The 55,234-nt window shown below is 32.8% G+C and carries 72 protein-coding genes and 2 pseudogenes (1 of these 74 cut by a window edge); 45 read left to right on the top strand and 29 right to left on the bottom strand.

Annotated elements, in window-relative coordinates; genetic code table 11:
* The 4 genes in view from M1D73_RS29545 to M1D73_RS29530 are tightly spaced (at most 39 nt apart) and all read left to right on the top strand, a layout consistent with a single transcriptional unit that may run on beyond the window.
* On the top strand, positions 1–1,714 hold the final stretch of the coding sequence (locus M1D73_RS29545) for a phage tail spike protein (protein WP_481158048.1). It extends 2,162 nt beyond the left edge of the window; only the last 1,714 of its 3,876 coding nucleotides appear in the window; its start codon lies beyond the left edge, outside the window; it ends in the stop codon at positions 1,712–1,714.
* 11 nt (positions 1,715–1,725) lie between these two features.
* Entirely contained in the window at positions 1,726–2,094 is a 369-nt protein-coding gene (locus tag M1D73_RS29540; RefSeq protein ID WP_086404351.1) for a hypothetical protein, read from the top strand.
* A gap of 39 nt (positions 2,095–2,133) precedes the next feature.
* Complete coding sequence (locus M1D73_RS29535; RefSeq protein ID WP_121868687.1) at positions 2,134–2,559, top strand: phage holin family protein; 426 nt, start codon at positions 2,134–2,136, stop codon at positions 2,557–2,559.
* Positions 2,559–3,275 carry a peptidoglycan recognition protein family protein gene (locus tag M1D73_RS29530; protein WP_121868686.1) on the top strand — a complete coding sequence of 239 codons (717 nt, stop codon included), beginning with the start codon at positions 2,559–2,561 and terminating at the stop codon, positions 3,273–3,275. Before M1D73_RS29535 ends, M1D73_RS29530 begins: the two co-directional genes overlap by 1 nt.
* A gap of 63 nt (positions 3,276–3,338) precedes the next feature.
* On the opposite strand, the gene M1D73_RS29525 is transcribed toward M1D73_RS29530, so the two are convergent.
* From M1D73_RS29525 to M1D73_RS29510, 4 genes are all read right to left on the bottom strand, one after another.
* The gene (locus M1D73_RS29525; RefSeq protein ID WP_086385220.1) at positions 3,339–3,821 is read right to left on the bottom strand and encodes a protein phosphatase 2C; all 483 of its coding nucleotides are present in this window, start codon (positions 3,819–3,821) and stop codon (positions 3,339–3,341) included.
* 158 nt (positions 3,822–3,979) lie between these two features.
* Positions 3,980–4,321, bottom strand: coding sequence for a YolD-like family protein (locus M1D73_RS29520; protein WP_086385219.1), 342 nt, complete (start codon positions 4,319–4,321; stop codon positions 3,980–3,982).
* Complete coding sequence (locus tag M1D73_RS29515; RefSeq protein WP_121868685.1) at positions 4,318–5,583, bottom strand: Y-family DNA polymerase; 1,266 nt, start codon at positions 5,581–5,583, stop codon at positions 4,318–4,320. The genes M1D73_RS29520 and M1D73_RS29515 overlap by 4 nt, the downstream gene beginning before the upstream one ends.
* Before the next feature lie 370 nt (positions 5,584–5,953).
* The gene (locus M1D73_RS29510) at positions 5,954–6,175 is read right to left on the bottom strand and encodes a helix-turn-helix domain-containing protein (RefSeq protein WP_086404218.1); all 222 of its coding nucleotides are present in this window, start codon (positions 6,173–6,175) and stop codon (positions 5,954–5,956) included.
* A gap of 299 nt (positions 6,176–6,474) precedes the next feature.
* Between M1D73_RS29510 and M1D73_RS29505 the strand changes: the two genes are divergently transcribed.
* The 5 genes from M1D73_RS29505 (at position 6,475) to M1D73_RS29485 (ending at position 10,101) form a co-directional block, all read left to right on the top strand.
* Positions 6,475–7,770: an FtsK/SpoIIIE domain-containing protein gene (locus tag M1D73_RS29505; RefSeq protein WP_349917511.1), complete on the top strand. Its 1,296-nt coding sequence runs from the start codon at positions 6,475–6,477 to the stop codon at positions 7,768–7,770.
* A complete protein-coding gene (locus M1D73_RS29500; RefSeq protein WP_277712416.1) occupies positions 7,742–8,287 on the top strand; it encodes a replication-relaxation family protein in 546 nt (181 codons plus the stop codon). Before M1D73_RS29505 ends, M1D73_RS29500 begins: the two co-directional genes overlap by 29 nt.
* A gap of 19 nt (positions 8,288–8,306) precedes the next feature.
* Positions 8,307–8,795 carry a hypothetical protein gene (locus tag M1D73_RS29495; RefSeq protein WP_163061996.1) on the top strand — a complete coding sequence of 163 codons (489 nt, stop codon included), beginning with the start codon at positions 8,307–8,309 and terminating at the stop codon, positions 8,793–8,795.
* Between the two features lie 185 nt (positions 8,796–8,980).
* Positions 8,981–9,412 (top strand): hypothetical protein, encoded by a 432-nt coding sequence (locus M1D73_RS29490; protein WP_336458755.1) that lies wholly within the window; start codon positions 8,981–8,983, stop codon positions 9,410–9,412.
* Between the two features lie 98 nt (positions 9,413–9,510).
* Complete coding sequence (locus M1D73_RS29485) at positions 9,511–10,101, top strand: DUF3967 domain-containing protein (protein WP_336458756.1); 591 nt, start codon at positions 9,511–9,513, stop codon at positions 10,099–10,101.
* Positions 10,102–10,204: 103 nt separating this feature from the next.
* Here the strand turns inward: M1D73_RS29485 and M1D73_RS29480 are convergent, their stop codons facing one another.
* Complete coding sequence (locus tag M1D73_RS29480) at positions 10,205–10,540, bottom strand: hypothetical protein (RefSeq protein ID WP_079004476.1); 336 nt, start codon at positions 10,538–10,540, stop codon at positions 10,205–10,207.
* Between the two features lie 297 nt (positions 10,541–10,837).
* On the opposite strand from M1D73_RS29480, the gene M1D73_RS29475 reads away from it, so the two are divergent.
* Entirely contained in the window at positions 10,838–11,338 is a 501-nt protein-coding gene (locus M1D73_RS29475; protein ID WP_098770376.1) for a GNAT family N-acetyltransferase, read from the top strand.
* 110 nt (positions 11,339–11,448) lie between these two features.
* On the opposite strand, the gene M1D73_RS29470 is transcribed toward M1D73_RS29475, so the two are convergent.
* From M1D73_RS29470 to M1D73_RS29460, 3 genes are all read right to left on the bottom strand, one after another.
* A complete protein-coding gene (locus M1D73_RS29470) occupies positions 11,449–11,799 on the bottom strand; it encodes a hypothetical protein (protein WP_246963843.1) in 351 nt (116 codons plus the stop codon).
* Between the two features lie 198 nt (positions 11,800–11,997).
* The gene (locus tag M1D73_RS29465) at positions 11,998–12,372 is read right to left on the bottom strand and encodes a hypothetical protein (RefSeq protein WP_142408581.1); all 375 of its coding nucleotides are present in this window, start codon (positions 12,370–12,372) and stop codon (positions 11,998–12,000) included.
* Position 12,373: 1 nt separating this feature from the next.
* On the bottom strand, positions 12,374–13,195 hold the full coding sequence (locus tag M1D73_RS29460; protein ID WP_001018642.1) for a ParA family protein: 822 nt from the start codon (positions 13,193–13,195) through the stop codon (positions 12,374–12,376).
* A 1,642-nt stretch (positions 13,196–14,837) separates the two neighbouring features.
* Between M1D73_RS29460 and M1D73_RS29455 the strand changes: the two genes are divergently transcribed.
* Positions 14,838–15,509 carry a hypothetical protein gene (locus M1D73_RS29455; RefSeq protein WP_336458757.1) on the top strand — a complete coding sequence of 224 codons (672 nt, stop codon included), beginning with the start codon at positions 14,838–14,840 and terminating at the stop codon, positions 15,507–15,509.
* A 554-nt stretch (positions 15,510–16,063) separates the two neighbouring features.
* Here M1D73_RS29455 and M1D73_RS29450 read toward each other — a convergent pair.
* Complete coding sequence (locus tag M1D73_RS29450; protein ID WP_481158053.1) at positions 16,064–16,183, bottom strand: YjcZ family sporulation protein; 120 nt, start codon at positions 16,181–16,183, stop codon at positions 16,064–16,066.
* 402 nt (positions 16,184–16,585) lie between these two features.
* Here M1D73_RS29450 and M1D73_RS29445 point away from each other — a divergent pair, with 402 nt between their 5' ends.
* Entirely contained in the window at positions 16,586–16,882 is a 297-nt protein-coding gene (locus M1D73_RS29445) for a hypothetical protein (RefSeq protein WP_336458758.1), read from the top strand.
* Between the two features lie 159 nt (positions 16,883–17,041).
* On the opposite strand, the gene M1D73_RS29440 is transcribed toward M1D73_RS29445, so the two are convergent.
* Both M1D73_RS29440 and M1D73_RS29435 read right to left on the bottom strand, forming a co-directional pair.
* Positions 17,042–19,993, bottom strand: a complete 2,952-nt coding sequence (locus tag M1D73_RS29440) for a Tn3 family transposase (RefSeq protein WP_481158052.1) — start codon at positions 19,991–19,993, stop codon at positions 17,042–17,044.
* Positions 19,994–20,024: 31 nt separating this feature from the next.
* Complete coding sequence (locus tag M1D73_RS29435) at positions 20,025–20,570, bottom strand: recombinase family protein (RefSeq protein WP_090694678.1); 546 nt, start codon at positions 20,568–20,570, stop codon at positions 20,025–20,027.
* A gap of 264 nt (positions 20,571–20,834) precedes the next feature.
* Here M1D73_RS29435 and M1D73_RS29430 point away from each other — a divergent pair, with 264 nt between their 5' ends.
* From M1D73_RS29430 to M1D73_RS29415, 4 genes are all read left to right on the top strand, one after another.
* Positions 20,835–21,176 (top strand): PadR family transcriptional regulator, encoded by a 342-nt coding sequence (locus M1D73_RS29430; RefSeq protein ID WP_153579706.1) that lies wholly within the window; start codon positions 20,835–20,837, stop codon positions 21,174–21,176.
* Positions 21,173–21,685: a hypothetical protein gene (locus tag M1D73_RS29425; protein ID WP_153579705.1), complete on the top strand. Its 513-nt coding sequence runs from the start codon at positions 21,173–21,175 to the stop codon at positions 21,683–21,685. Before M1D73_RS29430 ends, M1D73_RS29425 begins: the two co-directional genes overlap by 4 nt.
* Before the next feature lie 6 nt (positions 21,686–21,691).
* Positions 21,692–23,170, top strand: a complete 1,479-nt coding sequence (locus M1D73_RS29420) for a serine hydrolase domain-containing protein (protein ID WP_271044383.1) — start codon at positions 21,692–21,694, stop codon at positions 23,168–23,170.
* Positions 23,171–23,980: 810 nt separating this feature from the next.
* On the top strand, positions 23,981–24,136 hold the full coding sequence (locus tag M1D73_RS29415) for a hypothetical protein (protein WP_000394762.1): 156 nt from the start codon (positions 23,981–23,983) through the stop codon (positions 24,134–24,136).
* 202 nt (positions 24,137–24,338) lie between these two features.
* Here M1D73_RS29415 and M1D73_RS29410 read toward each other — a convergent pair whose 3' ends face one another.
* From M1D73_RS29410 to M1D73_RS29400, 3 genes are all read right to left on the bottom strand, one after another.
* Positions 24,339–24,782, bottom strand: a complete 444-nt coding sequence (locus tag M1D73_RS29410) for a DUF5065 family protein (RefSeq protein ID WP_000765890.1) — start codon at positions 24,780–24,782, stop codon at positions 24,339–24,341.
* A gap of 186 nt (positions 24,783–24,968) precedes the next feature.
* Positions 24,969–25,436: a DUF5065 family protein gene (locus tag M1D73_RS29405; RefSeq protein WP_481158051.1), complete on the bottom strand. Its 468-nt coding sequence runs from the start codon at positions 25,434–25,436 to the stop codon at positions 24,969–24,971.
* 224 nt (positions 25,437–25,660) lie between these two features.
* Positions 25,661–26,137, bottom strand: a complete 477-nt coding sequence (locus M1D73_RS29400; protein ID WP_061660559.1) for a DUF5065 family protein — start codon at positions 26,135–26,137, stop codon at positions 25,661–25,663.
* Between the two features lie 306 nt (positions 26,138–26,443).
* On the opposite strand from M1D73_RS29400, the gene M1D73_RS29395 reads away from it, so the two are divergent.
* Both M1D73_RS29395 and M1D73_RS29390 read left to right on the top strand, forming a co-directional pair.
* Positions 26,444–26,722, top strand: coding sequence for an ArsR/SmtB family transcription factor (locus tag M1D73_RS29395; protein ID WP_336458789.1), 279 nt, complete (start codon positions 26,444–26,446; stop codon positions 26,720–26,722).
* Between the two features lie 215 nt (positions 26,723–26,937).
* Positions 26,938–27,102 (top strand): hypothetical protein, encoded by a 165-nt coding sequence (locus M1D73_RS29390; protein WP_166572563.1) that lies wholly within the window; start codon positions 26,938–26,940, stop codon positions 27,100–27,102.
* Positions 27,103–27,299: 197 nt separating this feature from the next.
* Here M1D73_RS29390 and M1D73_RS29385 read toward each other — a convergent pair whose 3' ends face one another.
* On the bottom strand, positions 27,300–27,410 hold the full coding sequence (locus tag M1D73_RS29385) for a YjcZ family sporulation protein (protein ID WP_088325598.1): 111 nt from the start codon (positions 27,408–27,410) through the stop codon (positions 27,300–27,302).
* A 403-nt stretch (positions 27,411–27,813) separates the two neighbouring features.
* On the opposite strand from M1D73_RS29385, the gene M1D73_RS29380 reads away from it, so the two are divergent.
* Positions 27,814–28,230: a hypothetical protein gene (locus M1D73_RS29380; protein ID WP_086404382.1), complete on the top strand. Its 417-nt coding sequence runs from the start codon at positions 27,814–27,816 to the stop codon at positions 28,228–28,230.
* A gap of 167 nt (positions 28,231–28,397) precedes the next feature.
* Here M1D73_RS29380 and M1D73_RS29375 read toward each other — a convergent pair whose 3' ends face one another.
* Positions 28,398–28,607, bottom strand: coding sequence for a hypothetical protein (locus M1D73_RS29375; RefSeq protein WP_065212548.1), 210 nt, complete (start codon positions 28,605–28,607; stop codon positions 28,398–28,400).
* An 82-nt stretch (positions 28,608–28,689) separates the two neighbouring features.
* Positions 28,690–29,250, bottom strand: coding sequence for a hypothetical protein (locus tag M1D73_RS29370; RefSeq protein ID WP_336458760.1), 561 nt, complete (start codon positions 29,248–29,250; stop codon positions 28,690–28,692).
* Positions 29,251–29,592: 342 nt separating this feature from the next.
* Here M1D73_RS29370 and M1D73_RS29365 point away from each other — a divergent pair, with 342 nt between their 5' ends.
* The 3 genes from M1D73_RS29365 (at position 29,593) to M1D73_RS29355 (ending at position 32,319) form a co-directional block, all read left to right on the top strand.
* Positions 29,593–31,011, top strand: coding sequence for a hypothetical protein (locus tag M1D73_RS29365; protein ID WP_336458761.1), 1,419 nt, complete (start codon positions 29,593–29,595; stop codon positions 31,009–31,011).
* A gap of 445 nt (positions 31,012–31,456) precedes the next feature.
* A complete protein-coding gene (locus M1D73_RS29360) occupies positions 31,457–31,777 on the top strand; it encodes a hypothetical protein (RefSeq protein WP_061665820.1) in 321 nt (106 codons plus the stop codon).
* A gap of 230 nt (positions 31,778–32,007) precedes the next feature.
* Positions 32,008–32,319, top strand: coding sequence for a hypothetical protein (locus tag M1D73_RS29355; protein WP_234574516.1), 312 nt, complete (start codon positions 32,008–32,010; stop codon positions 32,317–32,319).
* Between the two features lie 147 nt (positions 32,320–32,466).
* Here M1D73_RS29355 and M1D73_RS29350 read toward each other — a convergent pair whose 3' ends face one another.
* Positions 32,467–32,859, bottom strand: coding sequence for a hypothetical protein (locus M1D73_RS29350; RefSeq protein WP_336458762.1), 393 nt, complete (start codon positions 32,857–32,859; stop codon positions 32,467–32,469).
* 12 nt (positions 32,860–32,871) lie between these two features.
* Positions 32,872–34,053 (bottom strand): alpha/beta hydrolase family protein, encoded by a 1,182-nt coding sequence (locus M1D73_RS29345; RefSeq protein WP_336458763.1) that lies wholly within the window; start codon positions 34,051–34,053, stop codon positions 32,872–32,874.
* Between the two features lie 58 nt (positions 34,054–34,111).
* On the opposite strand from M1D73_RS29345, the gene M1D73_RS29340 reads away from it, so the two are divergent.
* Positions 34,112–34,498: a DUF1433 domain-containing protein gene (locus M1D73_RS29340; RefSeq protein ID WP_070179603.1), complete on the top strand. Its 387-nt coding sequence runs from the start codon at positions 34,112–34,114 to the stop codon at positions 34,496–34,498.
* Positions 34,499–34,602: 104 nt separating this feature from the next.
* Positions 34,603–34,866 (top strand): hypothetical protein, encoded by a 264-nt coding sequence (locus M1D73_RS29335; protein ID WP_336458790.1) that lies wholly within the window; start codon positions 34,603–34,605, stop codon positions 34,864–34,866.
* A 295-nt stretch (positions 34,867–35,161) separates the two neighbouring features.
* Here M1D73_RS29335 and M1D73_RS29330 read toward each other — a convergent pair whose 3' ends face one another.
* Both M1D73_RS29330 and M1D73_RS29325 read right to left on the bottom strand, forming a co-directional pair.
* A complete protein-coding gene (locus tag M1D73_RS29330) occupies positions 35,162–35,455 on the bottom strand; it encodes an LCI fold-containing protein (protein WP_000475232.1) in 294 nt (97 codons plus the stop codon).
* 617 nt (positions 35,456–36,072) lie between these two features.
* Positions 36,073–36,315 (bottom strand): hypothetical protein, encoded by a 243-nt coding sequence (locus M1D73_RS29325; RefSeq protein ID WP_025118320.1) that lies wholly within the window; start codon positions 36,313–36,315, stop codon positions 36,073–36,075.
* Positions 36,316–36,519: 204 nt separating this feature from the next.
* On the opposite strand from M1D73_RS29325, the gene M1D73_RS29320 reads away from it, so the two are divergent.
* Positions 36,520–36,747: a hypothetical protein gene (locus M1D73_RS29320; RefSeq protein WP_025118321.1), complete on the top strand. Its 228-nt coding sequence runs from the start codon at positions 36,520–36,522 to the stop codon at positions 36,745–36,747.
* 208 nt (positions 36,748–36,955) lie between these two features.
* On the opposite strand, the gene M1D73_RS29315 is transcribed toward M1D73_RS29320, so the two are convergent.
* From M1D73_RS29315 to M1D73_RS29300, 4 genes are all read right to left on the bottom strand, one after another.
* Positions 36,956–37,324 (bottom strand): hypothetical protein, encoded by a 369-nt coding sequence (locus M1D73_RS29315; protein WP_336458764.1) that lies wholly within the window; start codon positions 37,322–37,324, stop codon positions 36,956–36,958.
* Between the two features lie 94 nt (positions 37,325–37,418).
* On the bottom strand, positions 37,419–38,489 hold the full coding sequence (locus M1D73_RS29310; RefSeq protein WP_336458765.1) for a toll/interleukin-1 receptor domain-containing protein: 1,071 nt from the start codon (positions 38,487–38,489) through the stop codon (positions 37,419–37,421).
* 592 nt (positions 38,490–39,081) lie between these two features.
* Positions 39,082–39,582: an excalibur calcium-binding domain-containing protein gene (locus M1D73_RS29305; protein WP_336458791.1), complete on the bottom strand. Its 501-nt coding sequence runs from the start codon at positions 39,580–39,582 to the stop codon at positions 39,082–39,084.
* A gap of 267 nt (positions 39,583–39,849) precedes the next feature.
* A complete protein-coding gene (locus tag M1D73_RS29300; RefSeq protein ID WP_336458766.1) occupies positions 39,850–40,320 on the bottom strand; it encodes an SHOCT domain-containing protein in 471 nt (156 codons plus the stop codon).
* Positions 40,321–40,747: 427 nt separating this feature from the next.
* Between M1D73_RS29300 and M1D73_RS29295 the strand changes: the two genes are divergently transcribed.
* The gene (locus M1D73_RS29295) at positions 40,748–40,987 is read left to right on the top strand and encodes a hypothetical protein (protein WP_440046521.1); all 240 of its coding nucleotides are present in this window, start codon (positions 40,748–40,750) and stop codon (positions 40,985–40,987) included.
* Between the two features lie 112 nt (positions 40,988–41,099).
* Here the strand turns inward: M1D73_RS29295 and M1D73_RS29290 are convergent, their stop codons facing one another.
* The 3 genes from M1D73_RS29290 to M1D73_RS29280 form a co-directional block, all read right to left on the bottom strand.
* A complete protein-coding gene (locus tag M1D73_RS29290; RefSeq protein ID WP_336458768.1) occupies positions 41,100–41,678 on the bottom strand; it encodes a hypothetical protein in 579 nt (192 codons plus the stop codon).
* 150 nt (positions 41,679–41,828) lie between these two features.
* Entirely contained in the window at positions 41,829–42,308 is a 480-nt protein-coding gene (locus tag M1D73_RS29285; protein ID WP_481158050.1) for a hypothetical protein, read from the bottom strand.
* A gap of 218 nt (positions 42,309–42,526) precedes the next feature.
* Entirely contained in the window at positions 42,527–43,225 is a 699-nt protein-coding gene (locus M1D73_RS29280) for a succinate dehydrogenase/fumarate reductase transmembrane subunit (RefSeq protein WP_349917520.1), read from the bottom strand.
* 428 nt (positions 43,226–43,653) lie between these two features.
* On the opposite strand from M1D73_RS29280, the gene M1D73_RS29275 reads away from it, so the two are divergent.
* The 6 genes and pseudogenes from M1D73_RS29275 (at position 43,654) to M1D73_RS29250 (ending at position 48,912) form a co-directional block, all read left to right on the top strand.
* Positions 43,654–44,925, top strand: a complete 1,272-nt coding sequence (locus M1D73_RS29275) for a hypothetical protein (protein ID WP_336458771.1) — start codon at positions 43,654–43,656, stop codon at positions 44,923–44,925.
* A 208-nt stretch (positions 44,926–45,133) separates the two neighbouring features.
* Positions 45,134–45,214, top strand: a pseudogene (locus tag M1D73_RS29270) (abortive phage infection protein); the annotation flags it as partial.
* Positions 45,215–45,836: 622 nt separating this feature from the next.
* The gene (gene nrdI, locus M1D73_RS29265) at positions 45,837–46,196 is read left to right on the top strand and encodes a class Ib ribonucleoside-diphosphate reductase assembly flavoprotein NrdI (RefSeq protein ID WP_336458772.1); all 360 of its coding nucleotides are present in this window, start codon (positions 45,837–45,839) and stop codon (positions 46,194–46,196) included.
* Positions 46,183–46,380 (top strand): annotated as a pseudogene (locus M1D73_RS29260) (hypothetical protein); the annotation flags it as partial. The gene nrdI and the pseudogene M1D73_RS29260, both read left to right, overlap by 14 nt.
* A gap of 1,188 nt (positions 46,381–47,568) precedes the next feature.
* Positions 47,569–48,717 carry an AimR family lysis-lysogeny pheromone receptor gene (locus M1D73_RS29255; protein ID WP_336458773.1) on the top strand — a complete coding sequence of 383 codons (1,149 nt, stop codon included), beginning with the start codon at positions 47,569–47,571 and terminating at the stop codon, positions 48,715–48,717.
* Between the two features lie 39 nt (positions 48,718–48,756).
* Positions 48,757–48,912, top strand: a complete 156-nt coding sequence (locus M1D73_RS29250) for a hypothetical protein (RefSeq protein WP_336458774.1) — start codon at positions 48,757–48,759, stop codon at positions 48,910–48,912.
* Positions 48,913–49,193: 281 nt separating this feature from the next.
* On the opposite strand, the gene M1D73_RS29245 is transcribed toward M1D73_RS29250, so the two are convergent.
* Positions 49,194–49,538 carry a helix-turn-helix domain-containing protein gene (locus M1D73_RS29245; RefSeq protein ID WP_001052323.1) on the bottom strand — a complete coding sequence of 115 codons (345 nt, stop codon included), beginning with the start codon at positions 49,536–49,538 and terminating at the stop codon, positions 49,194–49,196.
* A 204-nt stretch (positions 49,539–49,742) separates the two neighbouring features.
* Between M1D73_RS29245 and M1D73_RS29240 the strand changes: the two genes are divergently transcribed.
* From M1D73_RS29240 to M1D73_RS29180, 13 genes are all read left to right on the top strand, one after another.
* Positions 49,743–50,012: a helix-turn-helix domain-containing protein gene (locus M1D73_RS29240; protein WP_440046524.1), complete on the top strand. Its 270-nt coding sequence runs from the start codon at positions 49,743–49,745 to the stop codon at positions 50,010–50,012.
* A 125-nt stretch (positions 50,013–50,137) separates the two neighbouring features.
* Positions 50,138–50,674 (top strand): NUMOD4 domain-containing protein, encoded by a 537-nt coding sequence (locus M1D73_RS29235; RefSeq protein ID WP_336458776.1) that lies wholly within the window; start codon positions 50,138–50,140, stop codon positions 50,672–50,674.
* Positions 50,675–50,729: 55 nt separating this feature from the next.
* Complete coding sequence (locus M1D73_RS29230; RefSeq protein ID WP_302851246.1) at positions 50,730–50,852, top strand: hypothetical protein; 123 nt, start codon at positions 50,730–50,732, stop codon at positions 50,850–50,852.
* A gap of 503 nt (positions 50,853–51,355) precedes the next feature.
* Positions 51,356–51,556: a hypothetical protein gene (locus M1D73_RS29225; protein ID WP_000572098.1), complete on the top strand. Its 201-nt coding sequence runs from the start codon at positions 51,356–51,358 to the stop codon at positions 51,554–51,556.
* Between the two features lies 1 nt (position 51,557).
* Entirely contained in the window at positions 51,558–51,734 is a 177-nt protein-coding gene (locus M1D73_RS29220; protein WP_336458777.1) for a hypothetical protein, read from the top strand.
* Between the two features lie 17 nt (positions 51,735–51,751).
* On the top strand, positions 51,752–52,384 hold the full coding sequence (locus tag M1D73_RS29215) for a Sak single strand annealing protein (protein ID WP_336458778.1): 633 nt from the start codon (positions 51,752–51,754) through the stop codon (positions 52,382–52,384).
* 15 nt (positions 52,385–52,399) lie between these two features.
* On the top strand, positions 52,400–52,576 hold the full coding sequence (locus tag M1D73_RS29210; RefSeq protein ID WP_176265134.1) for a hypothetical protein: 177 nt from the start codon (positions 52,400–52,402) through the stop codon (positions 52,574–52,576).
* A complete protein-coding gene (locus M1D73_RS29205; RefSeq protein WP_086385249.1) occupies positions 52,576–52,797 on the top strand; it encodes a hypothetical protein in 222 nt (73 codons plus the stop codon). The genes M1D73_RS29210 and M1D73_RS29205 overlap by 1 nt, the downstream gene beginning before the upstream one ends.
* Complete coding sequence (locus M1D73_RS29200; protein ID WP_336458779.1) at positions 52,798–53,667, top strand: phage replisome organizer N-terminal domain-containing protein; 870 nt, start codon at positions 52,798–52,800, stop codon at positions 53,665–53,667.
* A complete protein-coding gene (locus M1D73_RS29195) occupies positions 53,651–54,409 on the top strand; it encodes an ATP-binding protein (protein ID WP_336458792.1) in 759 nt (252 codons plus the stop codon). The genes M1D73_RS29200 and M1D73_RS29195 overlap by 17 nt, the downstream gene beginning before the upstream one ends.
* A 15-nt stretch (positions 54,410–54,424) precedes the next feature.
* On the top strand, positions 54,425–54,688 hold the full coding sequence (locus M1D73_RS29190) for a hypothetical protein (RefSeq protein WP_336458780.1): 264 nt from the start codon (positions 54,425–54,427) through the stop codon (positions 54,686–54,688).
* Positions 54,645–54,890, top strand: a complete 246-nt coding sequence (locus M1D73_RS29185) for a hypothetical protein (protein ID WP_002094320.1) — start codon at positions 54,645–54,647, stop codon at positions 54,888–54,890. The genes M1D73_RS29190 and M1D73_RS29185 overlap by 44 nt, the downstream gene beginning before the upstream one ends.
* Positions 54,887–55,150: a hypothetical protein gene (locus M1D73_RS29180; protein WP_139847239.1), complete on the top strand. Its 264-nt coding sequence runs from the start codon at positions 54,887–54,889 to the stop codon at positions 55,148–55,150. Before M1D73_RS29185 ends, M1D73_RS29180 begins: the two co-directional genes overlap by 4 nt.
* Positions 55,151–55,234 lie beyond the last annotated feature (84 nt).

Raw genomic sequence — 55,234 nt, 5'->3', positions numbered from 1 at the left:
AGAATGGGTTGCTTTATATAAAGGTAATAAGCCACAGGATTGGACACCAGCTCCAGAAAACCAAGTAACGAATGATGAATTCACTAAAAAAACAACTGAGATCGAAAAAAGTGTGAATGGCGTAAAAACCACTGTAACCAATGTGCAAAATCGCCAATCCGGATTCGAAAAGCGTATGACTACAGTAGAGCAAACAGCAAGCGGGCTATCCACCACAGTTAGTAATTTGAACAATGTAGTATCCGATCAAGGAAAAAAGATTACCGATGCTAATTCTAAAATTCAACAACAGGCCACAGCAATTGAAGCAAAAGTTGGAATTAAACAAGTAGAAGATTATATCGGTGGTTTTCAAATACCTGAGTTAAAGAACACTGTTACAAAAAACAAGCAAGATTTATTAGATAAGATATCTAAAAAAGTAGCCACTGAAAGTTACAATACAAAGGTAACAGAGTTAGAACGTCTTATTTCCGCAAATGCAAAGGGTATTAGTCTTGCTGCAGTTAAAACAGAAGTATATACAAGAATAGAATCTGATGGACGTTATGCTGATAAAGCTTATGTTGAAAGACAAGCAGCACGTATTGATTTAACAGAAAAAGCAATTACTAGTACCGTACAAAAAGGCGACATCATTTCTGCTATTAACCAGACAGCCGAAAAGATTACTATTAGTGTTTCAAAACTTGCTATCAGTGCTGATACAATGGTGCAATGGTTAACTGCAAAGGGTATTGATACGAATATCATCAAAGTTAATGGCGATAAAATTACCATCGATAAAAACGGCGTTACTATTAAAATGTTAGACTTCCTTTTTGAAGATGAATGGGGAACGAAAACAACCGTTATGCCAAAACGAAATTTAATAGCCGATCATGATTTTTCTAGTGTTCCAAAATTGAACATAGGTAACTCCAATTATCAGGGGTTTGGTGCTGGATACGGTCTACCTTGGAAAGTACAAGGAAACGGTGTAGTGATAGAAAATAATACTTTTATATTTAACTATGAACAAATGGTAAATGCAGTCCGGGTTGACACGTATAATTATCCAGAAACAAAAGTTCAAAACGGGATTCATCCAGGAAACTCTTATACATTATCAGCCCATTATAGAACCGCACAGATTAATGGTGTACGCGTAACAGCAAAACCACGATTGCAGGTATGCTTTGTTACGCCATTGGATGAAGTGAGTTATAAAATTTGGCACGAAATATATAAAGATTTTCCAGAGCCATCTACATTTTATGGTGAAATTAGAAGGTATAATTTCACATTTACCGTTCCTAACAATTACAATCCACAAGAACATATGATTGTAGTTAAAGTTACAGCTGCAAATGCACAAGTTTCTGCGGGTAGAGCTGTTTGTGTTTCAGGGATAACATTGGTTAGTGGTAACTATGCTTGCATGTATAACTGGGATCGTGCGGCAGCAGAAAGGGCTGATGGTCTTCAACCGTTTAATAGAATTGCTATAGGCAGCGTAAATAACAACATAGGTCCAGCTGCTCATGGGCAGACCTTTGATATAAGTACAGAAAAGGATGTATTTATAAATCAACCTATTCTAACGCAGGGAATAAATTTAGGGCGTAATAAAATGGGCCAAGCTGGGTCCATTCGTTTCTTTGATGGCGGTCAAGGCTATGGGTTTTATTTTATGGGAATGGGAGGACAATGGTACAAGCTACCTAACGTTTAGGAGGAAAATATATGGATGAGTACAAGGATTTACAAGGTTATCCCTTACAAGCGGGGCAAGGTGCTCCGTTTGCTGGTAGGTTAGTAGATTCAGAAAGAAACGAAAACGGAGTATTTGTGCGAATTCCTTTTGATATGCTAAACAATGCCGGTTTATATGGTGCGAATAAAGTAGAGGTGTGGGGGGAAACGGATGGAACGATATATTTCCGTATTGCAACAAGATGCGAAATATGTAAACGTGGCGCGCGTTTGTATGAATTAGAAACGGGTTTTGGGAAAAAGAAACTTTGTTCTGATGATTATTTCTCATTTACTGGTCAACGTCCTCCGCAAGAGACACAAACAACTGAAAATACAACGCGAATAGAGCAGTCATAAGCTGGTCTTTTTTTATTATCTAAAAAAGGAGAGAAAAAGATGGATCGTATTGATGTATTATTTAAAACCTTTATTGCCACTTTTGGTGGCTTCTGTGGGTATTTCTTAGGAGGATGGGATGCAACATTGAAAATCTTAGTCACAATGGCAGTTATTGATTATTTAACTGGCATGATTGCAGCAGGATATAACGGAGAATTAAAAAGCAAAGTTGGTTTCAAAGGCATCGCCAAAAAGGTGGTGCTTTTTCTTTTAGTTGGAGCGGCAGCTCAATTAGATGCAGCGTTAGGAAGTAATAGCGCTATTCGTGAAGCAACAATTTTCTTCTTCATGGGTAATGAATTGCTTTCACTTTTAGAAAATGCTGGTCGCATGGGTATTCCGTTGCCACAAGCTTTGACAAATGCAGTTGAAATTTTAGGTGGTAAACAAAAACAAGAAGAGGAAAAGGGAGATGTTCAATAATGGAAATCAGAAAAAAATTAGTTGATCCAAGTAAATATGGTACAAAGTGTCCGTATACAATGAATCCAGAATTTATCACAGTCCATAATACTTACAACGATGCTACAGCAGAAAATGAAGTATCTTATATGATTCGCAATGATAACCAAGTATCATTTCATATTGCAGTAGATGATAAAGAAGCAGTACAAGGAATCCCTTTAGAGCGTAACGCCTGGCATGCTGGCGACGGTAACGGGAATGGTAATCGTAAGTCTATCGGAGTTGAAATTTGCTACTCTTTAAGCGGTGGAGATAGATACTATAAAGCGGAAGACAATGCCGCTATCGTTGTAGCTCAACTCATGAAACAGTACAATATTCCAATTAGTAAAGTTCGCACACACCAATCATGGAGTGGAAAGTATTGTCCTCATCGTATGTTAGCAGAAGGACGTTGGAATAGCTTTATTGAAAGAGTACAAAATGCATATAACGGTGGAGGTAATAATATGAAATGGACAATGAGATCAGGCGGATTAGGAGTTAGTTTAGCTCAAGAAATTATGGATAAACTCGCTGAATTCAAAGTGAAGGGTAACTTAGTTTATGAAGCAGATGGTATTTTCTATCTACAATGTGAACCTGTTGACGATCGTAATAAATTAGGTGCTATCACATGGTATTTCAAAGATTATAAAGGTTGGTATTGTGACGTATATCAAGTGCAAGCTTAATATAGCAAAAGAATAGTTTGATTAACAAAAATAAGAGCCGTCCTGTTGGGCGGCTTTTATTATTTAAGATGCGTTATAAATCATAGATACAACTTCAGCTCTTGTTGCAAAGTTACTTCCACGTGTACCATCAAAGATACCTAACTGTCTTGCGCGTTGGTCGGAGTAATAGAATCCCGCTTCAGGGCTCCATAACTGTATGCCTTTTTTGGCTAATATCATTGCAGCAGCCTCACTACGTGTGACCCAGTCACTTCCGCGGGTTCCATCTGTTATATGCAGCCCCATTAAAGTATATCGTGCGTAATCATAGCCGAAATCCCCGGACCATCCAAGTATGTCACGGGTCATCATTAACCACATGTCTTGTCGAGTTGCTAGGTTGTCCGGGTTATAAGATGTGATAATCCCTTTTCTCATAGCCCAATTCATTTGGTTATCAGCCCAATGAGCCGACGCTTCTTTAGGAGCGACAGTTGCGAAACCAGCAGATAACATAACAGCTGCTGCGGCAACAATCATAAACTTTTTGAGTTTCTTTAACATACGTTCCATCCCTTCCCCTATGTAAAATTATTACATTTACATTTTACAGATGATTCTACAAAATGTAAATATTTAGTTTTATGAAAATTTCATAGTAGAATGGGAATCGTATGTATACTTGAAATGAAAAAAAAGCCGTCTTGTTGGGCGGTCCTTTTTCATTTTGCATCAATAATATCGATAAATTTCAACGTTATATTATTATAAAATGCATCCGTACAAATTATAGATTTAGTTAATGGATCGATATCAATGACGGTCATATAGCTAGTAAGTAAAAATCCATCTTCATAATATGTAATTAATATTTCTTCTTCAGAAAGCAGCGAACATAATAGCATATTCTCAATAAGTTCTTGTTCATCCTGGGTTAATGTAGGGCGTTCTACTTTTGTCTTGTCTTTAATAATCTCACGGATACCTGCGAATTGTTCTGGCATCGCTGCGAATGGAGTCCATTTGACCATTCCTCGTCCTTTTGGCATATTAGCGTTGTTCATGCTTTATGTCCCCCTAACAATGTGTTTCTGTATCTTGCTGTTGCAATATTTGTATACGAAATTCCTCTTAATATGCTGTTCTTACCAAATTTAGTGCGTATTTCATCCATTACTTTAGTTAGTTTCATTTCTTTTTCTCGTTGTATTACATTATCGAATAGTGAGATTTGTTCTTCGCCTTCATTGATTAAGTTAGTTAAAGAAACATTGATGGTTCTAATGGGTTCTCCAGTATAAAACTCATGTAAAAAATATGTACAAATCTTATAGATATCCATTGTTAAATTGGTAGGTCGGTTCATAGTGTGAGTTTTTCTGAAACCACCAGCGTAATTTTTGCTATAACCAATGGAAAAATGAATAGTTTGAGCTAGTTTGTTTTGCCTTCGCATTCGATAACAAACTTCTTCAATATGCTCCAGTAGAATAATCGGAAATTCTTCTATAGTGTAATCACGCATAAGTATTTGGCTCTTGCCAATAGAAGTTGTTGCTGGAGCGTATTTTTCTGATATGCGGCTAAAATCTATGCCGTTACTATGTAAGTGCAATTCTTCGCCAATGACCCCGAAGCTTTGCTTTAAGTATTTGAGTGGGTATTGCGCTAAGTCTCCGATTGAATGAATTCCTTTTCGGTTTAACTTCGCTTCTGTTTTCCCCGAAATCCCCCAAAACTTACTAAGTGGTCGTATTGGCCATAATTTTATGGGTACATCTTCGTATTTCCAGTATGCTATGCAATCTTTCGTTTTCTTTGCTTCCACATCTAAAGCGACTTTGCTCATTAAAGGGTTGGGACCAATCCCTATCGTGCATTCGATTCGAGTCTTCGCATATATTTCACGCTTGAATTTCAAGGCAAACTCATACGGATCTTTAGCAAACAAATGAATACTATCCGTTATGTCCATAAAGAACTCATCGATGGAATATTGGTGGAAATCCTCAATAGGCACGTATTGTAGAGCCAACTTAGTGATGAAATTAGAGCATTTTATATAAGTGCTCATAATTGGATTCACCACAAGGATATCTTTACGACGTGGTATTTCGTATAATCTTGCCATTTTCTTAACACCCAACGCTTTTAATGGCGGAGTTGCAGCCAAAACAATCGAACCGCTCCTATTCACATCACCGACTACAGCTAATTTAGTATGAAGTGGGTCTAATCCCATCTTGATGCAACTGACTGAAGCATAGAAGCTACGAAGATCTACACATAAAACAATTCGGTTTGGCAATATTGAATAGTCATACACCGTTATTCCTCCTAAATAACAGAACGTTAGTTCTTATTATATACGAATGTATGTTCTTTTATGAAGAGGTTTTTTCAAAAAAATAAAAAGCTGACCATATTTAGTCAGCTTTTTATTAAAAGAAGATACGCGATATAGTACTTAAAACCTCTGATATTCTTAGTAATATTAACAGGCTTGTTGCTTTGATTTTAAAACTAGGCTGGTTAACCGTTATTTTAAATTTGATTTTCTTTCCATTATTATTGAAATTAATTTGCATTTTAAATCCCCCTCATACTTATTAAAGAGGGACAAGTAATTAAAAAATCAAAGTGGTAGGAAAAATTCAAGGAAAAAATAATCAGCCCCTGGTTTTGAGTGCTGATTATCACATCCAAAAGTCATTTTCATTTATGTTTTTTCCTAATTTTTTTAATCCCCTTGTTATTTGGGATATAGTCGAAAATTTAGGTGTGTATTCTTTATCATTACATACTTTCGAAATCGTACCTCTACTTAACTTGGCGGCCTTCTCTAAATCTCCTTGTGTAATCCCTTGCTTGTCTAACCAGCGACCGAACTTACTACGTTTTTTACCTAATCCGAACACCTTTACCACCTCATGAATAGCTTGCCCTTTTCGTCATTTTTTTAAACACGAGAAAAAAACTGACATAAAGACCAAACAGTACACAATACTTTTTACCATACCAAACAAATTGCGATTCTCAGTTCCAAATTGCTAGCCTTTTAAAACTTCGTTTCACCTATTCTGAATAGAATTCGCTCACGGAATACTATTTCAGACATTGAAAGATTAGTATTTTCAATGATTCATAATTGTTTTTATCTCTTCTAATCTCCAGGGACTATTCTTGCAGAATACATAAAGAAGGGTGGTGCGAGTTTGTGATATTTGAGTTAGTAAGTTCAGCTGCAGTCGGTGGTGTAGTCTTCCTATCAAAAATGCATCAAAAAGGAGCAACAAATGATGCCTCTAAGATTCAAAGGATCTGCGTTAATTGTGGTTTGAAAGTAAAAGAAGGGAAAGAGACTAGGACCATACAGCTACTCCGTAAGACGAGGAATGAATGGGGAGTTGAGTATGCATATAGGATTCCGCTCGGCCTTAGCTTCTCCGATTTTGAACAAAAGATACAACATTTAGAAGATGGATTAAATCACAAGAGCAAAGTTTATGATTTTAAACTACAAGACTTCAAATCTCTTCGAATGCGAAAAGATATCTTAAATCAAATACAAAACATCATAAGCAGGAAAAAACTCGTTAGAAAGGAAATTGAGCTGTTTTACGATGGGCTACTTAAAATACGAGTTTACGAGAAAGGGATTCCTGATTTCGTGAAATTTGAAGAAGAGATGATAAAGCAATGTAGGGGATGGGAAGTACCTATTGGTTATACAAGGGATGGATTGATAAAACACGACTTTGACCAGTTATCACATATGATCTCTGCCGGTATGACGGATATGGGTAAATCTAATGTACTAAAGCTCATCATTACATCCTTGGTACGCAACCAATCAGAAAATATAAAGCTATTCCTTATAGATTTGAAGGGTGGTCTCTCTTTCAACCGTTACAGATTCCTAAATCAAGTCGAATCGATTGCGAAGAACCCAGAGGAGGCGCTTGAGACTCTAAGGAAATTACAAGATAAACTGAATGCAAGAAACGAATACTTACTAGAAAAAGGATACGAAGATATAAAAGAAGCCGGAGATCCAGTACGGTATTTTGCAATCGTAGATGAAGCAGCCGATATAGCGCCATACCAGGAGTGCCAGGACATTATTGTTGATATTGGTCGTCGTGGCAGGGCGGCTGGATTCCGTTTAATATATGCAACCCAATATCCGACGAATAGCGCTATGCCGTCACAACTGCGTCAGAACATTGGCGCTCGTGTTTGCTTCAGACTGCAGACAGAAGCCGGGAGTCGTGCTGTGCTAGATGAAGGCGGCGCAGAGAGTCTTCCCAACATAAAGGGAAGGGCTATATATCAAACGAACGAGAAGAAGGTCGTACAGACGATTTATATCGACAATAAGCAGATTGATAACATCATAAAGCCGCACATCAATATCAGAGCGAGAAAGGAGCATGAAAATGCAAAAGTTAGCAATGAAGGAAGCCCGAACGGAAAGTATACTCTTGAGCTTGAAGAAACTCGGCTTTCTTAGTAGGAAGCAAATTCAGGTACTTCATGATCTTGGCGGTGACAGGAATGCTTCTCGTGTTATGAAGGGGATTGAAGAATATGTATCTAGCTTTAGAGATGGAGAAAAGATTTATTATCTCAACAAGGAAGGGCGTGAACGTATCGGAAGTAAGAAGATACTCAAGCGTTCGAATCAATTTCGTCATTACATTATGAGGAATGATATTTACATTGCTTATGAATGCCCGAAAACGTGGAAGCAAGAAGTAAAAATGAATGTGAAAGGTATTGTCTCTATAATCGCGGATGCACTATTTACGGATAATGGCCGTTATCACATTGTAGAAGTTGATCATGAGCAAAAGATGAGCGCTAATCGTATCAAGATGCAGAAGTATCGTAAGTTAATTGAATGCAATGTATTTGAAAAGACACCTAAGTTTATTTGGTACACTACGACGGAATATCGCAGAAAACAACTCCAGAAGCTTTGCGAAGGATTGGATTGCAATATCTTTACGGTTACTGATTTTCATTAAAAACAGGGAGATGGTCCATATGGCAACGGAGACAATGAGCATAAAGGATTTTATGGATAGTAACTATGGAGCAAAGAAAAAATGGAGCTTGTTCAAAAAGAGAGCAAAAAAATACGCACCCGTGGCGGCGCGAATAGGAATTATGATTGGCAGTGTAATTATATTCAATAATTTTATAGATATTCCTCATGTATTTGCTGATGGAAATAATCCAGATGTGAATGAGGTATTTAAAGATGTGCAGTCCAATGACGGGGCAATAAAAAACTATATAGATGGTCAACTGTATAATCGTATTGTAAATGCGTTTGAACCGGTTATCTTCTTGATTAAAGCAGTATCCTATCCTATTGCATCCGTTGTAGCGTTATGCGGTGGGCTGTTCATTATGGTTGGTAGCCAGGAACGGGGATTCTCGCTAATAAGTCGTGCAGGGATTGGTTATATAGTTGTTCAAATGATTCCGTTGTTTATGCGATTACTTGTTGAGATTGCTAAGGCTATTTAGTCCTACTTAATGTAGGACTTTTTCATATGATAATAACTATCTATCGTTATTATCAGACAACATATCTTAACTCAACATTCGCAATAAATAGTTTTATGTTTCTAAAATTGTAATATATTTACATATACGAGAATCGAAAGTATGATGAATGTGCAAGCTATAAAACTATTAAAGGGGGATTTTTTATGTTAAAGAAACTAGCAATTGGAGCATTAGCGACTGGGGTCATGTTATCTGGAGCTGGCGGTGTGATGGCGGCAGAAAACACACCAGCTTTAAGTAAGGAAAAGGTTGCAGACTTAAATACTTTAAGTACGGCGTATACTACTGTTAATGTCTATGGGAGCACTGTTGAGTTTGCTGTAAAAGGCTTAGAAAATCCATTCACTTCAACGTATTATCAAAAAATAGCTTGGACAAATAGTTATTCTGATCCAAATAATTACAATACATTAGCAGTAGCATATCCACAAAGCGGGAATGATTATAAGGCATATGGATATGAATCATTAAATAATGTTAAACAAAAAATCAGCTCTGGTCAGACTGTCTATGGTTTCGCTCTAGCAAAAAACGGAACATGGTATCCGGCTGGACAAGCTACAATTAACTATTAAGATTTAAAACAAAAAGGAGTCCTAGTAGGCTCCTTTTTTTACTTGCAGGAATTTCTTAACCATCATGGAATACTCTCACTAGGAGGTGTTGTGACGTTATGACGGACGAAATTGTTTATTCTGCTAGTGAAGTATATAAACGACTAGGAATAAGTGATAGCACCCTTAGAAAGTACATGGAAGTATTGTCACGAGAAGGATTCGCTGTAAAGAAAGATAATCGTGGCAGACGCCAATACACAGACAGTGACATTATGGTCATTGAGAAATTAATTGAACTAAGTAAGCATGACGGTATGACGTTAGAAAAGGCAGCGAAGATGATTGCGCAGCAAATAGAGAAAGTTAATCCGGATCTGATTCAAGACGAGGCTGAGGAAACGGACTTAGTGCCATTCCACATTAAAAAGCAACTACAGGAACAGTACAGCGTTATGGCGCAAGAAATGAATCAGAGTATGTTAGCGATGGAGAAGCGATTAAGTGAGCAGGCCAAGCAAAGTAATGAAGAAATCAAAGCGAGTATAGAATCGCATAATGAACGAGTGGAAAAACGATTGGAAGCAAGAGACGAGACGCTTATGAAGACACTACGTGAGATGCAGGAAACGAAGAGAATGATGCAGGAGTTTCGGGATGAGGTTGCTGCTGCGAAAGAGAAGAAAAAGCCTTGGTGGCGGTTCTGGTAATGAAAAATCTCTAAGTAAGTAGAAAAGTAAGAAAGGCATGCTTTTCTACTTACTAATGATTCCTAAGGTCCTCCTGCTACGTTACCAGTAGCTTATCAGAGTTTTAGCGAATATATATATGTAATTCAACTAAAGAAAATAGAATAAAAAAGCCACCAGCAAATGTTAAAAATATTAAGGAAAAAATTAAATTTGGAATTAATAATATCTTTATGCATTTCTCTTTACGTAAGGACCTAATTGAAAAAGTAACGCCGATAGTTAGTGGAGTGATAAACGCAAAAAATATATAAGTAAGATCACGAATAGTATCTTCTGTGGAAAATCTTCCAGGGACGGGGTAAATAAGTTCATACATATAAGCATTATAAATATATAAAGCTATGCAAAATATAATATTTGCTCCAATTGCGATACATGAATTTTTTAACACTTTCATCTGTCTACTCCTTTAAGTAAGTCATTCCTGATATTACAACAAATAAGAAAATTTTACATCTTAATATTATGTCGAATACTAATAAAAAAAGAGTTCCTTCGAGATACATGTAATTTGGAATTATGGGTTTTATTGTAGTTCTATTATCAAATTTTGGTATAAAAAAAGCCGTGGTGGAAGTTCTGGTGAGAACAAGGAGGTTCCCTTGTGAAAGTAGGGTTCCTCTTTGTCTTTGCTACCGAGAATGATGCGCTTTGTTAAACCCACTTTAAATAAAGCATTAGGAGGAATGTACTTATGTCTAATGAAGTTTTGCCTTTCACAGTAAGACTAGCTGCTTCAGAAGATTTTTCGGATATATCAAATATAAACAAGCAAGTTCAACAGTTGCATATAGAGGGAAGGCCAGATATTTACTCTGATACTTCAGATTCTTTGGATCACAATGCATACGAAGAGTGGCTTAATGATAAAACCATAGAGATATTTGTAGTAGAGGACAATAATAAAGAGATTCTTGCTTACATAATTTTAGATATTAAAGAACCATCCGAAAATCCAAAGTTAGTTGAGCGAAAAGTACTCTTTATCCGCAATATTGGTGTAAGTGAAATATGTCAAGGAACAGGAATAGGAAAAATATTAGTACAAAAAGTATTTGAGTATGCTAAAGAAATACAAGCAACAAGTGTAGAATTAAATGTTTTAGAATTTAACAAGAAGGCTATACGATTCTACGAAAAACTTGGATTTAAAACACAGAGTCGGCAAATGGAATTTGTGTTACCTGATGCTTAAAACTATTTCCTATATCGATAATCTTAAAAATGAGCTAGCGGTGGCGGTTTTAATAAGAGGGGATATAAAAAAGAAGTATCCTTAATGAAAAACAGGGATACTTCTTTTCTTTATTTATTCTCTAACGTCTCATAGAGGCGTTTATACATATCTTTATATGCTTTAGAATGTCGGTTTACTAGTTGAGTATCTACATAGCTTTCAACAAGTATATCAATAATGTTGTTAATTGATGTTTTTCCCATATCTTCTTGTTCTTTAATAAATGGTTTAAGGGTATTCAGTTTTAGCAAAACAGCAGGTGAAATCTTAGTTGTTTTAGATGCGATTAAACGGTTATCTGGTTTCTCTGGTATCTGTATTTCCTTTTCCGTGTTAGTTTGATCGTTTTGAATAGTTAAATCTGAACTTTCCGTAATAGGTGTCACAGTTACTACAAAAGATTTACTTTTATTGTCCAAAGGTACCACTCCTATTTAGTTTTTTATCTTAAACTATTAAAACTATTTTGAGTTTGTATTGCTAACAACTATGTTATTATCTGATGTTTTACCCGTGTATTCAAGTAAGTTGAATAGGGTGATTAAGTAAAGATATCATAAAGAAAAAGTGGAAATATAGAAATATCCCTATTTCTAAATAGGGATATTTCTATATTTTTAAATCTCTGTTAACAGCTTGAATTTCCTTTTCTGTTCAGGCGTTAGCTCATTTTCTACATAGCGATCTATAAGTAAATCGATGATTTCATAAGCGAATTTTGTGTTTGTAAGTTTCATTAATACTTCTAGTTCTTCTTTTGATTGATTAGAAATTTTAATGCTGCCTTGCTGATTTTTAAATTTCTTTTTTGATTCAGTTTTTTCGTTTCTTTTTTCTTTTCGAGTTACTTGTTTTTCTTCAGTCTTAGGTTGAGAAGGAGTAACTGGAACCTCGTTATTTTCCACCGTAGTTTGTCCTTGCTCTGGTACATAAGGCTCAGTAGGTTCAAAGTTACTTTTCTTTCTACCTAATAAACCAGGAGTTCTCGCCATTTTACACACCAACCTTCATTTTTTCAAACATATCAATACGAGATAATAATTCATCACTAATTGTTTCGTATAGTTCAATTACATTCATATCATGTCTATCTTTTTCAGTAATACCATTCACATCAAATCGTTTAATACGCTCCATTTGAGGAACGATGTTTTTGAATAGGTTTTCTTCACCGAAAATTTCACGAGCGTTTTCCATGATATATTCGTCAACCTTACCATTGTTTTTTAATAGGACAGGAAGAATACCAACTACTTCAATATCAAGGTCATATTGCTCTTTTAACTTGATAAGCTCATTAACATAATTCTCAGCACCAGTAAGAGAACGTTCTTGTGTTTGTAGAGCAATTAGAACATAATCAGAAGCTACAACGGCGTTCTTTGTAACTTCTAATGACATTGGAGGAACATCGATAAATATGTAGTCGTATTTATGCTTTATCTTTTCAAGCAATCCTCTAAAGTAATGATCTTCTTCAGCTTCCGAAGAACAATTTTTATAAAGGAATTTTGCGAAGTCCTGGAAATCAACGTAAGAAGGAATTAAATATAAGTTATCCGTAATTTCTACTTCTAAGCCATCCAAGTTCCCCTCTTGTATACCTTTCATTAATGTTTTTTCAACAGTAACGATTTCATCAGGATTAAGGATTGATTTTGTTAACATTAAAGATTTTGTTGCGTTACTTTGTGGATCAAGATCAACTAGTAATGTACGCTTACCTTTTTTAGCAAATTCATAAGAGTTCAATACAGCATTTGTGGTTTTACCGACTCCACCTTTGTAATTACCTACAGTAATTGTAATGGCCATTTTTAACACTCCAGTTATAGTTTTTGAAATTTCCCTATATCCCTTTATAGAAATAGGGAAAAATAGAAATAGGGAAATAGGGATATTTCTAACTATAGAAATAGGGATATTTCTATATCTTTAAAGAAATTATAACAATGATATTTGGGTTATGCAATAGAATCATAGAGTTAGTAATTAATAACAAGAACGTTGATATTAAAAGATTTTTTTGATGTATGAAGTAGAGAGGGCTAATAAATAAATATGTAATTTCGTAGAGAAAATAGTAGAGGCAAAAACAAAGAAAATAGGGAAATATAGATATAGGGAAAAGGGGAAATATCCCTATATCTATAAGTGGAAATAGGGAAATAGGGAAATAGGGATATTATTGAGAAAGTGCGCAAATTCGCTGTTTACAAAGGATAATGCTTGTTGTAACGTAGTAAACAACAAGCACCATTCTACAAAACAAAACATAATTTGATAGTTTACATAAATGAAGAGCAAGAAGATCGATAGAACAAACTTAAAAACAATTGAATATGAACACAAAACAAAAAGCCACTCCCATATGCTAACGGCTACCAACCGTTGTGGGAATGACTCAGCTCTAGTAATTGCTACCAACAATTACTAGACATAACCTGTAACCATGCAGGAATTCGGTTTAAGTAGTGTACCACCACTATCCTTAAACAATTATGCCTTTCGACTAGGCTTATTTGATATACCCATTTTATCTATTGTTTGACTAAAATTCAACTAGTAAATGCTAGAATTGTATTTTTTGCAGTCAAAAGATATATATAGGGCATCTCTAAGCCTAGAAGTCTTGTGAATGTACAGGCCATTTAGGAGTTGGAGATGCCTTTTTGTTTTTTGTTCGCGTGGAATTGCCTGATACCACGTAAATAAAAACTGATAAGCCGTAATTCCGTGCTGCTATACATATAGGGGGAACGTGTTACGTGCGTGGCTAGCTGTTGGTCGTGCAGGGGGTACAGAGTATGCGCCTACAAAAACAGCACCCCTCATTGGAATCCTGTTCTTCTGATGAGGGAGGGCGAGAACGTGCCCAGGGACGAATCCCTAAAAGGTTCGGGTGGTTATCGTTAACATCAAGGTGTTAGGGAGTACATTCAGTTTGTCGTGTAGGGACGATATTACAAGGACAAGCCATAGTAAAAGGATGTATGCGGTGAAAATCGCTGAGTGAACAGGGTCTATACATACGGATACCTTATAAGTGACCGCATGGCGAAAACAAGACGCTTATCCATCTATTTTGATTGATTACTTTTTTGTGATCTTTCAAAGTAGGGGATAAATCTGCCTTCCAGCCGTATTCCATAATCGTTCCCACATGATAAAAACCCTCAAGACCTTCAGTCAAGCTTAATTACGAAAAAAAGATAAAAAACTTGAGATTGTTTAAGATCTGGGGGAATGACTTACTAAAGATGGAGGAATAAATAAGGGATTTAGTACTTACTTGGTTAGAGGATAAGGGGACGGATGGTAGAATAGGTCTTATTGCGGAATTAGGTTTTACACATCTGATATAGTACGTGAAATTTAAAAGGTTAATTTCTCGTTTATAGAAATAAAGTATTATTTTACAATTGATTAGAAGGATAAAATTTAAGGGGAATATTTTATGACTAATAATCTTATAGAGAAGAATTGGATAGATGATTTTATTAAAACAGATGCATTTTCAGAGGCTTTAGGTATGGTATGGCGTAATGGTTATGAATCAGGAGGTTATTTTCAATTCACTCATAAGTCACAAGTGATAGTAAAAAAGTTTGCTGATTTCTTTGGAAAAGAAACAAGATCAAGATATTGTGAAGATAAAGGGTATGTGGAATGGTATATGTCTATGAATAGTGACCATCCATTTATTACAAAGGTAAAAGAATTTGGTTGGACACCGATACGAGGAAAATCCAGGTTATTTCCTAAAGGTAAGTTTAATAAAAAAATATTCATTAAAAAATATGTTTTATTGAGGCATGAACTTGGCACGATAAAAGTTAAACGATCTGAAAATAAAATTTATGTTAGACCACGCTTTCGTATTCATGGGTCTGAAGATATCTTGGAGCATTTAAATAATTTTATGTTTGAAGAATTAGGAATTAAGAAGAAAAAATTACAAACTGACGGAAAAATACCAAAAGCAAAAATTTTATATTTTCAATCATACAAAGATATAGAGAGTATTTTGAAATATATTGGAGCTTCAGAGACATTAGAAATGTTGTATTCGTTAGATTTAGGATTTCATGATGCTGAAGAATTTAAGAAGACCGACTTAGGGAAATAAGCAGGTTTTTAGGAGGGGTATTACTATCTCATTGGATAAAAATTTAACATTTTATGATTATAAGAATAGTTTTCAACTTTTAATCTAATGTAAAGTTAGTGAGAGGTTTATTTTATATCAAAATGTTAATTAAAAAAGAGTTAGAAGTGATTATTTGAATAAATTAATATTATTGTCTTTATTGGCTACATTTTGTTTAAATATCGCAGGATGTTCTAATGATATGGCTATACCAAGGGATAATACTAAATTCTCAACACCTAAGAAGGTTAAATGCATTAACAAAGCATGGTACAAAAAAACATATGTTATGTAATAGTTTAAAGAAACTTTAAATGGTGGATGATAAAGATTATAAGAGAACAATAACAATTTATTTATCATAATATTTTTATAATATGATAAATATCTCTAAATTCACCTAAAAAACTATCAGTAATGGTGGAATTTTTGGAGAAATAAAATGTGTTTATAATAAAACTGATGAATCGGATAATAAATAATTATACATAAAGAAAAGGCACCCATATAAGGGTGCCTTTTCTAATAGTTTTTTAGCAGAAGCAAGAAGCTCCGACAATAATTAATAAGATAAATAATACAACTAATAAAGCAAATCCTCCTGCAAAGCCACAGCCGCCACAGCCGCCACCGCAGCTACCACTAAAGCCCATAATAATTCCTCCTTTAAAGAGTAGGAGAAAAATAAGGAGTCACTCATGTATTTTAATGGATTCAAATTACTTTATGTTTTTATGGATTAAATGAGCATGGCTTTTTGAAAATAAAAAAAAGACGCCATAAAGCGCCTCCCATTTGGGTAAATAAGAAGTAAGGTTTCCATTTTAATTGAAAAAAATAGAACAGGTGCTTAGATTTTATCACGATTTTTTGCTGAATGAACATGCATTATTACATATCACCATAAATACCTCTATTTTCCATTTGATAAAATAAATTACAAACATTTACAAAAATTAAATAAATATTTCTACAAATTCAAAATATTTACAAAAATCACAAAAGTGATACATTTAAGGTGCAAGTTATAAAAAACTATTAAAGGGGGATTTATTATGTTCAAAAAATTAGTAGTTGGAGCATTAGCAGCTGGCATTGCATTAACAGGGGGGATAGGGGCAGCTTCGGCAAGTACAGAAAATGGATCTAATACACCAAGTTCTGTAAAACAATTAGCAGGATGCTATCCAAAAGAAAACGGTAAGTATGTAAGAGAAGTGAGAAATCCCCAAAGAATTTTTGCTACTACTTTTACTGAACAAGCTTGTGGCGGGACAGTGTATTGGTATTTAAAAGAAATCAATGAAGATGGTGGGGGATATGTCGCTAAGTATGAGGGTTGGATTCAATAGTATGTTTATTTTAAAAGAAAGACACTCTTTTAGGTGTCTTTTTTTAATACTTTCCATAAAGGGGTAGCACCAACAAAACGCGAATTTCGTACGCTAAGCAAAATTTTATAAAGAAAAAGCCGATTTCCTGTACGCTAAGAGATAATCGGCTTCTTACTACTAAGTTATCTGTAATGGTCGTAGAGAGTCTAATGGTGCAATTTCTTTTTTACTAAATCGGTATTCTCCTAGGAAGTTAATGTGTTCCCATCCTAATGGAGAAATGTGTTTTAATAGTTCTTCATCAAATTTTTCTTTTTTCTTCAAAACGTTTATTGCTTCACTTAAATAAACAGTATTCCACACACTAATTGCATTAATTAAGAGGTTTAGTGCACTACTTCTTTGAAGTTGATCTTGTAGCGCTCTTTCTCGTAATTCACCATGTTTTCCAAAGAAAATAGCTCGAGCAAGTGCATTCATAGCTTCTCCTTTATTCAATCCTCGTTGAATACGTCTACGCATTGTTTTATCTGAAAGATAATCTAAGATGAAAATTGTTTTCTCAATTCTTCCTATTTCTCTTAGTGCCTTCGCCACTTTATTTTGACGGGTATAAGACCCTAATTTCCCCATAATCAATGCACCCGATACTTTACTTTCTCGGATAGAATGAGCTAGCCGTAAAACATCATCATAATTATCGCAAATTAACTTCATATTAATTTGTCCCCGTATTAAGGATTCTATATTTGAGAATTCTTTAGGTGATCCAATCGTATATAATTTAGAAGTGGCTAAATCACGTAACCGAGGCGCAAAGCGAAAACCTAATAAATGAGCCAATCCAAAGACTTGATCTGTATAGCCAGCTGTATCTGTATAATGCTCTTCAATAACCAAATCAGATTCATGATGTAATAATCCATCGATAACATGTACAGCATCTCTAGCATTTGTATTAATTACCTTTGTGTAAAAAGAAGAAAATTGATCACTTACGAATCGATAAATGGTCGCTCCTTTTCCGGTTCCATAGTGTGGATTGAAGCTAGCGCTGAGAGAAGATACCCCAATTTGAACTCTCATACCATCCGATGATGAAGTAGTCCCATCTCCCCAATAAGAGGATAAAGGGATTTTATGCTGAAAGTTTACAAGTATAGATTGAGCACGTTGTAAGGCATCGTCATACATTCGCCATTGGCTAGCATGAGCTAACTGATGATAGGTGATATCTGGAGTTGCATCTGCCATTTTAGTTAGACCGATATTAGTTCCCATCGCCATCATTGCAGCAAGAGATATAATAATTTCATCGCCTTTAGGCGGTTTATTTGTTGATGCGTGAATCAGTTGCTGTTCAAAATTTGTCCAATTCGACACTTCTAGTAATAAATCCGTTAGTTTTATACGTGGTAACATATTGTATAGCTTAGCGCTTAGTTTCTTGGTGTCTTCTGGGACATCTCGTTCTAAGCGATGAATACGCAAACTTCCTTTTTCTAAATCTACGCCTTCTAGAGAATTTATATTTTTAGAAAAGGATTGAATTCGATGCAAAAGGGTTTCAGTGCGCTCTTTTATGTATTCTTCTACTTGAATCGGAACCGCTAACCTGGTGCCGATATTTTTACCCTTTGTCCATTCTTGTTGTGGAATAAGATATTCATCAAAATCTTTATGTTGTCTACTACCTACAATAGAAATATCCCCTGAGCGTACATAATTTCGGAGTTCAGTAAATGCGGCTAATTCGTAAAAATGTCGATTAATACTTCCGTCTTCATCATATACATATCTTTCCCAACGCTTGGAAACAAAGCTTAATGGAGCACCTTCTGGAACTTTTCGTTTTCCAGCTTCATTTAACTCGTGGATAGTATCTAAAGCTAATAAAACGGGATTTGCATACTTGGTAGATCGAAATTCTAATGTTCTGAGTAGTGTTGGCGTATACTTACGTAAATAATTATAACGACTTTCTAATAAATCAAGATAATCATAATTCATAGGACGAGATAACTTTTTTGCTTCCTCTACAGAGGCTACAAATGTATCCCAAGGCATCACCGTTTCTAATAATAAAAATGGATCTAAATTTTCTTGTCTAGCTTTAATTAAAGCTGTTCCTAAAGTCGCGTAATGATTGATTTTTTCATTAACTGATTTTCCATTCTGTTTTTGAATTTCTTCTTGCTGTTTCCTTCCTTTTAGTTGAAGATTCATAATTTGTTTATCATGAATTTCAAATGCTTGATCAACCAAATCCTGTGTTAAATCTATTAAATATGCAATCATGATTGCATATTTTTTGGTGCTGTGAAATCGTCGGAACGAGAAAGGTTCATATCTTGCTCCTATTCGAGATAATTGTCGTATTCGATTTGGATGTAACCCTTTGGTATCAAGCTTTAATGTTAATTTTCTTATGTAATCTAAGCGTTCAATTACTTTTAAAAATGCGTCAGGAGAAAATTGTCCAGGTATTTCTCTTAGCCAAGATAAATAAGTTTTTGAAGTATTAGGCATTGGATGGAGTAGGCTATCTAACTTTTCTTGTTGTGAAGAAGTCAAAGAGGATGTTAGTACTTTAAAAATTTTTTCTTCTGTACGCTTACGTACTTCCCATACAGCTCGTTCTATTGTTGGTATTGCAGGTAAAATAATTTTCTCTTTTCGTAGTTCTTGTAATACAGTTTGAATCAGATACATTGTATTTCCATTTTCTAATGCATATGGTTGTAGAAATTTAGAAATCCTTCGATAATCACGAGTGGTAAAGTTACGATATCCATATTCTTTACGTATTTCTTCTAGATGTTCTCGCCTAGTAGGTTCTCGTTTTGCATATGCTTCATAGACCGTATGGTCTACACCAATTTGTTTAGCAACAAACTTTAAGAGTCCTTCAGGAATTACTGGTATATTCGTAACAGTAATTCCAGGATATCTTATGACACAAAGCTGAACAGCAAATCCTAAGCGATTGTGATCTCTACGATGTTGATTAATAATTTCAAGATCTTCTGCAGAGAATGTGTAATGCAGTGCTAGCTCATGTTCTGTTTCAACAGAAATATGTAATAGTTCTTCCCTTTGTACAGGTGTGAGAAGTTCTTTTCCTCTCATAATATTTCCTCCATTTATAAAAGTAATGAGGTTATTTGTTAATGTATCGATACAATGTTGTTTTACTTAGACCGGTAGCCTCTGTAATTTGTTTAATGCTATATTCTTTACTTTGATACATTTTAAGAGCCATTTCTACCTTATCTGTATGTTTTTGTGGTCTTCCGCCTTTTTTCCCACGAGCCCTAGCTGCGTTTAATCCTGTTTTGGTACGTTCGCTAATAATATCTCTTTCTAATTCTGCAATACTTGCCATCATTCGAAAGAAGAATTTCCCCATAGCATTAGATGTATCAATGTTGTCATGAATAGAAATAAAATCTACACCCAGTTCTTTGAATTTTTCACTTAACTCAATTAGGTGTTTTGTAGATCGAGAAATTCGATCAAGTTTGTAAACGACTATCTTATCGCCTTTACGTAATACCTTTAGCAACTCTTCGAGCTGAGGACGATCTTTTTTTGTTCCTGTCATTTTCTCTTGATATAACTTATCTATACCATATTGTTGCAAAGCATCTATTTGCATATCGAGATTTTGTTCTTCTGTGCTGACACGAGCATAACCAAAAATCAAATTGTTTCACTTCCTATCTAAATATATCTATTAAAATAGTACCAAAAACCTTGTTGAATTAAAAAAAGGAACTTTGTTTTTGGATATGGGTTTTGGCACTTGATATGGATGGATTTTTAACGCTTTTGTTTAAAAACAAACAAGTTCCATAAACGGTCGTTAAAGGGAAGTTTTTATCAATACTTATATTCGATCCTTATTCTATTTTACTTTTATTAAAAATATATACTTGAAAGAAGTATATATTTTTGTTAAATTTATCCTATGGATAGAACAAGTTTAATTAAAGGTCATTTAGAAATGTGTGTGTTATCTATTTTGTCAAAGGAAAAAAGCTATGGTTATGAAATTATGAAGGAATTAGAAGAACACAATTTAAAATTGAAAGGAGTAGGCAGCATTTATCCTATTCTAACTAAGCTCAAAGACCAAGAGTGGGTTAATACTTACCGTGAAATGACGGAAAACGGCAAGGTTAGAGTTTATTATGAAATAAATGAAAAAGGGGAATTGTATCTTCAAAAAAAAATCAATGAGTGGTTAGAGTTACAAAAGGATATAAAATCCTTACTTAAAAATGGTTCGAAAGGAGATCAATTGGAATGAATATTAAATTGACCATCGAAGAAAAACAATTTTTAGATGAAGTTCTCGATGAGTTAAAGCAATATCAAATAAGTTCAAAACATAGAAAGAATATTAAACAACAGCTTTTAGAGCATATTCAAGAATCTCGTGAACACGGCCAAAATAGCATAAAAGAATTAGGGGATGCAACAACATTTGTCAAAGATTTTTTAGAGATTAATGGAATAGATCTTCATTCTGAAATAAAACACATACGAAAGTCCAAAGGTAGAACGGGAATTTTATTCGCGATAGGGTTATTTACTTTAATTGTTACTTATCTCGGTTTGCAACTAATACTATCAATGTTTTTAACAGAGTCCTTTAATCCACTAAATACTAACAGTTCGTTCGATTATAATATCTTTTATCAGATATCAGATAATTCATGGTGGAACTTCTTACTAATGTTCATTAGCTTTTCTACTTCCTTGTTAGTCTCCATATTTGTAATGTTTTATATACGAAAAATAAATTTAAACAGGTGAAATAAAATGAAAATGATAAAAGCTACAATTGTGTGCTTATTATTTAATGTGTTTATTTTGTTTTTACCAACCTCGTATGTATTCGCCGAACAAGATATTAAAAGTACCATAGACAGCTATGTCGAAAATTTTTTAGAAGAACATCGGATTCCAGGAGCTTCTATTGCTATTGTTCATAAGAATGATATTTTTTATTCTAAGTCATGGGGTGTAACGGGAGAATCTGAAGAAAAAGTAACTGCTGAAACTCCCTTTACAATAGGATCAATAAGTAAATCATTAACAGGCTTAGCTATAATGACATTAATTGAAGAAGGTACAGTTCATTTAGATGATCCAGTCCAAAAGTATATTCCATGGTTTACACTTAAAAATAAAAAAGATGCATCCAAAATAACAATTAAACATTTACTTACGCAAACAAGTGGGATAAGTACTTATTCTGGCTTATCTATATCAGATAGAGAATCTAAAGATCTGGGTGCTATAAAGAAAAATGTAGAAAGTTTATCGGACGTTAGGTTGACTGCCGTACCTGGAGAAAAACATCAATATAGTAATGCCAATTTCTTAATTCTTGGTACTCTCATCGAAGAAGTTACCAAGCAACCATATTCTGAGTACATGGAACAAAAAGTTTTTTTACCATTAGGTATGAGGAATGCTGCAGCCGACAATGATACGGCATATGAAAAAGGATATTTGGCCGGATATCAGTCTTGGTTAGGGATCCCTCGAAAAAGTTCAGTAACATATGATAATGGAGGAGCACCATATGGATACATAACTGCAAGTGCGACAGATATGATCCAGTACATTAGATTACTTAGTCAGCGCGACAGTAACAATTTTTTAAGCAAAAATACTATGAATCTTTATGTATCGCCTTATGTTCAAACTGGTGAAAATCGATATTATGGTCTTGGTGTAAGAATCTCAAATCCAAATTCTAAAGAAGAAATGATATGGCATTCTGGTTCAACCTCTGATTCACATGCAGAAGTATTCTTTATACCAGAAACGGGTTGGGGAGGTGTAATTCTTACTAATAAAAATCATATTTTAGAAGAAGAGACACTTATACACCTGAAACAAGGGATTATCAATATTTTAAATGAGAAAGAGCCCGTTGATGTATCTAAATATAATCCTATTATACAACTGACCATGATAGGAATATTATGTTTACTTTTTATAATGTTTATTTATCAATTAGTAAAGGTCAAATCAGGAAAGATTCGTAAAAGAAGCTTATGGCGTATCTCCGGGATTATACTTTTAGTTATATCTATTACTTTTATTCCGTTATTAATTTATAGTACAGGTTCTCCATGGCATTCGATAAAAGTATTTTCTGCCGATATTGCACTACTTACTAGAATTCTGGTTATCTTCTTGACTTTGAACGGTTTATTATCAATATATCTTTCATTAAAACAATCAAAAGAAAGCTCAATCAAAAAAAAGCCAATTCCTCTAAGTTAAATAGGAATTGGCTTTTTGGAATTTCTCTTAGCGTACGAAATTCGCGTTTTGTTGGTGCTACCCCATAAAGAAAAGACACCCTAAGGTGCCTTCCTCCGACTTGAACCATCTTAATTTTATTATGTTGTTATTATATAAGAAAAGAAGACATCGATTAAGATGTCTCCTTTTACTGGTAAACTTGGTGTTAAGAAGGTATTGTATTGCTTGAAAACCATAAAAAATATAACAATCATCGAGTAAACCTATTCTAGCATCAATAAATAGAGTTTTTATATGCATTTTTACATATATATAGATTTATTTATATTTTATCTATATAGTTAAATTGTCTGTTTCTTGTTTTAATTCGTTTATTTATTTTGAGTGCTCCAGTAATGGAGCCTTTTTTTATGCAATAAAACATTTTCTTACCATTACTTAGTTGGTCTATATTAACTTTATCCTCTTAAATTATATCTGTATTTTACCAAATACTTATATAGATAACCAGTTTTTTCTAATAATCTAATCAATTGATAATTTTAATGTTATTTGTTAATCCTTATAGGAAAATTTATCATGCAATGAAAATTTAGAAATTAAGAATTATAAAAACTCATAGTATCTTTGGGAAAAACATATTTATAATTTGTATATTAATATGTTATAATTTAATTTCTAAAACTACCCAAAAAGGACTGCCAGTAATGGTGGTCTTTTTTATATTGGTGAGATTGTACTAGTATGATAGAATAGGATTAACTGTATATTGTGAGGGTGATTGGTTATCCCTTCTTTCCATTTGGAAGGAAAGGGGGTGATATACCTATGGAGTTTTTGTTTGAGCTTCTAAAAGAATTTGTGAAAGCCATTGTACGTGAAGTTTCTGCGTATGTTTTTAGGAAACAAATTTTAGAAAAAGATAACAAGAAACCCACTCCTCGTCGCCGTCCAAAGCAAAAGGGTGGGTTTCGTAAAAAATAAATGATATAACCACCACCCTGACGGTAGCAGTTATTAGAAGAGATGTTAGCGCATCTCTTCTTTTATTATATACACAAGCTATTACTGTAATACTACTACAGTAATTATATCAAACGTACATAAAAAATCAATGAGCACGTAATAGATATAATGTACAGAAGAAAAGAAACCCAAGTGAGCCTTTTTTCAATTTATTACATCCCTAATTGATTGTAAATTGATTTGAATACGTGAATTCGCCACGATATTTAATTGCAGCCACATAAGTACCACTTGTATAGCTATCTGTGATAGGGGTTTGCCAAATTTCTGTTCCAGGAATAAATTCTGGTTCTATTGTTTGGAATCGTTCTAGGGTACCATTTGTGTGGATTTTAAAAATTTTCATTTGTGCACCAAAATGTTCTCTACCAAAGTGCTGTGTTAAGTAAAATGTATCACCAGTTATTAAATTTCCAATCTTCCAATCTGGTTGATATGTACTTTCCTCTGAATTTTGTAAATCCACAATGGTTTTAAATCCCCAATCATCATTAAGTGGATCTGAGTAAGCTGCAGCTGCTTGTGAGGTAGGCTTACTCATTTCTATTGCAGTAAAACCGCTAAAAGTTAACGCACCAATTAATGCTAATTTTCCTAACTTCATTATTGTTTCCCCCTATTAATTTTTAAAACCAGAAATCATACACACATAATAATATAATCTACTGTATTATATTTCAAATATTTTCTAAAAAAATCCATAAATAAAAAGGCACCCCAAAGGTGCCTTCCTGCGACTTGAACCACTTTATCATTACAATAAAGATGGTGTTTACAAGGATAATTGTTATTATTTATTAATTGTAAACCAATTGCTAGCTGAAAAACCTAATGAATCATTAACATGTCTTATAACAGCAACATAGTTACCTGGAGTGTATACATCTGTAATCACAGTTGACCAATTAGGGTTTTGGTGATTAGCATCAAATTGTGGGTAAAGAGTTCTATATCGTACAGGTTTTCCATTTTCCACTTTATAAATTTTCATAACAGCTCCTGCTCCATCTTCAATTGAATTTAAGGAATAATTGAAGATATCCCCAGCTCTATATGAACTTTTAATTATATGTGCATTCGGGAGTCTTGATAGGTAACTAAAGTTAGTTTCAGCGTGAAATCCCCAACTATCATTATATGGATCAGAATATGGTTCTTCATAAGCTGCTGCAGCTTGTGAAGTAGGTTTAATCATTTCTACTGCAGTAAATCCCCCAAATGTTAATACTCCAACTAATGCTAATTTTCCTAATTTCATTAAAAATCCCCCTAAATATTTTAATTTAAATAATTACAATATAATGATATACTACTATGTATATTTTTTCAAATAATTTCTAAAAAAAGTTATAAATTCAAAAAAAATACACCTTAAGGTGCCTTCCTCCGACTTGATAATTGTATTTTATGTATGAAACCATCGCTGTAGTATCTAAGATGAGAGTAAGCAGTTTATGACGTCTTGCTTAGGACGGTATAGCATTACTTATTAATAACAAAGAATCCAGATTTATAATGTTTGCCATACAGATAAGCGACTGCTACGTATTGCCCTGAGTCATAGTTATCTGTGATTTGAGTATCCCAAATTGCTTTACCTGGGAGTGCAGATTCCGTATGCCAATTAATTGTTTTATAACGAGTTAATTCACCGCTACCATTGTCTGCTACTCGGAAAATCTTAATTTGGTCATCAGAGTCTAAAGAGTTAGAATATGCTCCAATAATTGAGAAGTAATCTCCTGTTTTGTAGCTGTAATTGAATTGTTGTTTGTACTCATACGGTAAGTCTGGAATAAATTGATACAATTCAGATGTATTTGTAATTCCCCAGTCGTCATATGATACTGTCGCTTGAACATTTGATGCTGCCGCTGCTGGTTTTGTGTCCAATGCTGCCAATCCTGTAAATCCACCTAGTGCTAATGCTCCGGCTAATGCTAATTTTCCTAATTTCATTAAAAATCCCCCTAAATATTTCTATAATTATAATTAATTACAATATAATGATATAATTATTTGTATAATATTTCAAATATTTTCTAAAAAAAGTTATAAATATAAAAAAAAGACACCAAAGGTGCCTTCCTCCGACTTGAATCACTTTAATTCTAAGAATATGTATTGGACTCCCATTCAAGTATCATTTTTCTCAATGAATAATTGGAATATTTTAGGGTGTTTTTTACTATTTTTATGTTAAGATATTTTGGTTGATATTCATCTTATTTTAGGAGGTTGGAAGATCTGTTACATGCTTTTCATATGGATTTTAGTTTCTATACCGAAAGTATAAAAGTTTTAGGGTTGTTAGGGAATTCTACTCGCTTATCAATTGTTTGTAAATTGATTACATATGGATCGTTGTCAGTTTCTGATTTAAGTAAGCAAACCAAAATTACAGAAGATTTGATTGTACAACATTTGCGTAAATTAGCCTCTGGAAATATTGTAATTAGTGAACGTATAGGGAAAAGGCTTTATTTTAAAATAAAAGATAATAAAACAATTGAGATTATTAAGGTGTTAGGGTTATTAAATTAATTACAATTACTTTACATATAAATGATATTTAAAAGGTTTCTGTTATAGTCAACCGTGCATAAGTGCAAAATCAAATATAGCGCACCTAGGGAAATAGGTGGGTTATTTTATATTGGTGAGATTGTACTAGTATGATAGAATAAGAACAACTGTATATTGTGAGGGCGGGAGGTTGCAATCCTTTCTCTGATTCTAGAGAGAAAGGAGGTGACCGAATGGATTCTTTATTTAATTTATTGTATGACGCTGCTAAGGTATTCCTTACAGTATTTGCAACAGCTTATGCGAATGAGCTAGCGAAGAAGGTTAGCAGTAAACGAAATAAAAGAACCGCCCCAAATGCCGGCAAGCGAAAGGGCGGTTCTAAACGCAAAAAATAAGTTTAAGCAACCGACCACCTTGCGGTAGCAGTTACTTGAAGAGATGTTAGTGCATCTCTTCTTTTATTATATACATACTGTATTACTGTAATACTAATACAGTAATTATATCAAATGCACATAAAAAATCAATGCGTACGTAATGGATATAATGGACAAAAGAAAAGACACCCTAAGGTGCCTTTTCCAATAGTTTTTTAGCAGAAGCAACTGCATCCGATAATGATTAATAGTATAAAGAGTACAACGAGTAAAGCGAATCCTCCAACAAAACCACAGCCTTCGCCGCAACTACCACCATATCCCATAATAATAGTGCCTCCTTTAGATCAGAGGGTAAAACTAGGGTTCATTCCATGGATTTTAATGGGTTCACTTTACCTTATGTTTTCAAGAATGAATTGAGCAGGTCCTTTTGAAGATAGAAAAAAGACGCCATAAGGCGCCTTCCTTTTAGGTAGATAAGACTTTAGTTTTCCAATCTAAAGAAATTTTGTATCAGCTCTTTGAGAGTATATCATGATATTCGCTTGATTTATTATGCATTTTTACATATATCTTAAAATTCCTCTATTTTCCATTTGATAAAATACAATTCCAATATTGTTAATAATTAAATAAATATTTATATAAATTGAAAATATTTACAAAATTTATAAAAGTGATACATTTAAGGTGCAAGTTATAAAACATATTTAAGGGGGATTTATTATGTTTAAGAAATTAGTAGTAGGAACATTAGCAACTGGTATCGCATTAACTGGAGGGATTGGAGCAGCATCAGCAAGTACAGAAGGTGTAGATAATACTAAAAATTCAGCACCAATTGTCCAACGTACCCAAATACTTAAAGATGATTTCAGTCTGATGAATGGTGAAAGAGAAGTACCGTTCGAGCATGTAAAAAAAGCAGATATGAGAGTTCATATGACAAACAATACTAAAGGTACACTTGATTGGTCTTTAAAAGACTCAAAAGGTAATGTTATTGGTTCTGGATCGTTAGCAGCAGGAAAGGGTTTTACAAATACGTACAATACTCTTCCAAAAGGTAAATATAAGCTTAAAGTTACTCACAGAAATGGTGGTTCTGGATCGTTCTATGCAGCTGCTCGTACTTTAGACTAGTATACATAGAACCATTTTAAGCGTATTGCAGAAGAACGATCAGAGAGTTTGGGGATTAAGGAGTTTTGTCATAATATCATCGTTCGCAAATACAAAGTCACAAAATGCCTACCTAGGGAAATAGGTAGGCATTTTTAATGCAGAAAAAAGACACCCAAAGGTGCCTTTTACGCTGTAATAAATTTAAATACATAGTACATAAAGAATAACAAAGATAGACTTGCTAATCTGCCAGCAATTGATTCTTTTATAAATTTCATAAGTATCACTTTGACAATCAATGCTAAAAATAACGGTATAAACAGTACCATAGCAAGTTTGATAGCTAAGTCGTTTATAGTTGGATTAAACGCTTCAAAGTTAATAATGATATTCACTTATCCCTCTTTTTATCTATTTATATTTATAATTAGATTTATATTGTTTTGACTAATAAAGAGACGTTAATTTGAGAACCATTTATTTTTGGATTATAAGGGTACTCTCACATTTACGACAAGCAATCTTCTCTTCTTCAAAAATGAATAGATTCTCAGCATCACATTCTGGGCATACAACTGCAAATGGTGTTTTTATATTTTTATAGCATAGGAAAGAAAAGAATGCCATGATTAGAGCAGGTATAATAAGCATCATAATTAAGAATAGGCCCGCAAAAACGCCTGTAATTATGGAAAGTGGTTTCATTAGTTTTCTACCTACGGAGTTTACTTGATTATCCTTTTTACGAAAAGCAGTAACAAGGTAAGTTTGGGTTTCTTTTACTGGTTCAAATGCATTTACCGTATTGTAATCTTGTTCATCCATAGTGGGATAGGAAGTGTTTGGTCCTTGATATCCTCGTTGTATATAATAATTGTTTGACTCAGCTATTCGTGGTGTATACGAGATTCCAGTTCCAGGTACATAAGTTGTTGTTCTTGATTCAGGTGAAATAGAGTTCCCTCCCATACCTGTGTATGTAAAGTTAATTTTCATACCCGGGGAAAACTGGATAATTCTACAAAATTTATAACCCATAATATTGTATCCTCTCTATCTAATTAATAGAATTCTTTACTAATTATAACAAATTTTTAGTGTTAATATTAGTGTATTATTTTATAATAAAATAGTTATATTTAAATTTATTAATTTAAGGTGTTTTATGAGTTCTCTTTTACTTGGACATTTGGTGCTAAGTAGGTATTATATTGCTAAAAATACAACAATTATCGAGTAAGCCTATTATACCATCAATAAATGGGATTATTTATATTTTAAATTTAACATATAGATTGAATAATATTTTCTCTATATAGCTAAATAATCTATTATTTATTAAATTTAATAGGAAATTTTGCAGGAAGGAGAATATAATTTATGGCTTTTTTGAGAATATTTTTATTAATTATAAAGATGCTCGATGATGCCCTATTAAAATTTGATGAGTGGGAAAACGAATTGAATGAATTCGAGAATAAATTTAAAAAGAAATTGGGTATTTATGCTATTGATTTAGTGGCATTATTATTATTTTCGTATTTTTTTGGAGCATTACTATATGTTTTTATTACTCTCTTATCGACTTTTAATAGCATTATTGTATCTTTTATAAAAACTTTAGGATATATCTTTGCAGGAGAGGGAGAATTCTTACCAACCTCTTTACTTATAATACCAAGTCTATATATAAGTTTTAAAGGTGTATTTTTATGGTTAATTTTAATAGCATTTATTGCTGCTATTATAGTTTATTTAAATAAAGATAATAATGAGTTTAGAATGGTGAAAATTTTAGCGATAAGTAATAGTATATTACGTTTAGTAGTTATAAATTTAAAAATAGAAAAATCTTTAGTTATTATAGGGCCAATTTTTATTTTTGTTACATTATTTATTACATATGCAATGGTGCCAGATACTTTCTTTGTAGCCCATATATTGGAGATTTTGTTTTTTTGGACAGCTATTTTTGTTATTTTAATTACGTATTCAAGTTTTAATAAAGATAGTATTAGAGCGAAAAGATTTGTCGTATTTATAGTGTTTATACCTATTGTAATTTCGAATATTTTACAAAATAAAACACAAGGTTCCATAAGTTTGCTATTTTTAACAGTTACTATATTTTTGACATTTGAAAGAGTATTTGCAATCCTTGTGGAATATAAGGAACAGATATATGAAGGGAAAGAATGGATATTTGCATTAAGAAATTTAGAACAAAAAGATTACGATAAGATAAGAACTAAGCATAATTTGGATAATGATGATTACCTAGAAATTTTTGAGGATAAGGTTTTAGCGGGGATGGTATTTTATAAAGGGACAAAAAGAGATTTATTAAAATCAAAAGTATGTTTTGAGAGTAGTTTAGTAGATAACCCAGATGATACATTTTGTAAATATTTATTAGCTCAAGTGTTAGTGGATATTGGTGAGGAGCAAAACATTCAAAAAAGTATTGATTTGTTTCAAGAAATAAAAAAACAACAGCAAGAAAATCCATATGTATTTGAAGTTAAAGATGTTGAAGAATATATAGCAAATTTAGAGTTTATTAGTGAAAATCCTAAATACAATGAAATAATTAATATTTTAAAAGATAAGAGGAATTTACAAAATGATTTTGTTTATATATTAGGAGTATCTTATTTGTACGTAGAAGATTTAAAAAAGGCAAGAGAGACGTTGGAGTTGTTAGAAGGGAAAGAGGATAAGCTAAGTTTTAATGATTGGCACGAGTGCATGGCTTATTTGGAGACTAAGGAAAAAGAATTAAATCAAGAAAATAATTAGTAGTTTGTTTGATGGAAATGTATAAAATTTTATTTTAATTACATAGGAATTTTATGAATTTCAAGTCGGAGGAAGACACCCAAAGGTGCCTTCCTCCGACCTGATAACTACATTTTATGATTTCATTTTCTTTATTACATACCTTGCTGCAGACACAGGAGAAGTTAATGCTAGAATGTAGAGTGTTGCTTTTTCTTGGTTATTTACAGCGTTTTGAATGTATACTTTTTTATCATTTTTGATGATATCAAGGGAATTGGTTTGGGGCGCAATGTTCTAGAGGATTTGAAAGTAAACTAATATTTAAAAGTTTACATTGAAGAATAAGAAAAAGAACTTAGTTTTTAGGGTTCCTTTTCTTATTTTGATAATATTTGTATCTTATTGTAGTTTTTATATTTTATAATTAGTTTATTAAAATTTAAAGTTAAAAGGATGATTGGATATGACAGTACAAAAAGAAAAGGTAACTAGGCGGGTTGTTTGTAGGAAATGTAAATCTGATCAAATAGTTGGTAACAAACGTGGGTATAATTTTAAAAGGATGTTTTTAATTCTGTTTCTTATGTTAGCTACACTTATAGCTATTAGAATAGTTGTTGAAATAGTTCCTCGAGATTCTCCACTTCAGGGTATGGCTTTATTTGTTGTTTTTTTAATGATGCTCCTAGGGGCACCGATAACTTTATTCAGTGGATTTATTGGTAGAAAAAATATTGTCAATGGTTGTATGAATTGCGGACATACATGGATGCCTAAAAAATAGAATGTTTATAAATCAAAAAAGAAAAGACAGCTGATCTATTGCTGTCTTTTTGCTTATTTTTGAGTGATAAATGAAAGTAAACATTTATCGAAAAGTTTACATTGAAGAATAAGAAAAAGAACCTGGTTTTTAGGGTTTCTTTTCTTATTTTGATAATATTTGTATCTTATTGTAGTTTTTATATTTTATAATTAGTTTATTGAAATTTATAGTTAAAAGGATGATTGGATATGACAGTACAAAAAGAAAAGGTAAAAAGAAAAGTTATTTGTAGGAAGTGTAAATCAAATCAAGTAATTGGTAATAAACGTGGTTATAGTTTTAAAAGAGTAGCTATAATTTTGTTTTGTTTATTTGTGTTTTATAATGTAATTTCTTTAATTAATGTTAGTTTAGCTGGAGAAAATATGTTTATAGCATTTTCAATGGTGATTCTTTTCTGGTTTTCAATTCCTTTAGCGTTAATTAGTGGAATTATAGGTAGAAAGAATATTATTAATGGTTGCATGAATTGTGGACATACATGGATGCCTAAAAAATAGAATATTTATAAATCAAAAAAGAAAAGACAGCTGATCTATTGCTGTCTTTTTTGAGTGATAAATGAAAGTAAACCTTTATTCAAAAGTTTACTTTCAGGAATAACAAAAAAAGAGTCCTATATTAAGAGGACTTTTTTTCTATTTCCCTTATTTTTTTCCGCAACTGTTTGCCAAGTGAACATGCTCATTAAAAATTTTGTTGTTAATTTGTTTTTCATATTTTTTTAATGTTTCATTTATTTTACTACCAGTTTTACTTTCGAAACTTTTCTCTAGTTCTGATGCTATATCTCTTGTATTTGTTTGTAAATCGTGAAATATCCCTATGTTTTTTTGAAGAGCATATGTATCTTCTTTTATAATATCTATTGATTTAAACTCTACCTCTGTTTTTAACATCATACGCTGCATTTCTTTTTCAATTTGTTTTTTAGCAGCTTGTAATTCATCAACAACCTGATTTGCTAAATCTCCCGTAGCTCCTGCAGCGTTTTCGATTTGTTTTTCTATCTTTTTAATTTCTCCCATAAAATCGATCATATAATTATCCCCTTATTTAATTTGAAAATTTGATGCTAATTGGTTGTCTTTATCTCTTAGTGAATTTGCTGCATCACTAATATCATCTCCGAATCGGCTTAAACTCTTTTGTTCTTTTTTTAAAAGATGGATTAATTCTTCTGCTAGGTTTGCGTCATGAAAATAGTCATTTCCACCTTTTCTAATTTTAGCAATTTTTGAGATGGCTTCATCTACTTCGTGTTCTTCTAATAAATGATATCTTCCACCTGGCCCTGTTTCATGTTTTAATTGATTTTTTAACTTTTGAACTGCTTCAGCTTCGTTTCTTTGAAACTCTTCTATATTTTTTGCGATATCTGATAATCGATTGCTGAGTGTTTGAATTTTTTTTGCTTGTCTTATAATGTCTTCAGGTTCTAATTTTAATATAGGACTTCCATTTGAATGAAAGGATCCCTTAAATGTATCTCTGCCGTGTCCGTCCATAGTTAAACGTGTAAAAAGTCCTTGTTTTGTATCGTTTTGCCTCACTGTGTATTGCTTACCAATTAGAGGTGCACCGAATTGAGTGTGGTTACCAATCGGGTCATTTTCATGTGTATAATCAGTTGCTTTATTCTCCATTTTCCCTTCATCTACTCGTCTTTTTGCTTCAGGACTTAGTATACGATAGGGATTCGGTGCAGCATATGTAGTTGCATAACAATCTAATTCTGCAGCGATAAGGTCTGCTTCTGCACCACCTTTACTATGTCCAGTGGTATGAAGAGAAGAAGGGTTATATTTTGCTACGATGTCATTTTTTGTCCATTTTAATCCAGTATCAAATGATGTTTCAGAATCAGGTTTTATAGTTTGACTGTTACTTGGAGTAATTACTTTAGAATGTGTTTTAATTCCAAACGTAATCTGATCGATATCTGTTTCGAAATCTGCTAATTGGTTAGGCTCTGTCCCACGAAATGCTAGGATTATCTCATCATAATGTGTTGCATTTTCATTATATTTGTCTGCTGGTACTACCGCGATAGCTTCTAATCCATTTTTTACTTTTTGAGAATCTGCATCTATTGATTCTATGACCCTCCAGGTTTGACCATTAACCCCTTCTATTGAGGCTCCTTTTTGTAAAAATTCATCGTTATAAACATCACTTGATAGTTTGAAAAAATCTTCATCTGTTGCAATGGTATTCTTTTTAAATTCACTCATATGTTTCAACTCATTTCATGGTATATTTTAACTATATTGAAATATAAGGGGATTTCCTATGAAGAAGAAGTTGGTAATTTTCATATCCATTATTTGTATTATAGCAGGAGGGTATTTTACAATGGAATACTTAAAACAAAAAGAAAAAGAAGAAAAGTTTTGGAAAACACAAGAAACAAGAGTAGAAAAATATGTTCATTACAATATTAAAGATGTGAAATCTATTACGTTTACAAAACAAGAGTTGAATCCGATGGGAATCCCTACTATAAAAGGATATATAAATGGTGATCAAGAATTGTGGTTTGTAGCAAGTATTAGTACCACAGAGAATTTTGAAGATCATTTTGGATGTTCTGGAGAACTATATGATAACTACATGAAAAAACCAGCAAAATCGGTATCTAAAATTGAAAAAGAAGAGAAAGCAAAAAAACAAGAGTAGTTCTTGCAATTACTCTTGGTTTCTGTACCCTATTTTAGAAAGAGCATATGTTAACTAGCTTTGAATATAAGGGGATTTTGAAATTGAAAAAGAAGAGAAGGAAAATAAACAAGAGTAGTCTTTGTGATTACTCTTGTTTTTTATTTAGGAAAACACTCTTAATCGTTGCTGTAGTATTTGTAATCGGAGGGATATTTATTGTTGGTAGTATTGTAAATAATGGCTATGAATCATCTTCAAATCCAAGTATGCGAAACGATCGTACCCCTTTGAATTGTGCTCATTATGGTGGCGAATGGGATACAGGTGGTCTTTTTGGAGAAGTTAAATGTGTTTATGATAAAATTGATGAATCGGATAATAGGTAGTATATAAAGGTCTTATCTATTTTATAGGAAGATAAGGCTTTTTTATGCATAAAGAAAAGACACCCAAAGGTGCCTTCCTGGGACTTGAACCATCTTAATTTTGAAAAATGGCATTGAAGGAATTTCTTTATTTATAACTATATTAGGGATGTTAATAATGGTATTTTATAGTGATATGAAAAAATTAATTATTAATGAATTTAAAATAAAAAGAAGACCGAACTAGAATAACAATCTATTTCGGTCTTCTTTTTATTTGTTTGCTTGTTTTCTTGGAAAACTTAATTAAAGTTTCTTAATTATTACTTGTTCGCCATCCTTCATAATGTCCTGTCCATGAATTTTTACTTACTTCAGTTGCTCCTTTTAAATACCAAGTCACTCCATCCCACTCTTTTACAGTAGGTATTTCCCCTTTTGATTTGTAACCAGGAAAGTCTTGCTTTTCTTTTTTCTTAACAAAACTTTTTTTATTATCAATCGTTTTTAATTTTACACCTGTATCAGTAGGTGTTTCCGCAAATACTCCTCCAGCACCAGATAACATAATTCCAGTTGCTAATGTTCCAATTATTACTTTCTTGAACATGAAAAATCCCCCTTTTTTGGAATGAATATTACATAAATAACAATACCATATTATTTGTATTTTCTAACATTTGAATTTATTTATAAATATTTAATTGAATATTCAAACTATACAATTGATATGAAAAGATTTAAAAATAATTAGTTCTATTAGTAGTGAATCTCAAGTCAATGATTGGAAGAAAACTAAATTATTTATGGGGTAAGAAGTATAGAACTCAAACTTTTTTTGTGAATTTATATTCAAAAGTTTACTTTCAAATTAGAAAAGGCTAGTCCCTCGATACCCTTTTTGGAAATAAAGAAAAGACACCCAAAGGTGCCTTCCTTCGACTTGAACCACTTTAATTTTAATAATATGTATTGGACTCCCATTCGAGTATTATTTTATCATGTTAAGTAATTTTATGCATTGAGAAATACGGTATATATCTTTATTTAAACGTAAAAAGCCCTAGAGGGGCTAGGACTTTTTGACAGAATGAAAATGATTCAAAAAAGGACTTTTATAACGTAACATATGAATGTTTCATAAATGTATCGTAAAAGTGAACAAAATCTATATTTTGTATAGAAAGAGAGGTGACTATATTAATAGTATTCTCTCTTTTAATTTTATTATTTTTCGTTTTGTAATTCCAACAATAACTCTGTAAGCTGGGCTTGAATCTCAGGAAGCTTATCAATTGAGAACTCAGGACCTTGGCGAAGCTTCTTTCCATGAGGACGAATATTGATACGTAGACAAGGCTTGTCTGTGAATCCATCTTTAATAAAGGAAATTCTTAAACTCTCCTTGTTAGCAACGGTTTCAATTTCAACATACTTTTGACCAGATGAATCAATTTGAATAGAACTCATAATATCTCTCCCATCTGTAATTTATATTATTATACTAGCTGAAACCAACATGAAATTAAACTCTTTTGCTTATTTATGTGTGCAAATATATGGAATGTAATTGTGAAAAATATTATTTTATCTAAAAAATGCGTTGTAAGAATGGAGATTTTTGCTGTATAATGATTTTTATCATGCAAATTTACAAAATTAGAGGTGGTCAAAGTGATACTACGACCAGGTTTAAAAGCAATTGTAAAAGAAACTAATGTTTGTGAACATGATTTAAAAGAAGGTCAAGTTGTTACATTTCTTCGTTATGAATATGAGGATGATTGTGATGGAGAAGAGCATCGTTTTATATGTGTAGATGAAAAAGGTAAGGAACATACCTTACTTCCATCTGAAATTAAGTGGGCATTAAGAAAAGCTAAAGTAAGATACGTAAAATAGCTCACATAGTGGTTGCATGATACCATTAAATTACTAGACTATGCGTAGTACCTAAAATGTAAGAGGTACTCACTTTACTATATTAAGACCCTGCTATTTTGAATAGCAGGGTCTTTAACTTTAGTATCAAAAATGTCAATCTGAATTTGAGTGAATTTTTAATCGATAAAATGAAACGTGCAAAATTAGCACGCTTCGATTTGCTTTTCTATTTTTTTTCAAGGATGATTTCAAACTCACCTGTTTTTGAGTTTGTTTTAACAGACACTTTATCATATTTGTCGATTATCTGTTTAACAAGTGTATATCCTAAAAATATAATTGCTACAATAGCTGTTATCTCGAGTCCACTTAAAGTGGCTACTGGTATAAGGGCAGTTGTGCTCATACCAGCTGTAAAAGGAATACCCGCAATAGATACAGCTAAAACTGGTAAAACAAATTTAGATACAGTTTTCATCTTATAAGACCTATTTACCTTCTTGGCAAGGTCACCTGTACAAAGTATTGTTGAGGCTTTATTCTTTATTGCATATTCAAGTTCATCTTTATTTGCTACGGTAGTTATTGTATTCATTGATTTTAATCTCACCTCTTTATGTATAACAGTCTGTATATTAATATAAATTTCTTTATTGATATCTCCGGGAATATACATGAAATAAATATTTTTATATATAAACTTTTACATCAAGTACCTTTTCCCAAAAGTCTAAATTAGAGAAGTCTAATTCAAAATCATATACTTGCAAAAATATAGTATACACATCTTCATCAGCTTCGTTGTTAATATAAGAATTTAATGTAACTAACTTATCTAAAACTTCTTTAATTAAAGGAGTATTATAATTCGGGGTGATATCTTGATCATCCAAATCAATAAATTTACGTGCTTGTAAGTCTCTTGCTTTGCTTAAAAGCCAATCATCATTAACTACTGGCCAAAATTTGTAATCCGTTTTATGGAATTCGCTATGATAAATAGCTGATATAGCTAAATCATCTAATTTAAGTATCGTACGCTTCGTATCATCTATTAATTCATTGAAATAGTCCCAAGATGAAGAATGTTTCTTTTTGTAACTAGCGGCAGCTGATTTATTTACTGAATCTAATAATGTTACTAATTCTTCTTTTTCACTCTTTAATTTTTCAATTTCTAATTTTTGTTGTTTATTAATTTCTAATAGATCTTGTAGATTCTTTTCTAATTCTGAAAATTCTTCTTCAGATATAATATCTTCTTTTTCAAAACGACATTTTTTGATATCCTTCATTAGATTTCTCGCACGTAAACTAACTTCTGTATGACTTAATTTCTTAACAATACCCCGTTCTTCAAAATCTTCCGCTAAGGCTGCTATATCATCAACAGATTTTAACATCGTAGCTTGTATTCCTTTTAAAGGTGTAGATTCTAATTCTTCAAATGAAGTTTGTGGAATAGCGATGGGGTATATTTCTCCACCTAAAGCCCATGCCGCTCCAAGTTCCGCAAGACAAAATTTACTGTTAAAAAAATTAGGAGTCAATATGAAAACTATTAATTTTGCCTCAGTGATGTTATCTCGCATGTCTTGAACGAAGTTAACTCCAGTTCTAATTTTCCTTGTCGTTTTTCCAGATGTACAATATATTTCTTCTTTTTTTATTTCTAGACCCATTCTGAAAAATTCTATAAATTTTTCTACTAAACCATGATCTTTTGTTGCATGACTGATAAATAACGTATTATTGCTCATAAAAATCTCTCCCTAAAACATATTTATAATATATGAAAAATGAGTAATACAAAGATATTATTCATTTATGAAGCTAATCAATCGTAAAATGAAATTTTTTCTGTATATTTATGCTCCGAAAGCGCACGAGTAACCATGATTCAATCAACCTTGTTCTCGTGTAATTGCTTCTTTGCATTTTCTTTTATTCTAGGAAGCTCCAAGTCTTCAATTTTATTAACTAATGGCGTAATCAAATAATCCTTAAAATTAGAGATTTTCCCCTGATTGTATTTATCCATTATCTTTTTCAATACAGACTTAAAGTTACGATTGGTTAAATCATCCTTTGTTGCTTCACGAAGGGTATTAACAATTACATTTAATTGTTCTTCATTTATATATTGGATTTTTTTGGTTACTTATATTGTGATGGATTTCCGGATTCGGGATTTTCACATCCGGATTTTCAGGAAATGGATTTCCTAACTTGTTCAATAAAATATAGAATGTGAGATTGCTTATCTCATGGTAGCAAACAAGTCATTTGTATATTGTCATATTTTGTCGAATGGAAATAAAAAAGCGCTCATAAGAGTGCTTTTTCTTCAATCTAATGTTTTTTACTAGATTTTTTATGTCCTTTATTTCGTTCACAAGCTACACCATCGCCATCACGATCTAAATGCGAAGCATAAGCTGGGCTATCTGGAGTTATATCATAGTAACCAGCATTATTTGCATCTGTACAGTTTGCAAAGTGAACTTTCTCTTGTTTAGGTGCAGCTTGTTGCTCCTGTTCTTTTGCTCGAGCTGCTTCTTGTTGTTTCTTTTGTTCTTCCTGTTGTCTTTGAGCCTCTTCTTGTTTACGTTGTTCATCTAATCGCTTTTGCTCTTCAGCCTTTTTCTGTTCTTCCAATTGCTTTTGCTCTTCGGCTTTTTTCTGTTCTTCTAACTTCTTTTGCTCGTCTAACTTTTTCTGTTCCTCAGCTTTTTGTTTTTCTTCATTTTCTTTTTGCTTATCTTTGTCCTCTTGCTTTACTTCAGCAGCAGTTGTTTTTACTTTTGTATCTTTAGCCTTTTCGCTTTTAGGAGAAAGTGAGAAAAATACCATTGATAAAATTAAACAAGAAATTGCTGAAATAGCGAGTTTCTTTTTACTCTTTCTTCTAATAGCAGCGACAATTAGCAATACTAAAAATATAAGTGCGGCTAAAAAGAATAATGCCATTAATGCTTCCATAATCGGGCCTCTTTTCAAATAATATAGATTTTGAGAATCACATAATGTAAGATTTCTGGATAATCATATCAAAATAAACATCTGTATATTGTCATATCGTGTCGAATGGAAATAAAAAAGAGAGCCGAAGCCCCCTTATTATATTCCTAATAGTTGTTTCTTTTTTGCTGTAAACTCTTCTTCTGTTAGAATCCCTTGATCTTTCAATGCAGCTAGTTTAGTGATTTCGTCAGCGACAGAATAGGTATTTACAGGATTTGTTGTAGAAGAATGGTCATTAGAAGCGGAAGTATTTTTTTCTTGTTCGTTCATGTACCCTTCTATTAAATCTTTTGCTTTTAAGAAATTGTTATATTCATGTTTATTAAACATGACAGTATTTTCATCTTTTGCCAAGTCAGAGGTGGATCTAGTTTTTACTTCAGAGCTTCCAGGGAAAACGAATTGGATATAACCATGTGAAAGGAAGCCTGGTGGTTTGAATTGTATACCCGTAAGACTTTTGATTTGGATTTCTTTAGATCCCCTACCGATCAAACGAGAGTATTTAATAGTAATTTTAGTTGGTGTGACTACTAGTGTACTTAGTTGCCCTTTAAATTCTAGCATGTATATCTCCTTTTATAACAATTTATATTGATAATAAGATGATAATAGCAAATTACACCTTCTTAATTTGTCATATTCTGTCGAAAGGTAAGAAAAAAACACCCTAAGGTGCCTTCCTCCGACTTGAACCTTGGATCCCTAAACCTAAACCTAAACGTCTTTACATATATATACGGATTGAAAGCTGTCTGTTATAGCATTGATGATGATTAAAAATAACCATATATATACAAGTGATATGTAGTAGGGGTTCTCATATTATTGATAGGCGTAGTAAACTATTATATAGAAAGGAGGAAATAAATGAAAATTAAATAATGACAGTGATACGTTTTTTACTAGCAGTAGTGATTGATGGTGCGACTTATAAAGAAAGAACGCGTAAAGATTCATTGCGGAGAAATATCTTTAAAAGGGGGATAATGTAATGAAAGAGATTGAATCGGTTGTTCCAATGGGTGTTGCGCTATCTGGAGAGGAATTAGCAATTGATATTTGTTTCAAAGGGGATAATGGAAATACGAAAAGCTTCACTTTAAATCAGGATGGTATAGTAGGTTATGATAATTCTTTCTCAAAAGAAATTTTAGAAAAAATCCAAGACCATCACTTATATAAGAATTATAAATATATGAAAAGCTTACGTTTGAAGGATATATATTGGTAAAATAACTTAATGTTTTCTGCGGCGAATACTGTTAGCACATGGGAATAAACATGTGCTTTTTGTTATAAAAAAAGACACCCTAAGGTGCCTTCCTCGGCTTAATAACCGTATTTTATTTTCCTCGTAGACTCTGCTCATATGCTTTAATTTCATCAGTTGATCTAAATGTTTTTAGGTCAAATATTTTGTTACCATCAACACATACTACTAATAATCCATCTTTAGCTTGAATAACACTTCCAACATTGCCTTTTTTTAGAGAAATACTAAAAGGATGATCTACATTCATCGTTTTTTTCTTCTCTACATATTGATTAAATTCCATGCCAACTGGGAATGCCTCTTTTAATTGTTGAAGAGTATACTCAGTTGTAGTTGGCGAATCACTTTTAGGCTTTTCTTGTTCTTGTTCTGGTTGTTCTTGCGGTTTAGGTGTTTCTTGACTCGGCTGTGTCGTTTTTTGAAGTGACCTAGTTTGCTCTTTTTCATAGGAGTCTACTTTAGATTTCAACTCTTTGATTTGTGTTTTTAATTCTTGCTGTTCATTAAAGTGTTGATCGATAAGTTTATCCATATCTTTTTGTGAATACTTAGGTTTCATATCTTCTGATTTGGAATCTTTAAAAATAGCTACGGAAGCAATGATAGCTACTAGTACAGCGATAATTCCAATGATTAGTTTTTTATTCATTTATCTTCCTCCTAAAATACAATAATATTATTATATAACAATTAATAGTTTATAGGTAAAAAAAAGACACCCAAAGGTGCCTTCCGACTTGAACCACTTTAATTTTAATAATATTAAGTTATATTGGTGATTGAGAAATATGAATTGAATCTATTGTTTTACTTTTAAGCTCTTTTCGTATTCTTTAGCTTCATCAACATTTTTAAATGTTTTTAAATCGAATATCTTTTCTCCATCAATACATACAACTAATACTCCATCTTGAGCTTGAAGAACACTACCTACATTACCTTTTCCGAGTGAAATACTAAAGGGGTTCTCTACATTTAATGATTTCTTTTTAGCAAGATAATCTTTAAATGGCATACCAATGGATAGTTCGTCTTTTAAGCCTTTAATAGTGTTACCAGAAGTAGTTGTTGGTTGTTCCTTTTTTATAGCCTCTTCTTGCTGTTTGCGTTGCTTTTCAGCCGTCTCTTGTTCAGCTTTCTTCGCTTTCTCAGCTTCCTTTTGTGCTTCTTGCTCAGCTTTAGATTCTTTGGAAGTACTTGCTGTTTCGTTAGATGAACATGCTGCTAATCCCATAAATAAAGCGAAACAAGTAAGTGTTGTTAATAGTTTTTTGTTCATAGTATGTATCCCCCAGCGTTTAAAATGTAAGATTTACCTGAACTATCATAACAAATATAATCACAACTATTTTGTCATATTATGTCGAAATGAAAAAAAAGACACCCTAAGGTGTCTTCCTCCGATTTGAACCATCTTAATTTTAATAATATGTATTGGACTCCCATCCAAATATTATTTTACCATGTTAATAAATATTGGCCATTGAGAAATGACAGTTAGTGTTTTTTTACATCCGGTTTCTTTTGTTTTAAAAATGAAATTAGTACGTATGCATTTTTAGAATCATCATAAGAAAAATGGCATATAACTTCTTCTGCGTAAAGGTCCCATTTAAAGGATTTACCTTTACCCCCGGATTTAGGGGCGCCATTACCTTTGTCTCCATCAAATGCAGCAACAACTTCATCATATGTCATGTACTGTTTCAAAGAATTATATGACTTGAGTTTATCATAATAATTTTTATTACCTTTAAACTCTTCGAGTTCTTTGATTTTATCGTTTAGTTCTTTTTCTTTTCTTGTGTTATCGGAAATAATTCTATCTACTTTTTCTTCGGAAAATGTTTTACTTCCAGTAGTGGTATTCGCTTCTTGAATGTTTGGTGCTATCAATGCCATTCCAAAGAATAAGCTGATTGATACTAAAAATGTTAGACCAGTAACAATAAAAGTCTTTTTAATAGGCTTTTTATTTATTAATTTAACAAGCGCAATAATAAAAGTAATGATGGTGACCAGCGCGAATAAATAGAAAAACCATACTAAGGTCTTAGTGAACGAATAGATAAGTATATCAGGATGATCATATGTTAGTTCAGATACTATAGTAAATAGGGTGAAAAAGGTAATAACGAAAAGTAATATAATCCCGGTAACTACAGTTACCAGTAATTGTTTTCTTGTCAGGTTCATGTGTATCCCCTTTTAAAATGTAAGATTTAACCCAAGCATAACAAATCCAGTTACAACTATATTGTCATATTATGTCGAATTAAAATAAAAAAAGAGAGCTGAAGTCCTCGCTGTTAATAATTATAAGAATTTCCTAATGGGTATTGGATGATTTCGCCTCTTTTTAATTAAAAATCCTCCCCCTATGTAGTACAAATATTGAATAATGTTTTCTATCAGATTTATAGGGGGAGATATGGTTTTACTGTGGGAAGGAGTGCGTATCAAAAGGTGTACCTGTACCTTTTGAAAGTGTGTCACAAATGTTACGTGGAAAACGTATTAAAATAAAACATTTTATTAATATATATAAATTTTAATTTGTGTTAAAGTATAGATTGAACGTTATAAAAAATTTTTTCAATTCTTTAATTTAAAGGGAGATGCATATGACAGGTAATGAATTCATAGAAAAAGTAACTACTATGTTTAGGCTTACATTGATAGATGGTTCATTGAAATTCCCAGGAGAGGCATTGAATGTAATAGAAGTTAACGAGGTTTTGCGTATTTTTAATGAAATTACAAATCTGGAGGAAGATGAATTTGCAATTTATTACAATGATCATGATGGTAATGAATTAGCCGAAATAGCAGTAGCGCTTCCAAAGGAGCGATTTAGATTACGTGAAGATCGAATAATTAAAGAAACTGAAGATGAAGATAATCAAGTTAAGTATAAGATGGAAATGGAGGGCTCAGATTACTACACAGTTTGGCTCTATAAAAAATTATTTGAGGAACTTCCAAATTGGGAAGAAGTAAGAGGAAGATGGCTCTACAGGATGCTATTCAATAGAAGTAGATCTATGACGAGAAGGTTAATGGGTAATCGTCAAGAAATCACATTATTAGATATAATGGGTAGGACAATAGAGTGTGGAACACTAAAAATAACCAAATCAGTAGAATCGAACATTAATCTAGGAGAAGCAATCAACTCATTTAGTTATACATATATGTGCAATATGAATACTCCGATTAAAGTATATAGTATTGAAGAAGCTATAGGTATTCCAAATAGAAGGAAAATAGAAATGAATGATGATTTTGAAGCGCCGAAAAGAAAATACAATTCTAATTTGATTGATTATTATAATTTAGCGATATCATCTGAAGATCCATTTGTTTCATTTATTTCTTATTATCATATAATTGAGTATTTCTTTGATGAGGTATTTCGAGAACAACAGATAAATACTTTGAAAACAAGCATTACATCTCCGAGATTTAGTTATAAGGATGATGAACAATTGTTTAATATAATTAAAAAAATAATTAAAGATAATAGGTTGGTTAAGGAGAATGGAAGTGGGAATGAACAACAGTCACTAAATTATGTATTGCATAAATTTATAATTAGTTTGGATGATTTCAAACAAAGACTAAGTGCTGAAGAACTTACTTTCTATCAAAATAGTATAGTCACATTTTCAAATGGAAACACGATTAATTGGGATAGAGATAAGGATTCTATAATAAAGGGGATTTCAAATCGGATATATAAAACAAGGAATGCCCTAATTCATAGTAAAAGTTCAAAAAAAGAGGAAACATATCACCCTTATTTACATAAAAACGAATTAAAAAAAGAAATTAGTTTAATTAAAGTAGTTGCAGAATGCCTTATAGAAAATGATTCTGCATTGATGGGCGAGTAAAATATAAGTTTTTATAAATATATTATTTTTATTCGTGAAAAGTAAACTTTTTGTATTGTTTAGAAAGTCACCAAATCAAAAAAGGTACAATTATGATGGGGATGTACTTTATCTAAAAAATAGAAAAGAATCCTAAACTAGTAGGATTCTTTTTTATTTACATGTTGTTGATTAAGAATAGAGTTATTTAATTTTTGATGTGAGATACATGGATAAAGAATTAGCAAATACAATTTTGGATTAGCTGAAAAATGGTGAGATAAAGAGGTATGTTGCAACGAAAGATGTTCCTGTATGTACAATGCTATGATTCATAGTCATTGTATTGAACGAAAATGGTTATCAGATCGAAAAGTAAAAACTAAAAAAAGAAAGATTTTATATATATATCTTATGTCTTATTTTGAAACTTTAAGAATCGAGTACTCTAAATAAATTTTTCATACATGAATTGAAACTCCATAATAATAATCTTTTTCTATAATAGTTATCTTTTAGTACGTAATGAGCAACAAAAGTATATGTATAATATTTAATAATATAAAATTAATAAATGTAATCGTTTTTTAGAACAGATTATAGTTTCATATCTGTTCTTTTTTGCGTGATGCTGGAGAAATATATTTCTCTAGCATCTACCGTTTTATGACAAAATATATTGTTAACTTTTTTAAAAATAAGGTTAATTTTGTTGACAACTTTTTTGAAAAGCACTTTATTGACGTGAGTTTTAGAATGTTGTTTCATAGTGATTGTATTGAAAAAAAATGGCTATCATATCGAAAAGTAGAAGTTAAAAAAAGAAAGAATTTATACATGTATCTTGTGTCTTATTTTGAAACGTAATACAATATATAGAGAAATCAAGAAACGATATACAAAGAATATTGATTGGAGAAGGAGGGGCGGAAGTGTTAGTTACATATGATTCTATGACAGGAAACGTAAAGCGTTTCATCCACAAATTAAATATTCCGGCCGTTCAAATTGATGAAGATTTAGTAATAGATGAAGACTTTATTCTTATTACGTATACAACAGGTTTTGGCAATGTACCAGAACGTGTTTTAGACTTTTTAGAGCGCAATAATGAAAAATTAAAAGGCGTATCTGCAAGCGGCAATCGTAACTGGGGAGACATGTTCGGTGCAAGTGCTGACAAAATTTCTACTAAATATGAAGTGCCTATTGTATCAAAATTTGAGTTATCTGGAACAAATAACGATGTAGAATATTTTAAGGAAAGGGTGCGGGAGATTGTGGCACATTGAACTGAATAACGAAATTACGGAAATGCAGGACGGTTTTTATCAGTTTCATAAAGATAAAGAGGGATTAGAAGTCTTTATGGAAGAAGTTAGAGAGAATACTATTCTTTTTAATATTATTGCAGAGCGAATGGAGTATATGAAAGAACATGATTCCTATTACAACGTTCTGGACGAGTATTACTTAATCAAAAAAAATAACCCTAGACCGGGTGTTATTTTAATTTAACATACTCAATGTAGCTAATTAAGTACATACATATTTATTTTCAAATATAACTAAAAAATTCTCTTTAGAAAAAGCAGTTCTCTTAAGTGTTTTTGTTTTGTTAAAATTCACGGGATAGCTCCCGTTTAATATAGATAATTTAAATATAGAAAGGAAGATTAATCTTGATAGAATCTTTAATTAATTTTCTAATATTTACTGTAATACTAGGAACGTCTTATAATGCATACTTAAAATTACTTCCGTTTCGTAATGCGGATATTCCTATTACAGCTAATCTAATTTTGGAAAATGTTAGATACCATATTTACACAATAGTATTTGCTACAACAGTAACAATACCGTTAACTCTTTACTTTCATTTAGGTATACCTGGTGTGTTAATGTTTCATTTGTTTTGTGTACTCTTTCAATGTGAATTAATTCTTCTGGTAAAGTTGGCAGACATTTTCCGAAAGAAAAATTCACATAAGGAACAAATTAGTGCTTAAGGTTGGCAGACCGTTTTGCACAATCAACTCCTTCCTTGGCTGGGAAGGGGTTGTTACTTATATATTAATTATTCTACGTAACTAATATTATCATACACGTTAATAAATAACAATAATTATGTGCCCCAGAATTGCACTAGAACTATGTCCTAGAATTGCGCTAGAACTGTGTCCCAGAATTACGCCAGAACTGTGTATCAGAATTGCACTAGAACTATGTCCTAGAATTGCACTAGAAATTACAAATGAAAAAAGGGAACCGTAGTTTCATGGTTAATACGGTAAAACATGCATAAGAGTACTTCATACAGAAAGATGCACTATTGCATATTCTTATCCGTAAGTGTGAGAAACCATTGATATACAGCTATTTTCAAACTTTCTCAACATTTTTCTGATAACCACACGACTGAATTTTGGCAAAAATATGATATTATGAAAATAATAAAATAAACGGACGTAAAAAAGACTCATGGCTGTGCAAGTAGTGCTGGTAACACTCTTCCACGGTCCGCCCTAATGTGCCTAGGGGAACACTTGTCATAAGTCTTGTACATAATTATAACACACATCCTAGATATAGTGACGCGTTTTCCTTAAATGTAAGAAATCTAGGGTAACGTGTCTTTTTTGTCCAACAAGGAGGACAAAGATTGTGCAAAGTTCAATAGTGAAGTTGCAAAATGATTTGTACGCTAAAGGAATAAGCGATAGAAATATTTCAAAACAAATCAGTTTAAGCAACGTGACGGTTTCTAAATTTTTTAAGGAGAAAGATGGAATTAGATTCGACAAGTACGGAGAACTTTTAAAAATCGCTTATCCTAATGATGTAGAGTTACGTCGAGATCTTTGCGCTAAATACTTTACTAATACTAAAAGACATCTTAATAAAAAAATTGCGATGAATTATTTAATGGCTCATGGAGAGTTGGAACTTTTAAAACGACTAGTAGACCAAGAAATGACTTCAGCAAATAAAGAAAATCGCGAATGGGCAAGCTTGTATGAACTGATTTATAAAAGATATAAAGGACACATAAAAGGCGAAAAATTACTTTTGGAATTAAATAAGAGAAAGAAATACCTCAAATTAAAAAGTAAAGAATTAGAGATTTTATCCGAAGAAATAGAAATGCTATCAGCTTACGATCAAGGTAACTTCAAGTTAATGGTTAACAAATCCGATTTTTTAATGGAGAAACTAAATGATATTAAAGATCCTTATCTAAAAGAATCGTTTTTTTATAAGATAAAGGAATGTGCAATTCATGGTCATTTAACCGCATACGAACTAGAAAAACTAAGAGAAATATGCGAAGAAGTGATACAAAGTATACCTATCAATAATCGTTTTCCTGTTGTAGAAGCAACAGTATATGGTGTATTGGGAGAATCGTTTATGCTATGTGATGAATCCTTTGACAAATCGATATTTTATCTGAAAAAAGCATTGAGCATTTTAGAGAAAGAGTCGAGTAATCAAATGGAAATGAGAAGAACAATGATAGCTAATACTATTGAGTTTCTAAAAATACATCATAAAGTTGATTTAGAAAATATTAAACCATTACATGCTGCTGAACAAGCATATTTAGAAATACAAAAGGGTAATAATGAACATGCAATTGAAATTTTAATGAAGTTGAAAGAAGAGAACGGGGAACTGAGCGCATTTCAAATTTACTATTTAGGCCTAGCGAAAAATGACAAAGAACTGTTATTGAGATCACTAGATATGTTTGAGCGATTAGGGAATATTTTTTATGCTCAATTACCTAAGAAATCTCTAGGGATTATATAGAAAAAATGTTATAATTTATGAGAGTGAGGTGATACATAAATGAATAAGGTTTTATCGCTTATTACTATTTTAGCCTTGGCAGGTGGATTTTTATTCACTCCTTCTGATAGCCAAAAAAAGCAACCTCAGCAGTTAGCTAAGGATACTCAACTTACAATTACATTAAAAATGTCTGATCCAGGGACGGGCGTTTAAATTATATATTTAATGAATGACATCTTCTTTTTTTAGAAGATGTCATTCGTCGTTTTAGGGAATGTTAACTATTTTTCAAAAAAAATAAATAATTAACGAATGTGAATTGTTCACAAATTATATAGAGGATGCAGGGGGAATGAACATGGAGAATTTAGTTACAGAGTTATTGATAATGGAGACGGTCGAAGGGGTAAATATTGAACATCTCCGTGAAATGCTACTAGAATTATCAAACGAAGGAAAAGAGTAAAACAAAACTCCGTAGACAGTAATTAGTCTTACGGAGTTTTGTTTTTAGATATAAAGCTTTGAATTGTTGATTTAAACAACTCTTTGTTGTCCTCTGATAGTTGATTAATCAGTGTCATCCATTCGTTAGTTTCTTTACTTATCTCTTCTGTTTCTTTAACTGTTAACTTTTGATGCATCGCTCTTCCTAATAAGTAATCAATAGAAACTTCGTATATGTCTGCTAGTTTAGTTAATGTTTCGTAGTCAGGTTTACGTCTTCCTGATTCGTAACTAGATAAAGTGGCTTTGTTTACGTCTAATTTTTCTGAGATGAAAGTCTGTGTGTAACCCTTCTTTTCGCGGCACGCTTTCAATCTTTCGTTTAAGTTCATAATTTTATTATTCCCCTTTATAAATAAGATCCCATTGCGAAGTATTATTCTTTAATTACAGTATATATACTTTTTGACAACTTTTCACTATTTGTAAAAAAAATTAAAACAAAGTGACAAAACAGGGGTTTACATTTACGAAATGACAACTTATAATGAAATTAAGTTGTTGTCGAAATGACAACTATAGGAGGTGAGGCGGATATGACATTTGGAAACAGAGTTAGAGATATTCGCAAACAAAAAGATATAACACAATCAAAACTGGCTAAGAGTCTTGGTTTTAGTCACGCTTCAGCTATTTCTTTCATAGAAAATGGCAAGAGAAGATTAGATGCTGAAAAGATACCTATTTTAGCAAATGCACTTGGAGTATCAATAGATGAACTTTTTTTTACTCAAAAAGTTGTCAAAATGACAACCGAATGGCTGGAGGAGAAAGAAAATGAATCAATTACAGGTTTTCAACAATGAAGGATTCGGTAAAGTTCGAACGGTAACTAGTTTTTGAGAAGAAAAATGAGCATTAACTTGAATCACAATGCGAGTCGCTCCAAAAGGACAGGTGTACATAATTAATCGTTTGGAGGAAATGAACTGTGGAATCAAAAGAGCAAAATGAGATATGGGTAGAGTTAATAGGTTATGAAGGGATATATGTGATTAGCAATCTAGGTAGAGTTAAAACAGTTATAAAAAGAGGGAATAGCGTAAAAGGCAGAATCTTAACACCTGTTGTTACCAAAAAAGGTTATTTAAGAATAGGATTAACTGACGAAAAAGGAATACAAAAGAGATTTTATATACACAGATTAGTTATTGAATCTTTTAATAAGTGCCAAGAAGAGAAGATGCAAGTTAATCATATTGATGGAGATAAGACTAATAACAGATTAAGCAATTTGGAATTTGTGACAGATAAGGAAAATAAAAAACATGCAATTAAAAATGATTTAAACGCAAAAGGTGAACAGATTCATACAGCTGTTTTTACTGAAGAACAAATTGAATGGATAAGAAAACACTACAAACCAGGCCACTCTAAATATGGAGCTAGAGCAATGGCTAGAACATTCGGAACATCACATTCAACTATAGGGAAGGTTGTAAGAAATGAGACTTGGAAGCATGTGTAACGAACTTCTAACGAAACGCGGAATTATTCCAGAAATGGATAGGGAGGCGGTTTAAATGATGGAAGAAAGCACATTATCACTTTTAATCGTATCAGCAGCAATATGTGTATTCGTATACCTGGTACACCGAATAGATGTCTGGGACAAAAAGACAGGATGGTCACAAGATGATAAATAAACAGCAACGTGATGAATATGAACGAAAGAAAATCTTGTGGATTATAAAGGATTTAAGATCAAAGGGTGTACATAACAGCGCAGATAAGGTTGAGGAAACATACAAGAGGTATATCACTTTAGCTAAATGATAAAAGCCCTGCAAGGGGATGCAGGGCAAGACTAAGGGTATTGAAGAATTGTCGATTCTAAAAGTAAAGGACTTCTTGGAATGTAATAAGTTTAACACATAGTTCACTAAATTTTTATATAAAGATTTTAAGAATTTGTGAACGTAGATAAGTATTCCGATGTTTGAAAGCATCAAAAAAGCCCGTACAGAAGCACAGGCCAGTTGTTACACATATCGGTAACTAAATTTTAACAAACTTTCAGAAAGTTAGCTATTAAAAAAATAAAAAACGCTCGATGGCAACGAGCGATGTAGAGAAAACATTCCCTAAAATTAGCTACCCATATTATACCATAAGTTTTCTCTCAGTAAATAAGGAGGAATGCAAAAAAATGATTGAAAATCCAATTACTTACGGAAACCATCACGATTCATCAGCAAGAGACTTCATGGATTATTGCCAAGGGTGTGGTGGAGAAATCTTCTACGGAGAAGGGTACCTTGATTTTAGTGGTGATCCAATCCATACCGAATCCGAATGCATCAAACAGTACGTTGAAGAACATTCGATGAAGAAAGTAGCAGGTGAATAAGGTGGTCCTACAAAACAAAATTGAAGCTGAAATTCAAATTATGAAGAGTCTTGTTGAACGATATAAGCAAAGCGATGAACCTAATGCTGCTTCAATGGTTATAGCTTATGAATACGGATTGCAGTCACTTATGGAAGTGTATGAAGCTAGTAAACAAACGGAAATAGCACCATTTTAAAAGAGAGGGAGATTCATATGATAACTGAAAATTACTTTTCTAAATTAGCTCAAATAGATTGCACGGAACATGTTGAAAAGAAAGGTCGCTTTAGTTACTTATCATGGGCATGGGCAGTTAAAAAGCTTCGTGAAGTAGAACCGACAGCGACATGGGAAATCAAGCGATTTGATGGTGTACCTTACCTTAAAACGGATTGTGGTTACTTTGTAGAAGTTGAAGTAACTGTACAAGGATTACCACTAAGTCAGATTCACCCGATACTTAACAATCAGAACAAGCCGATTGCAGAGCCTAACAGCTTTGACATTAACACAAGTATCCAACGTTGCTTAGTAAAAGCAATTGCACTTCACGGATTAGGATTATACATCTATGCAGGTGAAGATTTACCTGAGATTCAAGAGGAAATGATTACTGCTCAACAAGTTGGTGCAATTAAATTAAACATAAAAAAATTAGCTACCCTTCGAAAAGTGGATGAAGACACGATTAAAGGACACTTAAGTATTAAAGAAGTTGGCGAATTGACATTAAAACAAGCTGGAGAAGTACTTAAGAAATTAACAAAGTGGGTTAAACAGGCTGAAAAAGAAACTTCTGAAATTGAAGAGCAAGAACAAGTAGAAAAAATAGAACAAACAAACTAAGGAGATGCTAAACCTATGTTAGACAAAAATCAATCTAAAGTCGTCCTTCCGAAGTGGGTGTGGAAGGGCGCACGGAATGAAAAAGAAGCAAGAGTAAAAGCGATTGAGTACATCACTCCCAATCGCTACCCAGGATATAAAATAATAAAAATTCAAGGCGACATAGCGGTATGCGAAAGGGCGAATGCGTGATGTTTAAGATACCTGTAAGGCGTGGATCGATGAAAGAGATGTTAACAGCAGTTCGGGATTTAGAAAAACGCGGTTATGACTATGTAACGCCAATCAAACGAATATATAGGGCAGAAAGAACTTTTTATCATGAAGGTAAATTTAGGGGAAGAGAAAAGGTTCGGTTTACTGGCATGGAAGACAATGTGAGCTATGAATGTTGGATGAAGAAGGTGAATTAAATGGCAGATGTTAAATGGATAAAGCTCTCTACTAGTATGTTTGAAGATGAAAAGATTCGATTAATTGAAAGTTTACCAGATGCAGATACACTACTAATTATTTGGATTAAATTGTTGTCTCAAGCGGGCAGAACAAATGCCAATGGTTACATTTTCTTGATTAAAAACATTCCTTTCACAGAAGAAATGCTCTCAACACTTTTTAATAGACCGATAGCAACTGTGAGACTCGCACTACAAACGTTTAAGCAATTCGGAATGATAGACATCACTGATGATCAGTACATATGCATCTTGAATTGGGAGAAACATCAGAACATCGATGGGTTAGAACGTGTAAAACAATTGAATGCAGAACGAAACAAAAAGTACCGTGAACGTAAGAAACAACAGCAATTAGCACTAGAAAATAAGGTTGAAGAAAATGACGTTTGCGTGACGTCACGTGATGATACAGATATAGAAGAAGATAAAGAATTAGATAAAGAAAAAGATAAAAAGAAGAAAGAAAAATCTTCCCGTCACAAGTTTGAAACTTGCGACACCAATGGGGCTAAGTATCTGTTTGAAAAGATTAAGGTTAACAATCCTAAGCAAAAAGAACCTAACTTCAATAATTGGGCAAATGAATTTAGATTAATGCGAGAACGTGACAACAGAGAACCACAAGAGATTAAGGATGTTATTGATTGGTGCCAAGCTGATCCGTTCTGGCAAGGTAACATTTTATCTCCTAGAAAGTTACGTGAAAAGTTCGACCAACTAACAATTCAAATGAAATCTAAAAAGGGAGAGAGGAACAATGCAGAGAGCAGCGGCAGCAATACCAACCGATATAGCCAAAAAGGTGAATATGACTATGGATTCTGATGTGTGTGATACACATGGCATGAATAAGATGAATTTCGGTGGACAAGTTGTTTGCCCTCGATGCTTCCTTGAAAACGATAGTAAGAAGCTTCAGCAACAAGAACAAGCGAAATACGAAGCGGATAAAGCAAACGAGAAGAAGTTCATATTCCATCAACAAAGCATGATTGCCGATAGCAATATTAAACAAGCTAATTTTGATAATTACAAACCTACTAGCAAGGAAGGAACGAAGAACCTTGGACTGGCAAAGGTAATCGCTACGGATTATCTCAACGGAAAGATTTTCAATACGATTATGGCCGGTAATTGTGGAGCAGGGAAAACGCATCTTGCTTACGCTATAGCGGATCAGCTTGCAGGAGCAGGGAAGTCAGTTGTCTTCGTTACAGTTGGTGAATTGCTACGGAAGATTAAAAGTACGTTTAGCAAAGAATCCACACTAACTGAAGATGCAATCATTCGAAGTCTAGTAAAAGCAGAAGTGTTAATTGTCGATGATTTAGGAGCAGAGTTAGGCGCATTAGATGCCAATACGAAAGCAACAAACTTCATTAATAGGGTACTATTCGATGTTTTCGATGGTAGGCAAGGTAAATCTACTATCTTCACCACAAACCTCACAGGGAAGCGTTTAGACGAGGCATACGATGAACGAATTGTATCGCGGATTCTCAATAATTTCAGAACGATTACTTTCAAAGAAACAAAGGATTACAGAAGAAAGGCATTGCCATTTTAAAAGGGGGAATAAACGATGTGTGTATGTGAAGGAACGGGAGTAATTAGCAACGATATGGGGAATGGCTGCTATCAATTTGCACCGTGTATTTGCAAAGCAGGGAATCGCAGTCCTGAAGAAGTGGATAGAAGACGTCATGCCGTTATGGCGGAGTTACGAGAAATTCATCAATTACAACTGGAGGGGAAATGGGATGCCACGACTTGGAACGGATTTGGAAAAGGAGAATTACACAATGGCGTTGCAGCAGGGAAAGTACATGAAGAAGTCGCGTCGTAACTTATATATTGCTTTGGAAGAGTTGGACTTAGTGTTTGATGAAAGCGAAGTGATACGATTAAGAGAAATGTGGGATGAGGATAAAGATATTCTTGAAATAGCAAAAGAGCTAGGAAGGCATCAACTAGAAATCGCCGCATTAATTATGGATCAGGCAGATAAGAATAAAATCAAATCGCGTCCAATGGGGTTAGGGGCATGAAACAACTAACACTAGAGGATGTAGTCGGAAGTTTTGATTATACCGCAACAAGTACCGTGGACAAATTCTTGAAGCGTAATAGCGTTATGACGTATTCAGTAGAGTTTTACGACAAAGACGAGAAGTGGAAGCTTCGTTGGTTTGAGGCGAAGTCCGAGAGCGAAGCTATAGAAATGGCTAAAAAGAAATACGGAAAGATACAGATTATCATCACGTATATTTCTGATAGGACCTTAGAGGAGATAATGAATTTGGATTAGGAGACATAGCGTTATGACGTATTTAAAGGGCAGAAACTCATTTGATTGAACGAGGCACCAGTAGGCGTCATAGCGTTAGTAGAA

The sequence above is a fragment of the Bacillus sp. PK3-067 genome (assembly GCF_056738645.1).
This window is presented reverse-complemented; position numbering and strand designations above follow the sequence as displayed.

What these genes read in the sequence shown, in the direction of transcription:
- M1D73_RS29540 (WP_086404351.1), top strand. Translation starts at nt 1,726, where the DNA reads ATGGATGAGTACAAGGATTTACAAGGTTATCCCTTACAAGCGGGGCAA.
- M1D73_RS29535 (WP_121868687.1), top strand. Translation starts at nt 2,134, where the DNA reads ATGGATCGTATTGATGTATTATTTAAAACCTTTATTGCCACTTTTGGT.
- M1D73_RS29530 (WP_121868686.1), top strand. Translation starts at nt 2,559, where the DNA reads ATGGAAATCAGAAAAAAATTAGTTGATCCAAGTAAATATGGTACAAAG.
- M1D73_RS29525 (WP_086385220.1), bottom strand. Translation starts at nt 3,821, where the DNA reads ATGTTAAAGAAACTCAAAAAGTTTATGATTGTTGCCGCAGCAGCTGTT.
- M1D73_RS29520 (WP_086385219.1), bottom strand. Translation starts at nt 4,321, where the DNA reads ATGAACAACGCTAATATGCCAAAAGGACGAGGAATGGTCAAATGGACT.
- M1D73_RS29495 (WP_163061996.1), top strand. Translation starts at nt 8,307, where the DNA reads ATGGCAACGGAGACAATGAGCATAAAGGATTTTATGGATAGTAACTAT.
- M1D73_RS29490 (WP_336458755.1), top strand. Translation starts at nt 8,981, where the DNA reads ATGTTAAAGAAACTAGCAATTGGAGCATTAGCGACTGGGGTCATGTTA.
- M1D73_RS29485 (WP_336458756.1), top strand. Translation starts at nt 9,511, where the DNA reads ATGACGGACGAAATTGTTTATTCTGCTAGTGAAGTATATAAACGACTA.
- M1D73_RS29480 (WP_079004476.1), bottom strand. Translation starts at nt 10,540, where the DNA reads ATGAAAGTGTTAAAAAATTCATGTATCGCAATTGGAGCAAATATTATA.
- M1D73_RS29475 (WP_098770376.1), top strand. Translation starts at nt 10,838, where the DNA reads ATGTCTAATGAAGTTTTGCCTTTCACAGTAAGACTAGCTGCTTCAGAA.
- M1D73_RS29465 (WP_142408581.1), bottom strand. Translation starts at nt 12,372, where the DNA reads ATGGCGAGAACTCCTGGTTTATTAGGTAGAAAGAAAAGTAACTTTGAA.
- M1D73_RS29460 (WP_001018642.1), bottom strand. Translation starts at nt 13,195, where the DNA reads ATGGCCATTACAATTACTGTAGGTAATTACAAAGGTGGAGTCGGTAAA.
- M1D73_RS29455 (WP_336458757.1), top strand. Translation starts at nt 14,838, where the DNA reads ATGACTAATAATCTTATAGAGAAGAATTGGATAGATGATTTTATTAAA.
- M1D73_RS29450 (WP_481158053.1), bottom strand. Translation starts at nt 16,183, where the DNA reads ATGGGCTTTAGTGGTAGCTGCGGTGGCGGCTGTGGCGGCTGTGGCTTT.
- M1D73_RS29445 (WP_336458758.1), top strand. Translation starts at nt 16,586, where the DNA reads ATGTTCAAAAAATTAGTAGTTGGAGCATTAGCAGCTGGCATTGCATTA.
- M1D73_RS29440 (WP_481158052.1), bottom strand. Translation starts at nt 19,993, where the DNA reads ATGAGAGGAAAAGAACTTCTCACACCTGTACAAAGGGAAGAACTATTA.
- M1D73_RS29430 (WP_153579706.1), top strand. Translation starts at nt 20,835, where the DNA reads ATGGATAGAACAAGTTTAATTAAAGGTCATTTAGAAATGTGTGTGTTA.
- M1D73_RS29425 (WP_153579705.1), top strand. Translation starts at nt 21,173, where the DNA reads ATGAATATTAAATTGACCATCGAAGAAAAACAATTTTTAGATGAAGTT.
- M1D73_RS29420 (WP_271044383.1), top strand. Translation starts at nt 21,692, where the DNA reads ATGAAAATGATAAAAGCTACAATTGTGTGCTTATTATTTAATGTGTTT.
- M1D73_RS29415 (WP_000394762.1), top strand. Translation starts at nt 23,981, where the DNA reads ATGGAGTTTTTGTTTGAGCTTCTAAAAGAATTTGTGAAAGCCATTGTA.
- M1D73_RS29410 (WP_000765890.1), bottom strand. Translation starts at nt 24,782, where the DNA reads ATGAAGTTAGGAAAATTAGCATTAATTGGTGCGTTAACTTTTAGCGGT.
- M1D73_RS29405 (WP_481158051.1), bottom strand. Translation starts at nt 25,436, where the DNA reads ATGAAATTAGGAAAATTAGCATTAGTTGGAGTATTAACATTTGGGGGA.
- M1D73_RS29400 (WP_061660559.1), bottom strand. Translation starts at nt 26,137, where the DNA reads ATGAAATTAGGAAAATTAGCATTAGCCGGAGCATTAGCACTAGGTGGA.
- M1D73_RS29395 (WP_336458789.1), top strand. Translation starts at nt 26,444, where the DNA reads ATGGATTTTAGTTTCTATACCGAAAGTATAAAAGTTTTAGGGTTGTTA.
- M1D73_RS29390 (WP_166572563.1), top strand. Translation starts at nt 26,938, where the DNA reads ATGGATTCTTTATTTAATTTATTGTATGACGCTGCTAAGGTATTCCTT.
- M1D73_RS29385 (WP_088325598.1), bottom strand. Translation starts at nt 27,410, where the DNA reads ATGGGATATGGTGGTAGTTGCGGCGAAGGCTGTGGTTTTGTTGGAGGA.
- M1D73_RS29380 (WP_086404382.1), top strand. Translation starts at nt 27,814, where the DNA reads ATGTTTAAGAAATTAGTAGTAGGAACATTAGCAACTGGTATCGCATTA.
- M1D73_RS29370 (WP_336458760.1), bottom strand. Translation starts at nt 29,250, where the DNA reads ATGGGTTATAAATTTTGTAGAATTATCCAGTTTTCCCCGGGTATGAAA.
- M1D73_RS29365 (WP_336458761.1), top strand. Translation starts at nt 29,593, where the DNA reads ATGGCTTTTTTGAGAATATTTTTATTAATTATAAAGATGCTCGATGAT.
- M1D73_RS29360 (WP_061665820.1), top strand. Translation starts at nt 31,457, where the DNA reads ATGACAGTACAAAAAGAAAAGGTAACTAGGCGGGTTGTTTGTAGGAAA.
- M1D73_RS29355 (WP_234574516.1), top strand. Translation starts at nt 32,008, where the DNA reads ATGACAGTACAAAAAGAAAAGGTAAAAAGAAAAGTTATTTGTAGGAAG.
- M1D73_RS29350 (WP_336458762.1), bottom strand. Translation starts at nt 32,859, where the DNA reads ATGATCGATTTTATGGGAGAAATTAAAAAGATAGAAAAACAAATCGAA.
- M1D73_RS29345 (WP_336458763.1), bottom strand. Translation starts at nt 34,053, where the DNA reads ATGAGTGAATTTAAAAAGAATACCATTGCAACAGATGAAGATTTTTTC.
- M1D73_RS29340 (WP_070179603.1), top strand. Translation starts at nt 34,112, where the DNA reads ATGAAGAAGAAGTTGGTAATTTTCATATCCATTATTTGTATTATAGCA.
- M1D73_RS29330 (WP_000475232.1), bottom strand. Translation starts at nt 35,455, where the DNA reads ATGTTCAAGAAAGTAATAATTGGAACATTAGCAACTGGAATTATGTTA.
- M1D73_RS29325 (WP_025118320.1), bottom strand. Translation starts at nt 36,315, where the DNA reads ATGAGTTCTATTCAAATTGATTCATCTGGTCAAAAGTATGTTGAAATT.
- M1D73_RS29315 (WP_336458764.1), bottom strand. Translation starts at nt 37,324, where the DNA reads ATGAATACAATAACTACCGTAGCAAATAAAGATGAACTTGAATATGCA.
- M1D73_RS29310 (WP_336458765.1), bottom strand. Translation starts at nt 38,489, where the DNA reads ATGAGCAATAATACGTTATTTATCAGTCATGCAACAAAAGATCATGGT.
- M1D73_RS29305 (WP_336458791.1), bottom strand. Translation starts at nt 39,582, where the DNA reads ATGGTATTTTTCTCACTTTCTCCTAAAAGCGAAAAGGCTAAAGATACA.
- M1D73_RS29300 (WP_336458766.1), bottom strand. Translation starts at nt 40,320, where the DNA reads ATGCTAGAATTTAAAGGGCAACTAAGTACACTAGTAGTCACACCAACT.
- M1D73_RS29295 (WP_440046521.1), top strand. Translation starts at nt 40,748, where the DNA reads ATGAAAGAGATTGAATCGGTTGTTCCAATGGGTGTTGCGCTATCTGGA.
- M1D73_RS29290 (WP_336458768.1), bottom strand. Translation starts at nt 41,678, where the DNA reads ATGAATAAAAAACTAATCATTGGAATTATCGCTGTACTAGTAGCTATC.
- M1D73_RS29285 (WP_481158050.1), bottom strand. Translation starts at nt 42,308, where the DNA reads ATGAACAAAAAACTATTAACAACACTTACTTGTTTCGCTTTATTTATG.
- M1D73_RS29280 (WP_349917520.1), bottom strand. Translation starts at nt 43,225, where the DNA reads ATGAACCTGACAAGAAAACAATTACTGGTAACTGTAGTTACCGGGATT.
- M1D73_RS29275 (WP_336458771.1), top strand. Translation starts at nt 43,654, where the DNA reads ATGACAGGTAATGAATTCATAGAAAAAGTAACTACTATGTTTAGGCTT.
- M1D73_RS29250 (WP_336458774.1), top strand. Translation starts at nt 48,757, where the DNA reads ATGAATAAGGTTTTATCGCTTATTACTATTTTAGCCTTGGCAGGTGGA.
- M1D73_RS29245 (WP_001052323.1), bottom strand. Translation starts at nt 49,538, where the DNA reads ATGAACTTAAACGAAAGATTGAAAGCGTGCCGCGAAAAGAAGGGTTAC.
- M1D73_RS29240 (WP_440046524.1), top strand. Translation starts at nt 49,743, where the DNA reads ATGACATTTGGAAACAGAGTTAGAGATATTCGCAAACAAAAAGATATA.
- M1D73_RS29230 (WP_302851246.1), top strand. Translation starts at nt 50,730, where the DNA reads ATGATGGAAGAAAGCACATTATCACTTTTAATCGTATCAGCAGCAATA.
- M1D73_RS29225 (WP_000572098.1), top strand. Translation starts at nt 51,356, where the DNA reads ATGATTGAAAATCCAATTACTTACGGAAACCATCACGATTCATCAGCA.
- M1D73_RS29215 (WP_336458778.1), top strand. Translation starts at nt 51,752, where the DNA reads ATGATAACTGAAAATTACTTTTCTAAATTAGCTCAAATAGATTGCACG.
- M1D73_RS29210 (WP_176265134.1), top strand. Translation starts at nt 52,400, where the DNA reads ATGTTAGACAAAAATCAATCTAAAGTCGTCCTTCCGAAGTGGGTGTGG.
- M1D73_RS29205 (WP_086385249.1), top strand. Translation starts at nt 52,576, where the DNA reads ATGTTTAAGATACCTGTAAGGCGTGGATCGATGAAAGAGATGTTAACA.
- M1D73_RS29200 (WP_336458779.1), top strand. Translation starts at nt 52,798, where the DNA reads ATGGCAGATGTTAAATGGATAAAGCTCTCTACTAGTATGTTTGAAGAT.
- M1D73_RS29195 (WP_336458792.1), top strand. Translation starts at nt 53,651, where the DNA reads ATGACTATGGATTCTGATGTGTGTGATACACATGGCATGAATAAGATG.
- M1D73_RS29190 (WP_336458780.1), top strand. Translation starts at nt 54,425, where the DNA reads ATGTGTGTATGTGAAGGAACGGGAGTAATTAGCAACGATATGGGGAAT.
- M1D73_RS29185 (WP_002094320.1), top strand. Translation starts at nt 54,645, where the DNA reads ATGGCGTTGCAGCAGGGAAAGTACATGAAGAAGTCGCGTCGTAACTTA.
- M1D73_RS29180 (WP_139847239.1), top strand. Translation starts at nt 54,887, where the DNA reads ATGAAACAACTAACACTAGAGGATGTAGTCGGAAGTTTTGATTATACC.